This window comes from Streptomyces sp. NBC_01723 (genome assembly GCF_036246005.1).
GTDB lineage: Bacteria > Actinomycetota > Actinomycetes > Streptomycetales > Streptomycetaceae > Streptomyces.
This window is the reverse complement of the sequence record NZ_CP109171.1, coordinates 2,089,200-2,146,556: the sequence shown is the minus strand read 5'-3', so window position 1 is coordinate 2,146,556 and position 57,357 is coordinate 2,089,200. Positions and strand designations below refer to the sequence as shown.

Annotated in this window: 51 protein-coding genes and 1 riboswitch (1 of these 52 cut by a window edge); of the genes, 32 read left to right on the top strand and 19 right to left on the bottom strand. The window is 71.9% G+C overall.

Going from position 1 to position 57,357, the window contains the following annotated elements; translation table 11 throughout:
• The 3 genes from OIE75_RS10165 to OIE75_RS10155 all read left to right on the top strand — a co-directional run.
• A protein-coding gene (locus tag OIE75_RS10165) for a sensor histidine kinase (RefSeq protein ID WP_329470419.1) crosses the window boundary here: on the top strand, positions 1-1,086 show its 3' portion. It extends 144 nt beyond the left edge of the window; 1,086 of the gene's 1,230 nt are visible here — the last part of the coding sequence; its start codon lies beyond the left edge, outside the window; it ends in the stop codon at positions 1,084-1,086.
• Positions 1,083-1,766 carry a response regulator transcription factor gene (locus OIE75_RS10160; RefSeq protein WP_329470418.1) on the top strand — a complete coding sequence of 228 codons (684 nt, stop codon included), beginning with the start codon at positions 1,083-1,085 and terminating at the stop codon, positions 1,764-1,766. Before OIE75_RS10165 ends, OIE75_RS10160 begins: the two co-directional genes overlap by 4 nt.
• Positions 1,767-1,922: 156 nt before the next feature.
• Positions 1,923-5,045 carry an efflux RND transporter permease subunit gene (locus tag OIE75_RS10155; RefSeq protein ID WP_329470417.1) on the top strand — a complete coding sequence of 1,041 codons (3,123 nt, stop codon included), beginning with the start codon at positions 1,923-1,925 and terminating at the stop codon, positions 5,043-5,045.
• A gap of 98 nt (positions 5,046-5,143) precedes the next feature.
• Here the strand turns inward: OIE75_RS10155 and nadA are convergent, their stop codons facing one another.
• Positions 5,144-6,328 (bottom strand): quinolinate synthase NadA, encoded by a 1,185-nt coding sequence (gene nadA, locus OIE75_RS10150; protein ID WP_329470416.1) that lies wholly within the window; start codon positions 6,326-6,328, stop codon positions 5,144-5,146.
• Positions 6,329-6,571: 243 nt separating this feature from the next.
• Here nadA and OIE75_RS10145 point away from each other — a divergent pair, with 243 nt between their 5' ends.
• Positions 6,572-6,928, top strand: a complete 357-nt coding sequence (locus OIE75_RS10145; RefSeq protein ID WP_122620514.1) for an iron-sulfur cluster assembly accessory protein — start codon at positions 6,572-6,574, stop codon at positions 6,926-6,928.
• Between the two features lie 92 nt (positions 6,929-7,020).
• Here OIE75_RS10145 and OIE75_RS10140 read toward each other — a convergent pair whose 3' ends face one another.
• Both OIE75_RS10140 and OIE75_RS10135 read right to left on the bottom strand, forming a co-directional pair.
• Entirely contained in the window at positions 7,021-8,541 is a 1,521-nt protein-coding gene (locus OIE75_RS10140; RefSeq protein WP_329470415.1) for a hypothetical protein, read from the bottom strand.
• 92 nt (positions 8,542-8,633) lie between these two features.
• Positions 8,634-8,843, bottom strand: a complete 210-nt coding sequence (locus tag OIE75_RS10135) for a hypothetical protein (RefSeq protein WP_125494738.1) — start codon at positions 8,841-8,843, stop codon at positions 8,634-8,636.
• A gap of 132 nt (positions 8,844-8,975) precedes the next feature.
• Between OIE75_RS10135 and OIE75_RS10130 the strand changes: the two genes are divergently transcribed.
• Positions 8,976-9,950, top strand: a complete 975-nt coding sequence (locus OIE75_RS10130; RefSeq protein ID WP_122620517.1) for a carbohydrate kinase family protein — start codon at positions 8,976-8,978, stop codon at positions 9,948-9,950.
• Positions 9,951-10,033: 83 nt separating this feature from the next.
• On the opposite strand, the gene OIE75_RS10125 is transcribed toward OIE75_RS10130, so the two are convergent.
• The gene (locus OIE75_RS10125; protein WP_329470413.1) at positions 10,034-11,416 is read right to left on the bottom strand and encodes a cysteine desulfurase/sulfurtransferase TusA family protein; all 1,383 of its coding nucleotides are present in this window, start codon (positions 11,414-11,416) and stop codon (positions 10,034-10,036) included.
• Between the two features lie 300 nt (positions 11,417-11,716).
• On the opposite strand from OIE75_RS10125, the gene ctaC reads away from it, so the two are divergent.
• The 4 genes from ctaC to OIE75_RS10105 all read left to right on the top strand — a co-directional run bounded on the left by ctaC (position 11,717) and on the right by OIE75_RS10105 (position 16,207).
• Entirely contained in the window at positions 11,717-12,676 is a 960-nt protein-coding gene (ctaC, locus tag OIE75_RS10120; protein ID WP_125491475.1) for an aa3-type cytochrome oxidase subunit II, read from the top strand.
• Positions 12,673-14,409, top strand: coding sequence for an aa3-type cytochrome oxidase subunit I (ctaD, locus tag OIE75_RS10115; RefSeq protein ID WP_125491476.1), 1,737 nt, complete (start codon positions 12,673-12,675; stop codon positions 14,407-14,409). The genes ctaC and ctaD overlap by 4 nt, the downstream gene beginning before the upstream one ends.
• Positions 14,406-14,804 carry a cytochrome c oxidase subunit 4 gene (locus OIE75_RS10110; RefSeq protein WP_064727489.1) on the top strand — a complete coding sequence of 133 codons (399 nt, stop codon included), beginning with the start codon at positions 14,406-14,408 and terminating at the stop codon, positions 14,802-14,804. The genes ctaD and OIE75_RS10110 overlap by 4 nt, the downstream gene beginning before the upstream one ends.
• A gap of 128 nt (positions 14,805-14,932) precedes the next feature.
• On the top strand, positions 14,933-16,207 hold the full coding sequence (locus tag OIE75_RS10105; RefSeq protein WP_329470411.1) for a L,D-transpeptidase: 1,275 nt from the start codon (positions 14,933-14,935) through the stop codon (positions 16,205-16,207).
• 128 nt (positions 16,208-16,335) lie between these two features.
• On the opposite strand, the gene OIE75_RS10100 is transcribed toward OIE75_RS10105, so the two are convergent.
• Positions 16,336-16,737, bottom strand: a complete 402-nt coding sequence (locus OIE75_RS10100) for a response regulator transcription factor (RefSeq protein WP_122614988.1) — start codon at positions 16,735-16,737, stop codon at positions 16,336-16,338.
• Between the two features lie 207 nt (positions 16,738-16,944).
• On the opposite strand from OIE75_RS10100, the gene ctaE reads away from it, so the two are divergent.
• The 6 genes from ctaE (at position 16,945) to OIE75_RS10070 (ending at position 24,066) form a co-directional block, all read left to right on the top strand.
• Entirely contained in the window at positions 16,945-17,565 is a 621-nt protein-coding gene (gene ctaE, locus OIE75_RS10095) for an aa3-type cytochrome oxidase subunit III (protein WP_064727486.1), read from the top strand.
• Positions 17,566-17,630: 65 nt separating this feature from the next.
• The gene (qcrC, locus tag OIE75_RS10090; protein WP_064727485.1) at positions 17,631-18,440 is read left to right on the top strand and encodes a cytochrome bc1 complex diheme cytochrome c subunit; all 810 of its coding nucleotides are present in this window, start codon (positions 17,631-17,633) and stop codon (positions 18,438-18,440) included.
• The gene (gene qcrA, locus OIE75_RS10085; protein ID WP_307011479.1) at positions 18,437-19,495 is read left to right on the top strand and encodes a cytochrome bc1 complex Rieske iron-sulfur subunit; all 1,059 of its coding nucleotides are present in this window, start codon (positions 18,437-18,439) and stop codon (positions 19,493-19,495) included. Before qcrC ends, qcrA begins: the two co-directional genes overlap by 4 nt.
• Positions 19,492-21,129, top strand: a complete 1,638-nt coding sequence (gene qcrB / locus OIE75_RS10080) for a cytochrome bc1 complex cytochrome b subunit (protein WP_122614986.1) — start codon at positions 19,492-19,494, stop codon at positions 21,127-21,129. Before qcrA ends, qcrB begins: the two co-directional genes overlap by 4 nt.
• 130 nt (positions 21,130-21,259) lie before the next feature.
• A complete protein-coding gene (gene trpD, locus OIE75_RS10075) occupies positions 21,260-22,324 on the top strand; it encodes an anthranilate phosphoribosyltransferase (RefSeq protein ID WP_329470410.1) in 1,065 nt (354 codons plus the stop codon).
• Between the two features lie 78 nt (positions 22,325-22,402).
• A riboswitch (SAM riboswitch) is annotated at positions 22,403-22,519 on the top strand.
• 146 nt (positions 22,520-22,665) lie between these two features.
• Positions 22,666-24,066, top strand: coding sequence for an aminotransferase class V-fold PLP-dependent enzyme (locus tag OIE75_RS10070; RefSeq protein ID WP_329470409.1), 1,401 nt, complete (start codon positions 22,666-22,668; stop codon positions 24,064-24,066).
• Here the strand turns inward: OIE75_RS10070 and OIE75_RS10065 are convergent.
• From OIE75_RS10065 to OIE75_RS10035, 7 genes are all read right to left on the bottom strand, one after another.
• On the bottom strand, positions 24,003-25,277 hold the full coding sequence (locus OIE75_RS10065) for a glycerate kinase (protein ID WP_443078322.1): 1,275 nt from the start codon (positions 25,275-25,277) through the stop codon (positions 24,003-24,005). The genes OIE75_RS10070 and OIE75_RS10065 overlap by 64 nt on opposite strands.
• A gap of 11 nt (positions 25,278-25,288) precedes the next feature.
• Positions 25,289-26,704 carry an SLC13 family permease gene (locus tag OIE75_RS10060; protein ID WP_329470408.1) on the bottom strand — a complete coding sequence of 472 codons (1,416 nt, stop codon included), beginning with the start codon at positions 26,702-26,704 and terminating at the stop codon, positions 25,289-25,291.
• 57 nt (positions 26,705-26,761) lie between these two features.
• Positions 26,762-27,427 (bottom strand): response regulator transcription factor, encoded by a 666-nt coding sequence (locus OIE75_RS10055; RefSeq protein ID WP_122614982.1) that lies wholly within the window; start codon positions 27,425-27,427, stop codon positions 26,762-26,764.
• A 19-nt stretch (positions 27,428-27,446) separates the two neighbouring features.
• Entirely contained in the window at positions 27,447-28,949 is a 1,503-nt protein-coding gene (locus OIE75_RS10050; RefSeq protein WP_329470407.1) for a sensor histidine kinase, read from the bottom strand.
• Entirely contained in the window at positions 28,885-29,184 is a 300-nt protein-coding gene (locus OIE75_RS10045; RefSeq protein WP_125491482.1) for a small secreted hydrophilic protein, read from the bottom strand. The genes OIE75_RS10050 and OIE75_RS10045 overlap by 65 nt, the downstream gene beginning before the upstream one ends.
• Positions 29,185-29,271: 87 nt before the next feature.
• Entirely contained in the window at positions 29,272-29,553 is a 282-nt protein-coding gene (locus tag OIE75_RS10040; protein ID WP_122614980.1) for an Lrp/AsnC family transcriptional regulator, read from the bottom strand.
• The gene (locus OIE75_RS10035) at positions 29,550-30,311 is read right to left on the bottom strand and encodes a rhomboid family intramembrane serine protease (RefSeq protein WP_329470406.1); all 762 of its coding nucleotides are present in this window, start codon (positions 30,309-30,311) and stop codon (positions 29,550-29,552) included. Before OIE75_RS10035 ends, OIE75_RS10040 begins: the two co-directional genes overlap by 4 nt.
• 157 nt (positions 30,312-30,468) lie before the next feature.
• Between OIE75_RS10035 and OIE75_RS10030 the strand changes: the two genes are divergently transcribed.
• The 5 genes from OIE75_RS10030 to OIE75_RS10010 all read left to right on the top strand — a co-directional run bounded on the left by OIE75_RS10030 (position 30,469) and on the right by OIE75_RS10010 (position 35,898).
• A complete protein-coding gene (locus OIE75_RS10030) occupies positions 30,469-30,708 on the top strand; it encodes a hypothetical protein (RefSeq protein ID WP_064727475.1) in 240 nt (79 codons plus the stop codon).
• 63 nt (positions 30,709-30,771) lie between these two features.
• Positions 30,772-32,115 carry an NYN domain-containing protein gene (locus OIE75_RS10025; RefSeq protein ID WP_307011465.1) on the top strand — a complete coding sequence of 448 codons (1,344 nt, stop codon included), beginning with the start codon at positions 30,772-30,774 and terminating at the stop codon, positions 32,113-32,115.
• Between the two features lie 231 nt (positions 32,116-32,346).
• A complete protein-coding gene (locus OIE75_RS10020; RefSeq protein ID WP_122615004.1) occupies positions 32,347-33,387 on the top strand; it encodes a C40 family peptidase in 1,041 nt (346 codons plus the stop codon).
• 212 nt (positions 33,388-33,599) lie between these two features.
• On the top strand, positions 33,600-34,634 hold the full coding sequence (locus OIE75_RS10015) for a C40 family peptidase (protein WP_329470403.1): 1,035 nt from the start codon (positions 33,600-33,602) through the stop codon (positions 34,632-34,634).
• Positions 34,635-34,704: 70 nt separating this feature from the next.
• Positions 34,705-35,898, top strand: coding sequence for a hypothetical protein (locus tag OIE75_RS10010; RefSeq protein ID WP_307011462.1), 1,194 nt, complete (start codon positions 34,705-34,707; stop codon positions 35,896-35,898).
• Positions 35,899-36,049: 151 nt separating this feature from the next.
• Here the strand turns inward: OIE75_RS10010 and OIE75_RS10005 are convergent, their stop codons facing one another.
• Entirely contained in the window at positions 36,050-37,291 is a 1,242-nt protein-coding gene (locus OIE75_RS10005) for a glycosyltransferase 87 family protein (RefSeq protein ID WP_329473961.1), read from the bottom strand.
• A gap of 122 nt (positions 37,292-37,413) precedes the next feature.
• Here OIE75_RS10005 and OIE75_RS10000 point away from each other — a divergent pair, with 122 nt between their 5' ends.
• Positions 37,414-38,556: a glycosyltransferase family 4 protein gene (locus tag OIE75_RS10000; protein WP_329470401.1), complete on the top strand. Its 1,143-nt coding sequence runs from the start codon at positions 37,414-37,416 to the stop codon at positions 38,554-38,556.
• 104 nt (positions 38,557-38,660) lie between these two features.
• On the opposite strand, the gene OIE75_RS09995 is transcribed toward OIE75_RS10000, so the two are convergent.
• A complete protein-coding gene (locus tag OIE75_RS09995) occupies positions 38,661-40,457 on the bottom strand; it encodes an AMP-dependent synthetase/ligase (RefSeq protein ID WP_329470400.1) in 1,797 nt (598 codons plus the stop codon).
• 293 nt (positions 40,458-40,750) lie between these two features.
• Between OIE75_RS09995 and OIE75_RS09990 the strand changes: the two genes are divergently transcribed.
• The 6 genes from OIE75_RS09990 to OIE75_RS09965 all read left to right on the top strand — a co-directional run bounded on the left by OIE75_RS09990 (position 40,751) and on the right by OIE75_RS09965 (position 45,906).
• Positions 40,751-41,548 (top strand): metallophosphoesterase family protein, encoded by a 798-nt coding sequence (locus tag OIE75_RS09990; protein WP_307011456.1) that lies wholly within the window; start codon positions 40,751-40,753, stop codon positions 41,546-41,548.
• A gap of 157 nt (positions 41,549-41,705) precedes the next feature.
• Positions 41,706-42,146: an SRPBCC family protein gene (locus OIE75_RS09985; RefSeq protein ID WP_122614973.1), complete on the top strand. Its 441-nt coding sequence runs from the start codon at positions 41,706-41,708 to the stop codon at positions 42,144-42,146.
• An 83-nt stretch (positions 42,147-42,229) separates the two neighbouring features.
• Positions 42,230-43,402 carry an ArsA family ATPase gene (locus OIE75_RS09980; RefSeq protein ID WP_329470396.1) on the top strand — a complete coding sequence of 391 codons (1,173 nt, stop codon included), beginning with the start codon at positions 42,230-42,232 and terminating at the stop codon, positions 43,400-43,402.
• A gap of 65 nt (positions 43,403-43,467) precedes the next feature.
• The gene (locus OIE75_RS09975) at positions 43,468-44,004 is read left to right on the top strand and encodes a DUF5304 domain-containing protein (RefSeq protein WP_329470395.1); all 537 of its coding nucleotides are present in this window, start codon (positions 43,468-43,470) and stop codon (positions 44,002-44,004) included.
• 54 nt (positions 44,005-44,058) lie between these two features.
• A complete protein-coding gene (locus OIE75_RS09970) occupies positions 44,059-45,012 on the top strand; it encodes an ROK family glucokinase (protein ID WP_122614970.1) in 954 nt (317 codons plus the stop codon).
• A 132-nt stretch (positions 45,013-45,144) separates the two neighbouring features.
• Entirely contained in the window at positions 45,145-45,906 is a 762-nt protein-coding gene (locus OIE75_RS09965; RefSeq protein ID WP_307011447.1) for an endonuclease/exonuclease/phosphatase family protein, read from the top strand.
• Between the two features lie 39 nt (positions 45,907-45,945).
• On the opposite strand, the gene OIE75_RS09960 is transcribed toward OIE75_RS09965, so the two are convergent.
• Both OIE75_RS09960 and OIE75_RS09955 read right to left on the bottom strand, forming a co-directional pair.
• Positions 45,946-46,560, bottom strand: coding sequence for a hypothetical protein (locus OIE75_RS09960; protein WP_161330243.1), 615 nt, complete (start codon positions 46,558-46,560; stop codon positions 45,946-45,948).
• Entirely contained in the window at positions 46,553-47,356 is an 804-nt protein-coding gene (locus tag OIE75_RS09955) for an alpha/beta hydrolase (RefSeq protein ID WP_329470391.1), read from the bottom strand. The genes OIE75_RS09960 and OIE75_RS09955 overlap by 8 nt, the downstream gene beginning before the upstream one ends.
• 148 nt (positions 47,357-47,504) lie before the next feature.
• Between OIE75_RS09955 and OIE75_RS09950 the strand changes: the two genes are divergently transcribed.
• From OIE75_RS09950 to OIE75_RS09930, 5 genes are all read left to right on the top strand, one after another.
• Positions 47,505-48,287 (top strand): lysophospholipid acyltransferase family protein, encoded by a 783-nt coding sequence (locus OIE75_RS09950; RefSeq protein WP_329473960.1) that lies wholly within the window; start codon positions 47,505-47,507, stop codon positions 48,285-48,287.
• A 33-nt stretch (positions 48,288-48,320) separates the two neighbouring features.
• Positions 48,321-49,562 carry a MacS family sensor histidine kinase gene (macS, locus tag OIE75_RS09945; protein ID WP_307011443.1) on the top strand — a complete coding sequence of 414 codons (1,242 nt, stop codon included), beginning with the start codon at positions 48,321-48,323 and terminating at the stop codon, positions 49,560-49,562.
• Positions 49,555-50,232 (top strand): response regulator, encoded by a 678-nt coding sequence (locus OIE75_RS09940; RefSeq protein WP_161330240.1) that lies wholly within the window; start codon positions 49,555-49,557, stop codon positions 50,230-50,232. Before macS ends, OIE75_RS09940 begins: the two co-directional genes overlap by 8 nt.
• Before the next feature lie 52 nt (positions 50,233-50,284).
• Complete coding sequence (locus OIE75_RS09935) at positions 50,285-51,313, top strand: 6-phosphofructokinase (protein ID WP_307011439.1); 1,029 nt, start codon at positions 50,285-50,287, stop codon at positions 51,311-51,313.
• A gap of 90 nt (positions 51,314-51,403) precedes the next feature.
• A complete protein-coding gene (locus tag OIE75_RS09930; protein WP_329470388.1) occupies positions 51,404-52,399 on the top strand; it encodes a 2-hydroxyacid dehydrogenase in 996 nt (331 codons plus the stop codon).
• Here OIE75_RS09930 and OIE75_RS09925 read toward each other — a convergent pair.
• The 3 genes from OIE75_RS09925 to OIE75_RS09920 all read right to left on the bottom strand — a co-directional run bounded on the left by OIE75_RS09925 (position 52,351) and on the right by OIE75_RS09920 (position 57,348).
• Positions 52,351-54,276, bottom strand: a complete 1,926-nt coding sequence (locus OIE75_RS09925; RefSeq protein ID WP_329470387.1) for an anthranilate synthase family protein — start codon at positions 54,274-54,276, stop codon at positions 52,351-52,353. The two genes, OIE75_RS09930 and OIE75_RS09925, sit on opposite strands and share 49 nt — an antisense overlap.
• A 107-nt stretch (positions 54,277-54,383) precedes the next feature.
• Positions 54,384-54,440 (bottom strand): trp operon leader peptide, encoded by a 57-nt coding sequence (locus OIE75_RS41405; RefSeq protein WP_078516689.1) that lies wholly within the window; start codon positions 54,438-54,440, stop codon positions 54,384-54,386.
• A 79-nt stretch (positions 54,441-54,519) separates the two neighbouring features.
• A complete protein-coding gene (locus OIE75_RS09920) occupies positions 54,520-57,348 on the bottom strand; it encodes an N-acetylmuramoyl-L-alanine amidase (protein ID WP_329470386.1) in 2,829 nt (942 codons plus the stop codon).
• Between the last annotated feature and the right edge of the window lie 9 nt (positions 57,349-57,357).

The following is a 57,357-nucleotide window of genomic DNA, read 5'->3' as shown; positions in this document are numbered from 1 at the left end:
CGCACGCCCGCCGTGCTCAGCCTGGTCCTGATGGCCGTAGGCGCCGCCGCCCTCGCCTTCCGCCGCCGCGCCCCGCTCGTGGTCCTCGGCGTGACCGGCTCGGTCTCCGTCGTCGAGAGCATCACCGGCGACCCCCGCGCACCCGTGGTGATGTCCGCCGTCATCGCCCTGTACACCGTCGCCGCCTCCACCGACCGCCCCACCACCTGGCGGGTCGGCCTGCTCACCATGACGGTGCTGACCGGCGCCGCCATGCTGTTCGGGCCGCTGCCCTGGTACGCGCAGGAGAACCTCGCCGTCTTCGCCTGGACCGGCATCGGTGCCAGCGCCGGGGACGCCGTCCGCAGCCGCCGCGCCTTCGTGCAGGCCATCCGGGACCGGGCCGAGAAGGCCGAGCGCACCCGCGAGGAGGAGGCCCGCCGCCGGGTCGCCGAGGAACGGCTGCGGATCGCCCGCGACCTGCACGACGTGGTCGCCCACCACATCGCCCTGGTCAACGTCCAGGCCGGGGTGGCCTCGCACGTCATGGACAAGCGGCCCGACCAGGCCAAGGAGGCCCTCGCCCACGTACGGGACGCCAGCCGCAGCGCGCTGGATGAACTGCGGGCCACCGTGGGGCTGCTCCGCCAGTCGGGCGACCCGGAGGCGCCGACCGAGCCCGCTCCCGGCCTCGACCGGCTGGACGAACTCGTCGGGACCTTCCACCACTCCGGGCTGCCCGTCGAGGTGGCCCGCGCCGACCAGGGCACCGAACTGCCCGCCGCCGTCGACCTGGCCGCCTACCGGATCATCCAGGAGGCGCTGACCAACGTCCGCAAGCACGCGGGACAGCGGGCGAAGGCCGAGGTCAGCGTCGTACGGGTGGGGCCGAACATCGAGGTGACCGTCCTCGACGACGGAACCGGCGACGGCGCCGGGGACGGCTCGGCCCCGGACAGCGGCGGCCACGGGCTGCTCGGGATGCGCGAGCGCGTCGCCGCCGTGCGCGGCACCCTCACCACCGGTCCCCGCTACGGAGGCGGCTTCCGGGTCCATGCGATCCTTCCGGTCAGAAGCCGCACCGATGCCGCGGAGGACCCCGTATGACGATCCGTGTCCTGCTCGCCGACGACCAGGCGTTGCTGCGCAGCGCCTTCCGGGTGCTGGTCGACTCCGAGCCCGACATGGAGGTGGTGGGGGAGGCGTCCGACGGCGCGGAGGCGGCCCGGCTGGCCGCCGAGCGGCGGGCCGACGTGGTGCTGATGGACATCCGCATGCCCGGCACGGACGGCCTCGCGGCCACCCGCCTGATCAGCGCCGACCCCGCCCTCGCCTACGTCCGGGTCGTCATACTGACCACCTTCGAGGTCGACGACTACGTGGTGCAGTCGCTGCGCGCGGGCGCCTCGGGCTTCCTCGGCAAGGGCTCCGAACCGGACGAGCTGCTCAGCGCGATCCGCGTCGCGGCCGGCGGGGAGGCCCTGCTGTCGCCGACCGCCACCAAGGGTCTGATCGCCCGCTTCCTCGCCCAGGACGGCACGGCCGGGGAGGACGGCGACCCCGCCCGCGCCGAGCGGCTGGAGACGCTGACCGGACGGGAGCGCGAGGTCCTGGTCCAGGTCGCCGGCGGGCACTCCAACGACGAGATCGCCGAGCGCCTCGAGGTCAGCCCGCTCACCGTGAAGACGCACGTGAACCGGGCCATGGCCAAGCTGGGCGCCCGCGACCGCGCCCAGCTGGTCGTGATCGCGTACGAATCCGGGCTGGTACGTCCAAGGGTGGAGTGAGCTCTACCCGCGTGTACTGCGGCGGCAGTAGGCGCCGGATAAGGAAATGGACCTGCGGGCTAGGGAACCGGGGCCGCCCATGGCCCAGGGTGGTGGGGTGGGCGTACAGACCTGCCCCGTCCCCTCCGCTCGGCCACAGAAGAGAGACCCTGACCCATGTCCTGGCTGTCGAGATTCAGCCTCGCGCAACGGGCCCTGATCGGGCTGATGTCGATCGTCGCGCTCGTCTTCGGGGCGATCGCGATCCCCCAGCTCAAGCAGCAGCTGCTGCCCACCATCGAACTCCCCATGGTGTCCGTGCTCGCGCCGTACCAGGGCGCCTCCCCGGACGTGGTCGAGAAGCAGGTCGTCGAGCCCATCGAGGACAGCCTCGAAGCCGTCGACGGGATATCGGGCGTCACGGCCACCGCCAGCGAGGGCAACGCCGTCATCATGGCGTCCTTCGACTACGGCCCGAACACCCAGCAGCTCGTCGCCGACGTCCAGCAGGCCGTCAACCGGGCCCGCGCGCAGCTCCCCGACGACGTCGACCCGCAGGTCATCTCCGGCTCGACGGACGACATCCCGACCGTCGTCCTCGCCGTCACCTCGGACGAGGACCAGCAGGCGCTGGCCGACCGGCTCGACAGGACGGTCGTCTCCGAGCTGAAGGACATCGACGGCGTCGCCCAGGTCACCGTCGACGGCGTGCGCGACGTCGAGGTCACCGTCACGCCGGACCCGGCGAAGCTGGCCGCGGCCGGGGTGAGCCCGCAGGTGCTCGCCCAGTCCCTCCAGGCCGGCGGCGCCACCGTCCCCGCGGGCTCCTTCGACGAGGACGGCGCCAACCGCACCGTCCAGGTCGGCGGCGGCTTCACCTCGCTCAAGCAGATCCAGGACCTCATGGTCACCGGCGAGGGCGTCGACAAGCCCGTCCGCCTCGGCGACGTCGCCACCGTCAAGGAGGAGGAGGCCAAGGCCGACTCCCTCACCCGCACCGACGGCAAGCCGTCCCTCGCCGTCGCCGTGACGATGGACCACGACGGCAGCGCGGTCGCCATCTCGAACGCGGTCGAGGACAAGCTTCCCGACCTGCGCGAGCAGCTCGGCTCCGGCGCGGAACTGACTGTCGTCAGCGACCAGGGCCCGGCGGTCTCCAAGGCCATCTCCGGTCTGACCACGGAGGGCGGGCTCGGTCTGCTCTTCGCCGTCCTGATCATCCTGGTCTTCCTGGCGTCCGTCCGCTCCACCCTGGTCACCGCGGTCTCCATCCCGCTGTCGGTGGTGCTGGCGCTGATCGTCCTGTGGACGCGCGACCTGTCGCTGAACATGCTGACGCTGGGCGCGCTGACCATCGCCATCGGCCGGGTCGTCGACGACTCGATCGTGGTCCTGGAGAACATCAAGCGCCACCTCGGCTACGGCGAGGAGCGCCGGGAGGCCATCCTCCAGGCCGTGCGCGAGGTCGCCGGAGCGGTCACCTCCTCGACGCTCACCACGGTCGCCGTCTTCCTGCCGATCGGTCTGGTCGGCGGCATGGTCGGCGAGCTGTTCGGCTCCTTCAGCCTCACCGTCACCGCCGCGCTGCTGGCGTCCCTGCTGGTGTCGCTGACGGTCGTCCCGGTCCTGTCGTACTGGTTCCTGCGGCCCCCGAAGGGCACCCCCGAGGACGCCGCCGAAGCCCGCAGGCTGGCCGAGGAGAAGGAGGCCAGGAGCCGCCTCCAGCGCTTCTACGTCCCCGTCCTGCGCTTCGCCACCCGCCGCCGGCTGACCAGCGTGGCCATCGCGGTCGTCGTGCTGATCGGCACCTTCGGCATGGCGCCGCTGCTGAAGACGAACTTCTTCGACCAGGGCGAGCAGGAGGTCCTCAGCGTCAAGCAGGAGCTGAAGCCGGGCACCAGCCTCGGCGCGACCGACGCCCAGGCGAAGAAGGTCGAGAAGCTGCTCGGCGACACCGAGGGCGTCAAGGACTACCAGGTCACCATCGGCTCGTCCGGCTTCATGGCCGCCTTCGGCGGCGGTACGGACACCAACCAGGCGTCGTACCAGATCATGCTGGAGGACTCCGCGTCCTCCGAGGACGTCCAGGACCACATCGAGGACGGTCTCGCGAAGCTCGACGGCATCGGCACCACCACGGTCGCCGCCGGTGACGGCTTCGGCAGCCAGGACCTGAGCGTCGTCGTCAAGGCGGCCGACGCGAAGGTGCTCCGGGACGCCTCCGAGCAGGTCCGCAAGACGGTCGCCGGCCTCGACGACGTCACCGACGTCACCAGCGACCTGGCGCAGAGCGTGCCGCGCATCTCGGTCAAGGCCAACGCCCGCGCCGCCGAGGCCGGTTTCACCGACCAGACGCTCGGCGCCGCCGTCGGCCAGGCCGTGCGCGGCACGCCCGCGGCCAAGGCGACCCTGGAGGACACCGAGCGCGACGTCGTGATCCGGTCGGCGCAGCCCGCCGAGACGATCGCCGAACTGAAGGCCCTGGACCTGGGTCCGGCCAAGCTCGGTGACATCGCCACCGTGCGACTGGTGGACGGTCCGGTCTCGATGACCCGGATCGACGGTCAGCGCGCGGCGACCATCACCGCCAAGCCGACCGGCGACAACACCGGCGCGGTCGGCACCGACCTCCAGTCGAGGATCAACGCGCTGGACCTGCCGGCCGGCGCCACCGCCGAGATCGGCGGCGTCACGGCGGACCAGGACGAGGCCTTCGTCAACCTGGGCCTCGCCATGCTCGCGGCGATCGCGATCGTGTTCATGCTGCTGGTCGGCACCTTCCGGTCGCTGGCCCAGCCGCTGATCCTGCTGGTGTCCATCCCGTTCGCGGCGACCGGCGCGATCGGCCTGCTGATCGCCACGGGCACCCCGATGGGCGTCCCGGCGATGATCGGCATGCTGATGCTGATCGGCATCGTGGTCACCAACGCGATCGTGCTGATCGACCTGATCAACCAGTACCGCAAGCAGGGCTACGGCGTGGTCGAAGCGGTCGTCGAGGGCGGCCGGCACCGGCTGCGGCCCATCCTGATGACGGCCCTGGCGACGATCTTCGCCCTCCTCCCGATGGCGCTGGGCGTCACCGGCGAGGGCGGTTTCATCGCCCAGCCGCTCGCGGTGGTCGTGATCGGCGGCCTGGTCACCTCGACCCTGCTGACCCTCCTGCTGGTCCCGACGCTGTACGCGATGCTGGAACTCCGCAAGGAGCGGCGCGCGAAGAAGCGGGCGGCGAAGAAGGGCGGCGGCGACGTGCCGCCGCAGGCGGCGGCTTCGGACGAGCCGGAGCCGGCGAAGGTCTGAGACCGCGAAATGACGGAGGTCCCGTTCGACACCGACGGTGTCGGGCGGGACCTCCGCCATTTCCGGCACCCCGCACAGGGTGGGTGGGACGGAACCCGCTACGGCAGCGCCAGCATCCGCTCGAGCGCCAGCTTCGCGAACGCCTCCGTCTCCGTGTCCACCTGGATGCGATTGACCAGCGTGCCCTCGGCCAGTGACTCCAGCGTCCAGACCAGGTGCGGCAGGTCGATGCGGTTCATCGTCGAGCAGAAGCAGACCGTCTTGTCGAGGAAGACGATCTCCTTGTCCTCCGCAGCGAAACGGTTCGCCAGCCGCCGGACCAGGTTCAGCTCGGTCCCGATGGCCCACTTGGAACCGGCCGGGGCCGCCTCCAGGGCCTTGATGATGTACTCGGTCGAGCCGACGTAGTCCGCCGCCGCGACGACCTCGTGCTTGCACTCGGGGTGCACGAGGACGTTCACCCCGGGTATGCGCTCGCGCACGTCGTTCACCGAGTCGAGGCTGAAGCGGCCGTGCACCGAGCAGTGCCCCCGCCAGAGGATCATCTTCGCGCCGCGCAGCTCCTCGGCGGTCAGCCCGCCGTTCGGCTTGTGCGGGTTGTAGACGACGCAGTCCTCGAGCGTCATGCCCATGTCCCGCACCGCGGTGTTGCGGCCCAGGTGCTGGTCGGGCAGGAACAGCACCTTCTCGCCCTGCTCGAAGGCCCAGTCCAGGGCACGCTTGGCGTTGGACGAGGTGCAGATGGTGCCGCCGTGCTTGCCGGTGAACGCCTTGATGTCCGCCGACGAGTTCATGTACGAGACGGGCACGACCTGCTCGGCGATCCCGGCCTCGGTCAGCGCGTCCCAGCACTCGGCGACCTGCTCGGCGGTGGCCATGTCCGCCATGGAGCACCCGGCGGCCAGGTCGGGCAGGACCACCTTCTGGTCGTCGGAGGTCAGGATGTCGGCCGACTCCGCCATGAAGTGCACACCGCAGAAGACGATGTACTCGGCCTCCGGGCGCGCGGCCGCGTCCCGGGCCAGCTTGAAGGAGTCACCCGTGACGTCGGCGAACTGGATGACCTCGTCGCGCTGGTAGTGGTGGCCGAGGACGAAGACCTTGTCCCCGAGCTTCTCCTTGGCCGCGCGGGCGCGTGCGACCAGGTCCGGGTCGGAGGGCGAGGGCAGGTCGCCCGGGCACTCCACGCCGCGCTCGCTCCTCGGGTCGGCCTCACGGCCGAGCAGCAGCAGGGCGAGGGGCGTCGGCTGTACGTCGAGCTCCTGGGTTTGGGCGGTGGTCACGACACGCACCCTTTCTACTTTTCGTCTAACTGACGCTATATATCATAACCGCTTCACGTCAGTTTGACGATGCCCATCGTGTCGGTGTGACGTGAATCCCGGTGCCGCTTACCGTGGGCGGGGCGTGTGCGAGCATGAAGGGAACACCGAGGACAAAGACTCGGGCCCGCCCGGAATGAATCCGCGGCTCCGCCGGTTGAAACCGTCGGTAAGCAGTCTCCGTACAACCCGGGAGAGATGTAGATGTCCGTATCGGACGAGTCCACCACCGTCACCGACGGCATCATCGTGACCGACGCCGCCGCGGCCAAGGTCAAGGCCCTGCTCGACCAGGAAGGCCGTGACGACCTCGCGCTGCGCGTAGCCGTCCAGCCCGGTGGCTGCTCCGGCCTGCGCTACCAGCTCTTCTTCGACGAGCGCTCGCTCGACGGCGACGTGGTGAAGGACTTCGACGGCGTCAAGGTCACCACCGACCGCATGAGCGCGCCGTACCTGGGCGGCGCCACCATCGACTTCGTGGACACGATCGAGAAGCAGGGCTTCACGATCGACAACCCGAACGCGACGGGTTCCTGCGCCTGCGGCGACTCCTTCAGCTGAGCCGCGCGGCACACGCGCACGCGACACGAAGAGGGCGGCGGCCCGGGGCGAGAACCCCGGGCCGCCGCCCTCTTCCGCTCACGCGCCCGGTGTCACCGGCCCCCGGAGGGCGCCGGCAGCCGCGCGCCGGGCTTGTGCAGCGGGACCTTCTCGCCGTCCGTGCCCACGACCTTCCGGTCACCGAGCGGTTCGTCGAGCCGCACCGTGCGCTCGTACTCCTTGGCGATCAGGATGCACACCTTGTCCGGATGCGGGGTCTCGGTCACCGTCACGGTCACCTCCCCGTCCTCCTCCTCGGCCTTCGCCTCGTAGTCCGCGCAGACCCCGCCCGTGAAGTGCACGGTCAGCTCTCCGCCCGCGGCCGTGTACCCGTTCACCCGCACGTCCCGCGGCTCGCCCGGCTTGGAGGTCGGCTCGTCGGACGGGGACGGCGAGGCCGGGGCCGCGGTGGTCAGGTACTTCGGCTCGACCGCCGGATACGTGACCATGGAACTGTCCTCCGCGCCCGGCGCGCGCACCTCGAACAGCCAGGAGGGCACCAGCGTCTGCCGCCCCCGCACCGGATGCGCGGCCAGACCGAACACCGCGTCCTCGACGGTGACCGTCTGCTTCCCGGGCTTCTCCGGTGAGCCGGTCGGCGGCGCGCACGGCGTGTCCGCGCCGTCCTCGTGCGGCACCGGGCTCGCGCAGCCCCCGATGCCTCCCACGCCGGGCCCGGAACCACCGCCCGGCGAGTTCAGCAGCGCCAGGGCCTCCTTCGCGTCCAGGACGGGGTACGTGTCCCCCTTGACCGGCGCCTTGACCTGCCCGCTGCCGCCGACCACGTCGCCCTGGGCACCGACGACCACGCCGGTCGTCCAGCCGTGTGTGGGCAGCCCGCCGACCTCGGGTTCGGCGTTCACGGCCCGCCGCACGCCCATGACCTGGCCCGCGTCCAGCTTGGCGTCGTCCTGGCCCAGCGCCTTCAGCACCGGCGCCGCCGCCTTCTTCGCGGCCGCCTCGCTCACCGGGCTCCCGTCGGCCGACGGGGCCTGGCACACGGCGCCCTTCTTGCAGTCGTCGGTGCCGGGTGTGTAGCGGTGGAACGTCCAGGTGCCCGGCGCCTGCGTGGTCACCGTCAGCAGGGGCCCCGAGCCGTCCTTGGCGTTGCCGACCTTCCAGGCCCCGCCCTGGACGCGCGGTGCGCCCGCCACCCCGAGCGCCTCGGCCAGCCGGGCCACCTCCGCCTCGGTGACCTCGCCCTTCGTCCGGTACACGGGCGCCGAGCCGGGCCCTTCGGGGAGGGAGCCGTCGGCGCGGTAGATGACGCCGTACGGGTCGGGCTCACCGGGCGCGATGCCGTTCGTCGCGTCCGTACCGCCGCCGGGGGACGTCCCGTGGTCGTCCAGGGCCAGCGGCGGGGGAGTGTCGTCGCCCGACGCCCCGGACGCCGTACCGCCGTCCGCGTCGCCGCCGGAGGCGGACGTGGCCAGGTAGGCACCGCCCGTGCCGACCAGCAGCACGGCGGCGGCGACCGACGCGACGACGGCCGCGGAGGGACGCCGTCGCGCGGGACGCCCGGTGCCGGCCTCGTCGGCGGCGGTGGCGTCGTTGTCGGGTCGCTCGCTGTTCACCGCATCGCTCCTTCAGCTGTTACCGGGGACAGCGATGGGACGCGGTGGGCGGGCATCCGGTTCCCGGCGACGGCGCGCGTCGCCCGAACGGCTCAGTCGCCGTAGTCCGACATCGCCTCCAGCAACCGGGCCGACGTCTGCGGCACCCGTACGCCGTGGAGCAGCGAGACGGGCACCGGGCGGGTGGCGACGTGAGCCGGGGCCGACCAGCGCGGGGTCATCCGGGCGCAGTCACCGCGCAGCGACGCCAGGTCGCCGTCCAGGTCGGCCGGGGCGGGGTCGGCGGTCCTCAGGTTCGTCATAACAGCACCGTAGGCACGTCACGGACCGCGAAGAAAGTTGTACTACCGGGTAGTTTTGCCTGCTTCGATCGCGAGGCGGTCCCGGGTAGCGTGAACTGTCAACCCGCCTCCTCTCAGGAGAGAGTCCACGCCGTGCGCATCGCAGTCACCGGCTCCATCGCCACCGACCACCTCATGACCTTTCCCGGCCGATTCTCCGACCAGCTCGTCGCGGACCAGCTGCACACGGTCTCGCTCTCCTTCCTGGTCGACCAGCTGGACGTACGCCGGGGCGGCGTCGCCGCGAACATCGCCTTCGGCATGGGCCAGCTCGGCATCCGGCCGATCCTGGTCGGCGCGGCCGGCTCGGACTTCGCCGAGTACCGCGCCTGGCTGGACCGGCACGGCGTCGACACCGGCTCGGTGCGCATCTCCGAGACCCTGCACACCGCCCGCTTCGTCTGCACCACCGACGCCGACCACAACCAGATCGGCTCCTTCTACACGGGCGCGATGAGCGAGGCCCGCCTCATCGAGCTGAAGACCGTCGCCGACCGCGTGGGCGGCCTCGACCTGGTCTCCATCGGCGCCGACGACCCGGAGGCGATGCTCCGGCACACCGAGGAGTGCCGCGCGCGGTCCATCCCCTTCGCCGCGGACTTCTCCCAGCAGATCGCCCGGATGAACGGCGACGAGATCCGGATACTGCTGGACGGGGCGACCTACCTCTTCTCCAACGAGTACGAGAAGGGGCTCATCGAGACCAAGACCGGCTGGACGGACGAGGAGATCCTCGGCCGCGTGGGGCACCGCGTCACCACCCTCGGCGCGCGGGGCGTACGGATCGAGCGGGCCGGCGAGGAGACCATCGAGGTCGGCGTGCCCGACGAGGAGCGCAAGGCCGACCCGACGGGGGTCGGCGACGCCTTCCGGGCCGGGTTCATGTCGGGACTGGCATGGGGGGTCTCGCTGGAGCGGGCGGCGCAGGTGGGCTGCATGCTGGCGACCCTCGTCATCGAGACGGTCGGTACGCAGGAGTACCAGCTGCGCCGGGGGCACTTCATGGAGCGGTTCACCAAGGCGTACGGGGACGAGGCCGCGGAGGAGGTCCGGGGACGGCTGGGCTGAGTCGTCGGGTGCGGGTCGTGGGGGGCTGGTCGGGCTCACGCGGCGGTGCCGCAAATCGACACCGCCCCGCGCACCTTGGCCAGTCAGCCGATCCGGCGTACCAAGTAAGCCGTCCCCCGGTCCGCCCGCTCCTCGCCCACGTACTCCTGGCCCCGCATCTCGCACCATGCCGGAATGTCCAGGCGGGCGGCCTCGTCGTCGGACAGCACTCGGACCGTTCCGCCGACGGGGACGTCGCCGATGACCTTGGCCAGTTCGATGACCGGGATCGGGCAGCGGCGGCCGATGGCGTCCACGACGAGGTCCGCCCCGGTCTCCGGGGCGGACTCCGCGGCCGCCGGCGCGCCCAGCCTCTCCCGCACCGCGGCCACCGCGCCCGGCAGCACCTCGAGGAACCGTTCCACGTCCTCGGCCGGCGTCCCCGGGGGCAGCGACACCCGGACGTTGCCCTCGGTCAGCACGCCCATCGCCTTGAGGACGTGGCTCGGCGTCAGCGTGCTGCTGGTGCAGGACGACCCGGACGAGACGGAGAAGCCGGCCCGGTCCAGCTCGTGCAGCAGAGTCTCCCCGTCGACATAGAGACACGAGAAGGTGACGATCCCGGGCAGCCGCCGCACCGCGTCGCCGACCACCTCGACGTCCGGCACCAGGCCGGGCACCCGCGCCCGGATCCGCTCCGTCAGCTCCCGCAGCCGGGCCGCCTCCTGCGCGGCCTCGGCCCGCACCGCCCGCAGCGACGCCGCCGCGGCCACGATCGCCGGGAGGTTCTCGAACCCGGGCGCCCGTCCCGACTCCCTCTCGTCCGCCGCCCCTTGCGGCGCGAACCGCACCCCCTTGCGTACGGCCAGCAGCCCGACCCCCGAGGGCCCGCCCCACTTGTGCGCGCTGGCCGTGAGCAGCGACCAGTCGCCCTGCACCTTCCCCCAGCCCAGCGACTGGGCCGCGTCCACCAGCAGGGGCACGCCCGCCGCCCGGCAGGCCTCCGCCACCCGCGCCACCGGCTGCTCGGTGCCGACCTCGTGGTTGGCCGACTGGAGGCAGGCCAGCGCGGTGCCGTCACCGAGGGCCGCGGCGAAGGCCCCCGCGTCCACCGCGCCGGCGCGGTCCACGGGGACCTGGGTGACGGTCCCGCCGTCACGCTCCAGCTCCTCGGCCGCGTGGAGTACGGAGGAGTGTTCGACGGCCGACACGATCAGGTGGCGTCCGACGCGCCGCCGCCCGGCCAGCGCACCCGCCACCCCTGAATGCACCGCCCGCGTCCCCGAAGGGGTGAACACCAGCTCGTCGGCCCGGCACCCCACCGCCTCGGCGGCGGCCTCCCGGGCGGCGTCGAGCAGCAGCCGCGCCCGGCGCCCCTCCCTGTAGAGCCGCGCGGGATCGGCCCACCCCTCGTCAAGAGAGGCCAGCAGCGCCTGCTGGGCAACGGAATGAAGGGGTGCAGCGGAAGCAGCGTCGAAGTAGGCCACGGGACAACGCTAGAACGCCGGGTGGTGCGGCGCCCCCTTAGGGGCGCGGGGACGGCGCGACAAGCCACGACGCACCGTCAGCCGCGAGACAACGCCCGCCCACCACCCCCGTAGGCACCCCATCCCACCCTTAAAGAGTGACCCCCGGCGCGTATGCCACCCTCCCCGCGACCCCCCGGAGGGCGTCGGCTAGGGTTTGGTCCGCATAAACATCAAACCCCTGCCCGACGCAGGGCGGCGACCGACCAGCGAGAAGGCCGCAGCCGAACAGCGCGGGCGAGACTCTCGGGAAGGCGCTACGTGAGTCCCAACGGCTCCGACCGCTCGCCGCGGCGCCCGATGCGGCGGAAGCTGCTGCAGGCACTGACCGCGGGCCTGGTCCTGGCGACCGCCACAGGTTGCACATACGAGGACTTCCCCCGCCTCGGCTTGCCCACCCCAACCACGGAAGAGGCTCCGCGGATCCTCTCCCTCTGGCAGGGATCCTGGGCTGCCGCGCTGGCCACCGGCGTGCTGGTGTGGGGCCTGATCCTGTGGAGTGTGTTCTTCCACCGGCGCAGCCGCACCAAGGTCGAGGTCCCTCCACAGACCAGGTACAACCTGCCCATCGAGGCGCTGTACACCATGGTTCCGCTCGTCATCGTCTCGGTGCTGTTCTACTTCACCGCGCGTGACGAGTCCGAGCTCCTGAGCCTCAAGAAGAAGCCCGACGTCACGGTCAACGTGGTCGGCTTCCAGTGGAGCTGGTGCTTCAACTACGTCGAGAGCGTCAACGGTTCCTCCGGTGACGCCAAGACCTCCGAGGAACTGTCCGCCATCCCGGACCGGTTCAAGGAGGACTTCCCGGCGAACGCCGGCGGCACCTACGACTGCGGTACCCCGAGCACGCGGAACCCGCAGACCGACAACCCCGGTCCGACCCTCTGGCTCCCCAAGGGCAAGACGGTTCGCTTCGTCCTGACCTCGCGTGACGTCATCCACTCCTTCTGGGTGGTGCCGTTCCTCATGAAGCAGGACGTCATTCCGGGCCACACCAACGCCTTCGAGGTGACCCCCAACAAGGAGGGCACCTTCCTCGGCAAGTGCGCCGAGCTGTGCGGCGTGGACCACTCCCGGATGCTGTTCAACGTGAAGGTCGTCTCCCCGGAGCGCTACGAGCAGCACCTCCAGGACCTCGTGAAGAAGGGGCAGACCGGTTACGTTCCCGCAGGCATCGCGCAGACGAGCCACGAGAAGAACCGGGAGACGAACAACCTGTGAGCATCCTCAACGAACCCCAGGGTGCCTCGGCAGCGGAGGACTCGTACGAGAACGAGCTGCCGGTACGGCGCAAGCAGCCCGGCAACGTCGTGATCAAGTGGCTGACGACCACTGACCACAAGACGATCGGCACGCTGTATCTGGTGACGTCGTTCGCCTTCTTCTGCATCGGCGGCGTGATGGCGCTCTTCATGCGCGCCGAGCTGGCCCGGCCGGGTCTGCAGATCATGTCGAACGAGCAGTTCAACCAGGCGTTCACGATGCACGGCACGATCATGCTGCTGATGTTCGCGACGCCGCTGTTCGCCGGCTTCACGAACTGGATCATGCCGCTGCAGATCGGTGCGCCGGACGTGGCGTTCCCGCGGCTGAACATGTTCGCCTACTGGCTGTACCTGTTCGGCTCGACCATCGCGGTGGGCGGGTTCCTGACCCCGCAGGGCGCGGCCGACTTCGGCTGGTTCGCCTACTCCCCGCTGTCCGACGCGGTGCACTCGCCCGGCATCGGCGGCGACCTGTGGATCATGGGTCTGGCCTTCTCCGGCTTCGGCACCATCCTCGGCGCGGTCAACTTCATCACCACGATCATCTGCATGCGCGCGCCCGGCATGACGATGTTCCGGATGCCGATCTTCACCTGGAACGTGCTGCTCACCGCGGTGCTGGTCCTGCTGGCCTTCCCGGTGCTGGCCGCGGCCCTGTTCGCGCTGGAGGCGGACCGCAAGTTCGGTGCGCACATCTTCGACTCGGCCAACGGCGGGGCGCTGCTGTGGCAGCACCTGTTCTGGTTCTTCGGCCATCCCGAGGTGTACATCATCGCGCTGCCGTTCTTCGGCATCGTCAGTGAGATCATCCCGGTCTTCTCCCGCAAGCCGATCTTCGGTTACACGGGTCTGGTCGCGGCGACCATCGCGATCGCGGGTCTGTCGGTGACGGTGTGGGCGCACCACATGTACGTCACGGGCGGCGTGCTGTTGCCCTTCTTCTCCTTCATGACCTTCCTGATCGCGGTCCCGACCGGTGTGAAGTTCTTCAACTGGATCGGCACCATGTGGAAGGGCTCGCTGTCCTTCGAGACACCGATGCTGTGGTCCACCGGCTTCCTGATCACCTTCCTCTTCGGTGGTCTGACCGGTGTCATCCTGGCCTCGCCGCCGCTGGACTTCCACGTCTCGGACTCGTACTTCGTGGTGGCGCACTTCCACTACGTGGTGTTCGGCACGGTGGTGTTCGCGATGTTCGCGGGCTTCCACTTCTGGTGGCCGAAGTTCACCGGCAAGCTGCTCGACGAGCGCCTGGGCAAGATCACGTTCTGGACGCTCTTCGTCGGCTTCCACGGCACGTTCCTGGTCCAGCACTGGCTGGGCGCCGAGGGCATGCCGCGCCGGTACGCCGACTACCTGGCGGCCGACGGGTTCACCGCCCTGAACACGATCTCGACGATCAGCTCGTTCCTGCTCGGCGCGTCGATCCTGCCGTTCTTCTACAACATCTGGAAGACGGCCAAGTACGGCAAGCCGGTCGAGGTGGACGACCCGTGGGGCTACGGGCGTTCGCTGGAGTGGGCGACCTCCTGCCCGCCGCCGCGGCACAACTTCCTCACCCTGCCGCGCATCCGCAGCGAATCCCCGGCGTTCGACCTGCACCACCCCGAGATCTCGGCGATCGACCAGCTGGAGAACGTCGGTCACGGGGAGAAGACCCTCGCCGGCGGCAAGGAGGCCGGGAAGTGAAGATCCAGGGCAAGATGTTCATCTGGTTGAGCGTCTTCATCCTCGTCGTGGCGGTCGTCTACGGCTACTGGTCCAAGGAGCCGGCCGGCACCACGGCGCTCTTCCTGGCCTTCGGCCTGTCCATCATGATCGGCTTCTACCTGGCCTTCACGGCCAAGCGGGTCGACGTCGGTGCGCAGGACAACAAGGAGGCGGACGTCGCGGACGACGCCGGCGAGGTCGGGTTCTTCAGCCCGCACAGCTGGCAGCCGCTCGCGCTCGGTCTCGGCGGTGCGCTCGCCTTCCTGGGCGTGGCCGTCGGCTGGTGGATCATGTACTTCTCGGCACCGGTGATCCTGGTCGGCCTGTTCGGCTGGGTCTTCGAGTACTACCGCGGTGAGAACCGCACCCAGTAGCACGCGCTGAGCACAGAGGGGCCCGGACACTCCGTCAGGAGCGTCCGGGCCCTTCGCATGCCGTACGCCTTTCACTCGTCCGGATTACCCACCGTGCCGTCCTTGACGTGGCTCCCTAGCGTGAGGCCATGAGCGACACGGTTCACTTCCAGGCGCGGGGGCGTACGGTCGTCGGCTGCACCCTGCTGGTGATGGCCCTCGCCACGGGCGTCACCGCCTGCACGGACGACGACAACCCGCTGTCGGCCTCGCCCTACGACGCGGCCGGCCAGATCTCCTTCAACGGCCCCAAGGACGCCGGGAAGAAGGCCGACCCGGACAAACCCCTGGAGGTCGTCGCCGAGGGCGCCGACGGGCGCATCACGGACGTCACGGCCATGGACGCGTCCGGCCGCTACGTCGCCGGCGAGCTGTCCGCCGACGGCGCCCGCTGGCACAGCACCTCACCCCTGGCCGCCAACGCCAGCTACACGGTGCGGGTCAGCACCGAGGACGACGACGGGGCGCCCGGCCGCAAGGTGCTCACCTTCGAGACGGGCAAGCCCGGCGCCAAGAAGACCCTGGGCATCACCTTCGGGCCCAAGGCGGGCGCGTACGGGGTCGGCCAGCCCGTCACCGCGGAGCTGAGCCAGCCGGTCAAGGACAAGGCGCAGCGGGCCATAGTGGAGCGTGCGCTGAAGGTGGACTCGACGCCCGCGGTGGAGGGCGCCTGGCACTGGGTGGACGACAAGAAGCTCCACTACCGCCCGAAGGAGTTCTGGCCCGCGCACGCGACCGTTCAGGTGCGCAGCACCCTCGAAGGCATCAAGGTCGGCGACCGGATGTGGGGCGGCGCCGCCAAGCCCCTGAAGATCACCACGGACGACCGGGTGGTGGCCGTCACCGACGCCGCCGCACACACGCTGACGGTCTTCCAGGACGGCGAGGAGATCAAGCAGATCCCGGTCACCACCGGCAAGCCCGGCTTCGACACCCGCAACGGCGTCAAGGTCGTCCTCGGCAAGGAACCCTTCGTACGCATGCGCAGCACGACCGTGGGCATCGCCGAGGGCTCCTCGGAGTCGTACGACCTGCCGGTCCACTTCGCCACCCGCGTCACCTGGAGCGGCGAGTACGTGCACGCCGCCCCCTGGTCCGTCGGCTCCCAGGGCTCGGCCAACGTCAGTCACGGCTGCGTCGGCATGAGCACCGCCAACGCGGAGTGGTTCTTCAAGGCCGTCCAGGAGGGCGACCTCGTGGAGGTGGTCAACTCCGGCGGCGAGATGATGGAGCCGTTCGGCAACGGCTTCGGCGACTGGAACCTGGACTGGAACAAGTGGCGCACCGGCAGCGCCCTCACGGGCGGCGGGGGCAGCGCCTCCGGCACCGGAGAGCAGGCCCGGCTGCGACCTGAGAGCGTGTGACGACGCCCCCCGGGGCAGCGCCGCCGGGGGGCGGGGCTGTGCGATATGCGGCTCCGCCGCGTGGGCGCGACAAGCCACGACGCAGCCGCACCCGCCGCACGACTCCCGCCCCCGCCCCCTCAGGCGTCCTAAACGCCCTGGAGCCGCTTCTCCCGCAGCAGCGCGGCCAGCGCACCCGCGAACTCCACCGGCTCCACCGGCAGCGTCACAGCCGCCTCCGCCCGACTCCACGTGGCCAGCCACGCATCCTGCGGCCGCGCGATCAGCAGCAGCACCGGCGGGCACATGAAGACCTCGTCCTTGATCTGGCGGCAGACCCCCATGCCGCCCATGGGAACGGCCTCCCCGTCCAGCACGCAGACGTCGATCCCGCCCTTGTCCAGCTCCTTGATCACGGCGGCCGGGGTGGCGCACTCCACGAACTCGACGACGGGGACGTCCGGAGCCGGCCGGCGGCCGGTCGCGAGCCGCACCTGTTCGCGGGTGTTGGAGTCGTCGCTGTAGACCAGCACCGTGGCGGTCGCCTGCATGCTTCCTCCGATACGCGGTGAAGACCGGTAAGGCTGTCGTGGCTGTCGTAGCCCGTTGGGCCGGATGCTACTCCCTTGAACACCTCGTCAACACCGGTTGGGACACGGCTTCGACGGGCCGTTCGATGGGCCATACGGGCAGTACAGACGGGGCGGACACTCCGAACGGCACCCCCCGGGGTGAGGGCGGGATAAGCGACCGACATAATGTCGGTCGTGGCGACAGCAACGACAGTAGAAACCGGGCACGCGCACCCGTCGGTCAACCGGCCGAACCTCACCAGCGTCGGAACCATCATCTGGTTGAGTTCCGAGCTGATGTTCTTCGCGGCCCTCTTCGCGATGTACTTCACCCTGCGATCGGTGACCGGCCCGGACTTCTGGTCCGAGAAGGCCGACGCGCTGAACTTCCCGTTCTCCGCGACGAACACCACGATCCTGGTGCTCTCCTCCCTCACCTGTCAGCTCGGCGTGTTCGCGGCCGAGCGCGGTGACGTGAAGAAGCTCCGGATGTGGTTCATCGTCACCTTCGTGATGGGTGCGATCTTCATCGGCGGTCAGGTGTTCGAGTACACCGAGCTGGTCAAGCACGAGGGTCTCTCGCTCTCGTCCGACCCGTACGGCTCGGCGTTCTACCTGACCACCGGCTTCCACGGACTGCACGTGACGGGCGGCCTCATCGCCTTCCTGCTGGTCCTCGGCCGCACCTACGCGGCCCGGAGGTTCACCCACGAGCAGGCGACCGCGGCCATCGTCGTGTCCTATTACTGGCACTTCGTCGATGTCGTCTGGATCGGCCTCTTCGCCACGATCTACATGATCAAGTAGTCGCGGCACGCACCCGCGCAATACCAGAAGCATCGACGCAGAAGATCCTGACACCGGGGTAATCCGTGAAAAAGCTCTCCGCACGACGACGCCATCCGCTGGCGGCGCTCGTCGTCCTACTCCTCGCGCTGGCATGCACAGGGGGGCTGTACGCCGCGTTCGCACCCGCGAGCAAGGCGCAGGCCGATGAAACCGCCCAGTCCCTCGCCATCGACGAGGGCAAGAAGCTCTATGCCGTCGGCTGCGCCAGTTGCCACGGCACCGGAGGGCAGGGCACCACCGACGGCCCGAGCCTGGTGGGCGTGGGCGCCGCCGCCGTCGACTTCCAGGTCGGCACCGGCCGCATGCCGGCCCAGCAGCCCGGCGCGCAGGTCCCGAAGAAGAAGGTCATCTACTCCCAGGCGGAGATCGACCAGCTCGCGGCCTACATCGCCTCGCTGGGTGCCGGCCCCGCCGTCCCCTCGGAGGAGAAGTACGGCCCGGAGGGCGCGGACATCGCCAAGGGTGGCGAGCTGTTCCGCACCAACTGCGCGCAGTGCCACAACTTCACCGGCAAGGGCGGCGCCCTGACGCACGGCAAGTACGCGCCGACCCTCGAGGGTGTCGACCCCAAGCACATCTACGAGGCCATGCAGACCGGCCCGCAGAACATGCCCTCCTTCCCCGACACCACGCTGTCGGAGCAGAACAAGAAGGACATCATCGCCTACCTGGACGCGGTCAACGGTGACGACACCGTCGAGCCCGGTGGTCTCAGCCTCGGTGGACTGGGTCCGGTCAGTGAGGGTCTGTTCGCGTGGGTCTTCGGACTGGGCGCGCTGATCGCGGTCGCCGTCTGGGTCGCCGCTCGGACCGCAAAGGCCAAGAAGTCATGAGTAGCCAAGACATTCCAGAAGAGAACCTGCCCGCTGAGCAGGGCCACGCGCACGGCGCGGTGAAGGTCGCGGACGAGGAGAACCCGTTCGCCGACCCGGGGCTGCCGCCCCACGAACACCGGATCCAGGACATCGACGAGCGGGCCGCCAAGCGGTCCGAGCGCACGGTCGCCCTGCTGTTCACGGTGTCGATGCTGGCCACCGTCGGCTTCATCGCCTCGTTCGTGGCGATCCCGGTCGACAAGCCGGTCTACATCTGGCCGCTCGGTCACATCAGCGCGCTGAACTTCGCGCTCGGCATGACGCTCGGCGTCGCGCTGTTCGCGATCGGCGCGGGCGCGGTCCACTGGGCCCGCACCCTGATGTCCGACGAGGAGGTCGCCGACGAGCGGCACGCGATCGAGGCCGACACCGAGACCCGTGCCAAGGTCCACGCGGACTTCAAGCAGGGCGCCAAGGAGTCCGTGATCGGGCGCCGCAAGCTGATCCGCAACACGATGCTGGGCGCGCTCACCCTGGTGCCGCTCTCCGGCGTCGTCCTGCTGCGCGACCTCGGCCCGCTGCCCGGCACCAGCCTCCGCCACACCATGTGGTCCAAGGGCAAGCTGCTCGTCAACATGAACACCAACGAGCCGCTGCGTCCCGCCGACGTCGCGGTGGGCTCCCTCACCTTCGCCAAGCCCGAGGGCCTGGAGGAGCACGACGAGGGGTTCATGAACGAGATCGCCAAGGCGGCCCTGATGATCATCCGGCTGGAGCCGGACGCCATCAAGGACAAGCGCGAGCTCGAGTGGTCGCACGAGGGCATCGTGGCGTACTCGAAGATCTGCACCCACGTCGGTTGCCCGATCTCCCTGTACGAGCAGCAGACGCACCACGCGCTCTGCCCCTGCCACCAGTCCACCTTCGACCTTGCCGACGGTGCCCGGGTGATCTTCGGTCCCGCGGGTCACGCCCTGCCGCAGCTGCGCATCGGCGTGAACGACGAGGGGTACCTCGAAGCGCTCGGCGACTTCGACGAGCCCGTCGGTCCTTCCTTCTGGGAGCGCGGATGAGTACTACACCCAACGAAGCCCCGCGCTCTCGCGGGAAGGCACCGGCCGGCGAGCGCGTCGCCGACTGGGCCGACGGCCGGCTGGGGATCTACTCCCTGGCCAAGGCCAACATGCGCAAGATCTTCCCCGACCACTGGTCGTTCATGCTGGGTGAGATCTGCCTCTACAGCTTCATCATCATCATCCTCACGGGTGTGTACCTGACGCTGTTCTTCCACCCGTCGATGAACGAGGTCACGTACCACGGCTCGTACGTGCCGCTCCAGGGCCAGCTGATGAGTGAGGCGTACGCCTCCACGCTGGACATCAGCTTCGACGTCCGCGGCGGTCTGCTCATCCGGCAGATCCACCACTGGGCGGCGCTGATCTTCCTGGCCGGCATGTTCGTGCACATGATGCGCGTCTTCTTCACCGGCGCGTTCCGCAAGCCGCGTGAGATCAACTGGCTGTTCGGCTTCCTGCTGCTCGTCCTCGGCATGTTCACCGGCTTCACCGGTTACTCGCTCCCGGACGACCTGCTCTCCGGCACCGGTATCCGCTTCATGGAGGGCGCGATCCTGTCCGTGCCGATCGTCGGCACGTACATCTCGTTCTTCCTGTTCGGCGGGGAGTTCCCCGGACACGACTTCGTGGCCCGGTTCTACTCGATCCACATCCTGCTGCTGCCGGGCATCATGCTCGGCCTGGTGGTCGGCCACCTGATCCTGGTCTTCTACCACAAGCACACGCAGTTCGCGGGTCCCGGCAAGACCAACAAGAACGTCGTCGGCATGCCGCTGCTGCCGGTGTACATGGCGAAGGCCGGAGGCTTCTTCTTCCTGGTCTTCGGTGTGATCGCCGCCGTCTCGGCCATCGCCACGATCAACCCGATCTGGGCCATCGGCCCCTACCGGCCGGACCAGGTCTCCACCGGCGCACAGCCCGACTGGTACATGGGCTTCTCCGAGGGCCTGATCCGCGTGATGCCGGGCTGGGAGATCAACTTCTGGGGTCACACACTCGCCCTGGGCGTGTTCATCCCACTGCTGATCTTCCCGCTGGTGCTGGTCGCGATCGCGGTCTACCCGTTCATCGAGTCCTGGGTCACCGGGGACAAGCGCGAGCACCACATCCTGGACCGCCCGCGCAACGCCCCGACGCGCACCGCCTTCGGCGTCGCCTGGATGACGGTGTACTTCGTGCTGCTGATCGGTGGCGGCAACGACCTGTGGGCCACCCACTTCCACCTGTCGATCAACGCGATCACCTGGTTCGTCCGCATCGCGTTCTTCGTCGGGCCGGTCCTCGCGTTCATCGCCACCAAGCGGATCTGCCTCGGCCTCCAGCGCCGGGACAAGGAGAAGGTGCTGCACGGCCGCGAGTCGGGCATCATCAAGCGCCTGCCGCACGGTGAGTTCATCGAGGTGCACGAGCCGCTCAGCCAGGAGCAGCTGCACACCCTCACCGCGCACGAGCAGTACAAGCCGGCCGAGATCGGCCCGACGGTCGACGAGAACGGCGTCGAGCGCAAGGTGTCCCGCGGCGAGAAGCTCCGCGCCAAGCTGAGCGAGTCGTACTACGGCGAGGAGTCGCAGATTCCGAAGCCGACCGTCGAGGAGTACAAGGAGATCACGAGCGGCCACGGCCACCACTGACCCTCCCGCGTCGCCACACCACGGTCGAAGGGCCCCGTCCGTTCCGCGGACGGGGCCCTTCGCCGTGCCCGGGGCTGGATAGGGTGGGACCACACTCCTTCTCCACGACCTACGACCATCAGGAGCGACCATGAGCGCTGTGACCCCCGCTGGAGGCGACACCGCGGGCGGCCGCTCCTGGCCCGCCCTGCTGAACCGGCTGCTGGACGGCCACGACCTGTCCCAGGACGACACCGCGTGGGCGCTGGACGTGATCATGCGCGGCGAGGCGACCGACGCGCAGATCGCCGGCCTCGCGGTGGGCCTCCGGTTCAAGGGCGAGACCGTGGAGGAGATCTCCGGTCTGGTCCGCACCATGTACGCGCACGCCAACGTCATCGAGGTGCCGGGCGAGACCGTCGACATCGTCGGGACCGGGGGCGACGGCGCGAAGACGGTCAACATCTCCACCATGTCGGCGATCGTCGTGGCCGGCACCGGCGCGAAGGTCGTCAAGCACGGCAACCGCGCCGCCTCCTCCGCGTCCGGCGCCTCCGACGTACTGGAGAAGCTGGGCGTCAACCTGGAGCTGACTCCGCAGCGGGTCGCCGAGGTCGCCGACGAGGCCGGCATCACCTTCTGCTTCGCCGTGAAGTTCCACCCGGCGCTGCGCCACGTGGCCTCGGCGCGCGGCCAGCTCGGCATCCGCACGGTGTTCAACTTCCTCGGCCCGCTGACCAACCCCGCGAAGGTCAAGGCCCAGGCGATCGGCGTCGCCCACGCCCGGATGGCGCCGATCATCGCCGGTGTCTTCGCCGAGCGCGGCCACTCGTCCCTGGTCTTCCGGGGCGACGACGGCCTCGACGAGCTGACCACGACCGCCACCTCCCGGGTCTGGGTCGTGCGCGACGGCCGGGTGACCGAGGAGACCTTCGACCCGCGCGACGTCGGCCTCGAACTGGTGCCGGTCGAGGCCCTGCGCGGCGCCGACGCCTCCTACAACGCCGACGTCGCCAGGCGCCTGCTGAACGGCGAGACGGGCCCCGTGCGGGACGCCGTGCTGCTGAACTCGGCGGCCGCCCTGGTCGCTCTGGAGGGCGGCGAGGGACCCCTGCCGGAGCGCATCCGGGGCGGCATGGACCGGGCGGCCGAGGCGATCGACTCGGGCGCCGCCAAGCGTGCCCTGGACCGCTGGGTGGCCGCCAGCAACGCGTAGGCCCCACCGTGTGACGTGCGTCCCGCGATCCGGACTCGGGTTGCGGGACGCCGATCACTTCCCATAAGTTTTTCGACAGGTCATGAGTGACAGTCATGAGGCCCCGGCCGACTGTCCGGCAACCCTCCGTCCGTGGCGGGGTGCCCCGGGTGAAGACCAGGTCGTGGACAGCAAGGTTCACGGCAAGCGCGGACCCCTCGCGAAACCAGGGGTCCTGGGTCGTCCGAGGGAGTCTCCCGTGAACCAGCGAATGCGATAGGGCCGCAGAGCCCCGCCTCCGCACACCCTCTTCTTCTCTTTCCCAGCGCTCTGCCTCGCGCTGGTCCTCACGGGAGTCCGCCATGTCCGTACCCACTGCTGTCACCACCCCGCTGCCCGTTCTGGGCCGCGACGTCACCGTCCCGCTCGTCACCGGCGGCGAGGTCACCTACGCCGCGCTCGACTACGCCGCCAGCGCCCCCGCTCTCCAGCGGGTCTGGGACGACGTGGCGGCCTACGCCCCGTACTACGGCAGCGTGCACCGCGGGGCCGGGTACCTGTCGCAGCTGTCGACCGACCTGTTCGAGAACGCCCGCGACACCGTCGCCGAGTTCCTCGGCTGCCGGCAGGACGACCAGGTCGTGTTCACCCGGTCCACCACCGACTCCCTCAACCTGCTCGCCGGCGCGCTGCCCGCCGGCTGCCGGGTCTTCGTCTTCGAGACCGAGCACCACGCCTCGCTGCTGCCCTGGGGGTCCCCCCACGCCGCAGGGCGTAGGGGGAGGGACGCGGACGTGACCTACCTCGACGCCCCCCGCACCCACGCCGAGGCCGTCGAGACCCTGGAGCGCGCCCTCGCCGCCCGCGAGCCGTACGGGCCCGCCCTGGTCTGCGTCACCGGCGCCTCCAACGTCACCGGCGAGCTGTGGCCGGTGCGTGAACTGGCCGCCGCCGCGCACGCGCACGGCGCCCGGATCGTGCTGGACGCCGCCCAGCTCGCCCCGCACCACCCGGTGAGCGTGCGCGACCTCGACGTCGACTGGGTCGCCTTCTCCGGCCACAAGCTGTACGCCCCGTTCGGCTCCGGCGTGCTGGCCGGCCGGGCCGACTGGCTGCGCGAGGCCGAGCCGTACCTCGCCGGCGGCGGTGCCAGCCGCAGCGTCACCCGGCGCGCCGACGGCGGTGTGGACGTGCGCTGGCACGAGAGCGCCGCCCGGCACGAGGCCGGTTCGCCCAACGTCATCGGCGCCTACTCGATCGCCTCCGCCTGCAAGGCGCTCACCGAGGCCGGGTTCGACTCGCTCGTCGCCCGCGAGGAGTACCTGATCGCCAAGGTGCGGGAGGGTCTCGCCGAGGTGCCCGAGGTGCGGATCCTCTCCCTCTTCGGCGACGACGCGCCCCGCGTGGGCGTGCTCTCCTTCGTCGTCGACGGCTGGAACAGCTCCCACTTCGCGGCCGCGCTCTCCGCCGAGTACGGCATCGGGGTGCGCGACGGCCTGTTCTGCGCCCACCCGCTGGTGCGCACCCTGCTCGGCGGCGAGCCCGGGGCGCAGGGCGAGTGCGGCGCCCCCGAGGCGGCGCCGGGGGAGAAGTCCCTCAACGCCATCCGCGTGAGCTTCGGCGCCGGCACCCCGGACGAGCACGTCGAGCGGTTCGTGCACGCCGTCAAGGAGCTGGTCAGCGACGGCGCCCGGTGGAGCTACCGCACCGAGGACGGGCGCTGCGTGCCCGACACCTCCGCCGCCCTGGGCTCCGCCGCCTGAGCCGGCCGGCCCGGCAGCCGCGACCCGAGGAGAACCATCCGCAGGGCCCGCTCCGTGGCGTCCGTCAGCAGCTCGGCGGCCCGCGACAGCGCGTCCGCCAGCGCCATCGGGGCCGGCATGATCCCGTGGCAGGCGTCCACCCCCGGCACGTCGTGCGCGCCCTCGCCGAGCGTGCCGGCCAGGGCGAGGACCGGACGGCCGTGGAGCTTGGCGCGCCGGGCCACCTCCGCCGGTACCTTGCCGCGCGGCGTCTGGTGGTCCAGGGCGCCCTCGGCGGTCAGCACCAGGTCGGCACGGGCGAGGCGGGCGTCCAGGTCGAGGTGGTCGAGCAGCACGTCGAAACGGGGCAGCAGCCGGGCGCCGAGGGCGGCCAGCCCGGCGCCGAGTCCGCCGGAGGCACCGGTGCCGGGGCCGCCCCGCAGGTCCGTGCCGATGACCGAGAGGTCGCGGGTGAGGACGCGCGCCCAGTTCTCCAGACCGGCCGACAACTGCTCCACCTGCGCGGGCGTCGCCCCCTTCTGCGGGCCGAACACCCGGGCCACGCCCCGCTCGCCGCACAGCACGTTGTACGGATTGCAGGCGACGAGCAGCTCGGTGTCCTTCAGGCGGGTGTCCAGGCCGGACGGGTCGACCCGGGCCAGCCGGACCAGCTCGCCCCCGCCGGGCGGCAGTTCGAAGCCGTCCGCGTCCAGCAGCCGCGCCCCGAGCGCCTGGAGCGCCCCCGCGCCCCCGTCCGACGTACCGGAGTCGCCGCAGCCGACCAGGATCCGCCGCACCCCGGTGTCGAGCGCGGCACCGATCAGCTCGCCGACGCCGTACGTGGTCGTCGCGCCGGGGTCGCGCAGGGCGCGGGGGACCAGGGACAGACCCGCGACCGCGGCCATCTCCACCACCGCCGTGTCCCGGCCGCCGAGCAGCGCGAAGTGGGTGCCGACGGGCTCGCCGACCGGGCCGGTGGCGGCCAGCGCGACCAGCCGCCCACCGGTCGCGGCGGCCAGCGCCACGGCCGTGCCCTCACCGCCGTCGACCAGCGGGATCCGGTCGATCTCGGCAGCCGGCAGCACCCGGCGGACACCGGCCGCGATGGCGTCGGCGGCGGCCTGCGCGGACAGCGACTCCTTGAAGCCGCTGGGGGCGACGACGACACGGTGCAGTTTGGAGGACGCGGAGGACGCGGAGGGCACAGACGGCGGGGCGGACATGGCGGACATGGCGGACTCCTTCATCGGGTGACGGGCACGCCGAGCAGCGGCCAGACGGCGGCGGCGAAGAACAGCACGAGGAGGGCGGTCAGCGGGGCCAGGACGGCGGACAGCCGCAGCAGGTCGCGCGGGGTGTAGGTGGGGGTGCCGGGGATGTCGGAGAAGAGCGTGACCGGCTTGGCGGAGGCCGGCAGCGTGTGGCAGAAACCGGCCGCGGCGGTCGAGGCGAGCGCCGCCGCGACCGGGTTGACCCCCGCGCCGACGGCCGCGGCGATCACCAGCGGGACCAGCACGGACGAGCGGGCCGAACGGGACTGGAGGACCAGGTGGGCCGCCGTGCTCACCGCGACCACGACCCCGAGGAAGAGGGCCGGCGCCACGTGGGCGGGCAGCCCCGACACCAGCCACTTCGCCGCCCCGGAGTCCGCGAGCGCCACGCCCATCGCCATGGTCGCCGCCATGAACAGCAGCAGCGACCAGGGCACCGTCTTCAGCGCGTCCTTGAGCCGTACGGTGCCCAGCGCGGGGGAGGAGGCGACGACCGCCCCGATCAGCGCCACCACGGCGGGCGACACGTGGTGCAGGGGCTCGCTGCACCACAGCGCCACCACCGTGGCCAGCAGCAGGGCGCAGCGCTTCTCCGCCTGCGTCCAGGGGCCGGTGACCGGGCTCTCGCTGTGCCGCTGTATCTCCTCGGCGGTGATGTGGACCGGGCCCTGCCGGTCCGCCCGGCGCGTGGTGGTCAGCAGCACGGTCTCGGCGGCCAGGTGGGAGGACGCCACCGCCAGCGGCAGCCCCAGCAGCAGCCATTGCGTGAACCCGATCCGGTTCCCGGTCGCCTCCCACAGCACCGACACGGTGATCAGGTGCGCGCCCGCGCCGATCAGGGTGGCGACCGCCGACAGCAGGATCACCGTCGGGAACAGCAGCGCCAGCATCACCACCAGCCGCTTCCGGTCCGCGAGGGCCTTGGCGAGCGCCAGGAACACCGGCAGCGCGAGCGCCGCCCGGCCCGACGTGGCCGGCACCGCGAACGCGGTCACGACCAGCGCGGCCGTCGTCAGGTGCACCAACTGCCGTACGGTGCGCGCCCCGCCGACCAGGAACGCCGCCGCCCGCCCGGCCAGCCCGGTCCGCGCCACCGCCGCCGCCAGTACGAAGGCGCAGATCAGCAGCCACACCGTGGCGTCCCCGAGGGTGCCGAAGAGGGTGTCGCTGCTGATCACTCCGGTCGCGGTCAGCGCGAGCCCGGCGCCCAGCGCGATGTACGTGTCGTCGATCGGCGTGCCGATCCAGGCACAGGTCGCCAGCGCGAACACGGCCAGGGTGAGCCGCGCGTCGCCGCCCAGGGCGGGGAAGTTGGCGGGGACCGCCAGCAGCGCGCACAGGGACAGCGCCACGCACAGGGCCGCCGCGAGGCGGAGGTTCAACGTCACGTCATCGAGGGTTCACGGGTGCGGTGAGCCATCGATGAGCGTCACATGAAGGAAACTTCACCAGGCCGGCAGCCGGTACCCCATCCCGCGCACGGTCTCCACCTGCTGCGCTCCGAGCTTCTTGCGCAGCGCCCGCACGTAGACGTCCACGATGTTGGAGCCCGGGTCGAAGTCGTAGCCCCACACGTGTGACAGGATCTGCTCGCGGGAGAGTACCTGCCCCGGATGACGCAGGAACAGCTCCAGGAGCACGAACTCACGGGCCGTCAGGTCGACCGTGCGCCCCTGGGAGCGGGCCCTGCGGGTGCGCAGGTCGAGGCTGAGCGCCCCCGACTTCAGCACCGTCACCTCAGGCGCGCGGGCCGCCGTGCGCAGCCGCAGCCGCACCCGGGCGAGCAGTTCCTCGAAGCGGAACGGTTTGGTCATCCAGTCGTCGGCGCCGCCCTCCAGGCCGGCCACCGTGTCCCGGACCGAGTCCCGGGCGGTCAGCACGATCACCGGGGTCGTCACCCGGGCCTCGCGCAGCTCGCGCAGGACCGTGAAGCCGTCCCGGCCGGGCAGCCCGATGTCCAGCACGACCAGGTCGAAGCCGCCGGTGAGTGCGTACTCGTAGGCGGCCTCGCCGTCGCCGACGGCGGTGGTGGTGAAGCCGTTGGCGCGCAGGCCCTTCTCGACGAAGGAGGCGATGCGCTCCTCGTCCTCGACGATGAGGATGCGGTTCATGGACGTGCCTCTTCCGGAGTCAGTCGAGTGTCAGTACGAAGGTGGCTCCCCCGGACTCCGTCCGGGGGCACCCCCAGCCGCCCTCGGTGGCGCGCAGGTCGACCCGGCCGCCGTGGCCCTCGGCGATCGCCCGGACGATCGACAGTCCGAGCCCGGCGCCCGTGCCGCGCACCCCGCGCCGTGCCGTGCCGCGCCGGAACCGCTCGAAGATCACCTCGGCGTCCTGCGCCTGGACCCCGGGGCCGGAGTCGGCGACGTACAGCTCGACGCGGGCGCCGTCGGCGCGGGAGCCGATGCGGATGGTCTGGCCGGTGGTGGTGTGCTGCACCGCGTTCTGCGCGAGCTGCACCATGGCCTGCGTGATCCGCTGGGGGTCGAGCAGGGCCTCCCGGTCGGCGACCTCCGCCAGTACCCAGTCGCGGTCCCCGAGGGTGCGGGCCTTGACGTAGACGTCGGCGGTGAGTTCGGCCAGCTGTACCGGCTCGGGGGTGACGAAGTCGGGGCGTTCGGCCTTGGCGAGCAGCAGCAGGTCCTCGACGATGCGGCTCATCCGGTCCAGTTCGTCGGTGACGAGCCGGACGGTCTCCTCGCGCTCGGCGGGCTCGTCGCCCATCAGTTCCAGGTGGCCGCGCACGATGGTGATGGGGGTGCGCAGTTCGTGGCCCGCGTCGTCGACGAACCGGCGCTGGGTGGCGAAGGCGCGCTCCAGCCGGTCCAGCATGGCGTTGAAGGTCTCGGCCAGGGCGGCGACGTCGTCGTGGCCGTGCACCGGGATGCGCCGGGTCAGGTCCTGCTCGGTGAGCTGCGCGGCCGTGGTCCGCACGAGCCGCACCGGTTTGAGGATGCGGCCGGCGACCACCCAGGCGATGCCGGTGGTCATCAGCAGGGCGACCCCGGAGATGGCGAGCAGCACGCGGAACACCTCGTCCGCGCGGGCCTGTTCACGCCCCGGGTGGAAGGCGACCACGAAGGCGGCCGCCGGTTCGCCGCCGTAGCGGGCCACGGTGACCTTGGCCCAGCGGATCTCGCCCTCGGGCCGCTCCAGGGTGCCGGTGGAGTCGGGCGAGGCGTGGATGCGGCGCCGGGCGTCGGCGTCCTCGTGCAAGGGGCGGTCGACCGGGATCTCGCGCTGCTGGATGATCTGGGTGGGCCTGCTGCCCACCTCGCCCACCAGGCCGACCAGTTCCTCGTCCAGGTCGGCGTACTGCCGCTCCAGGAAGACCCGCAGCAGCCGGCCGGGGTCGGTGAAGGGGCGGCCGGTCTCCGGGTCGAACCCCTGCTCCTCGAAGTTGGCGAACTCGCCGGCCTCCTGCGCGAGCAGGCCGTTGATCCGCTGGTCGGTGTCGCGCAGCAGGATCGAGCGGGTGGTCGCCGCCACCGAGGCGAGCGCGACCGCCATCACGAGCAGCAGCCAGAGCAGGATGCGGACCCGGGCCGAGATCCGTCGGCGTTCACGGTCAGCCGTCGGCCCCGTCGTCGCCGGCTCCGTCGTCCCCGCCGTCCCGGCCTCGGTCGTCGTCATCGTCGTCATCCGAAGGGCCGTCCGTCACCGGCGGCCGGGTCACCACCTGGTCGCTGGGCGTGGGGTCGGGCGAGGAGGAGGCCGGTGCCGGGCTGGGGGAGCCGCTCTCCAGCTCCACCTTGGCCGGGACCCTGGGCTCCTGCGGACTGTCGGTGAGGGCGAAACTGGTCGCGGCGATGCCGAGTGGGATCAGGACGACGGCGGCGAGGGCCGCCATCCGGCGGGAGAAGACCATACGTCCGATGTTGCGCCCGGTACCCGGTGGTTCCGATGAGTCCCGCATGAAGAACCCTTCATCCGCGACGGCCCGTGGAGTGTCGGCTCAGCTGTCGAGCCCGATGGCGAACGCCGCCTCCAGGTCGTGCTGCGAGTACGTCCGGAACGCGACGTGGGTGTCGGTGCCCTCCACGCCCGGGATCTTGCTGATCCGGCCCGGGATGACGTCGGCCAGGTCCTCGTGCCGGCTCACCCGCACCATGGCGATCAGGTCGTAGGTGCCGGTGACGGAGAAGACCTCGCTGACGCTCTCCAGCGCGGCGATCTGCTCCGCGATCTCGGGAATCCGGTCCACGCTGGTCTTGATGAGCACGATCGCGCTGATCACGGCTGGTTCTCTCCCTCGGGGGCCGCCACTGGAACGCTCTTCACTCTAGTCGTACGCCCGAACCGCACCCACGCGAAAGTGAAGCCCAGGCCGAAGCCCACCAGGTGGGCGAGGTACGCCACCCCCGGGCCGTCGCCGGCCCGGCCCGCCGCCATCCACTGGAGGGCGGCCCAGAAGGGGAGGACCAGCCAGGCCGGGAAGCGCAGGGGCAGGAAGAAGAGGAAGGGCAGGAGGCTGGTCACCCGGGCGCGGGGGAAGAGGAACAGGAACGCGCCGAGGATCGCGGAGATCGCCCCGGAGGCGCCGACCAGGGACTGCAGGGAGTGGGCGTTCGCGCCCGCGTAGCCGAGCAGCGCCAGGTAGCCGCAGCCGAGGTAGAACAGGGCGAACTGGAACCGGCTCATGCGCTCCTCGGTCATCGCGCCGAAGACGTACAGGAAGAGCATGTTGCCCAGCAGATGCACCCAGCTGCCGTGGACGAACAGCGCCGTGGCGGGGGTGAGCGCGGAACCGGGGGAGCCCTCGAACAGTTCTGCGGGGATCACGCCCCAGCGCCGGAAGTACGCGCGCTGTGCGGCCAGCAGCTCCTCCCCGGTGCCGTACACCGGATTGAGGCCCGCCGCCGGGCTGACCAGGAACAGTACGCAGCAGAGCGTGATCAGCGTGTACGTCACCGGCGCCGTGCGGCCCCGTGGCGTAAGGGCCGTGCCGAGCGTTCGAGCCGTCCCGAGGGCCGTCCTGCTCCAGTTACCGATCATGGACACAGAGCATGACGTAACGGAACGCAACCTCCCATACCGCCTCGCCGCCGTGGACACGCGGGCGACGGGTACCCGCCAGGCCGTAGGGTTACGAGCCACACGCACCGGGGGAGCCCGGCGCGTCACCGACACTGGAAGAGAGCGAACAGCCACGATGACGGTTCCCCTGCCGACGGACACGACACGGTGGCGCTGCACCCTGTGCGGCAACCTGACCCGATTCGACGTGACCCGGGCCTCGAAGGTCGTCGAGTACGTCCACCTCGACCTGGCCGGCGAGCCGAAGGTCGAGGAGCGCGAGGTGCTCAGCGAGACCGTCGAGTCGGTGCGGTGTCGCTGGTGCAACGCCGTGGACCAGGTGGAACTCGTGGACAGGCCGGGTGCCGCCTCCTGAGCGGAGCGGTTCCCGTACGAGGCGGTCCCCGGCCGGGACCGCCCTGAGACATGGGGATGACGGATGGTGGAGACACACGACGGGGGGCCGGGCGACGGCGCCGCTGAGGTGCTCGACCGCCCGCTGCCCGACGGCGTGCGCCGCAGAGTCGTGCAGATCGTGTCCGACGGCTTCGGCGGACTCACTCTCGCCGAGCTGCCCGCGCAGCTGAGGCAGTACGCCAGGTTCGCCCCCAACCGCAGGGCCAAGTTCGCCGGCAACGCCATGGCCGCCGCCGTGGAGAGCGACCCGCTGTTCCGCCAGCGCATCGGCGAGAAGTTCCGCGACGCCCAGCCGGAGCTGGCCGGCGCCCTCGAAGCCGGCTCCCCGCCGCCGGCCGCCGACCCGCTCGACGTGGCCGCCGCGGCCTACGTGCTGCGCCCGCACGGCTGGGTGAAGCTGGTGACCGCCGCCGGCGAGGAGGCGCAGCGCGCGGACGCCGAGCGTGCCGACGAGGAGAGCCGCGCCGAGCTGGAGCGGCTGCACGAGGAGCTGGCCCGGGCCCGGGAGCACACCCGGACGGAGACCGAGCGGCTGCGCGCCGAGCTGGAGTCGGCCAAGAAGGAGACCGAGGCGCTCCAGCGCAAGCTGCGTTCGGCCCTCAGCGACGTCAAGCGCGGCGAGGCCGCGCTGCGCAAGGTCCAGGCCGAGATGGACACCGTCCGCACCGAGGGCCATACCCAGGTGTCCGCCGCCGAGAGCGAGTCCCGGCGGCTCAAGACCCGCCTCGCGGAGGCGGAGGCGGCCCTGGAGGCCACCCGCAAGGCCGCCCGCGAGGGGCGCAGCGTCGAGGACATGCGCGTCCGGCTGCTCCTGGACACCCTGCTGGACGCCACCCAGGGGCTGCGCAGGGAGCTGGCGCTGCCTCCGGTGTCCGTGCGGCCCGCCGAGACCGTGGACGCGGTCGAACCCGGCCGGATGACGCCGAAGGACATCGCCGCGCGCGCCCTGTCCGAGAACGACCCCGCCATCCTCGACCAGTTGCTCGCCCTGCCCCAGGCCCACCTGGTCGTCGACGGCTACAACGTCACCAAGACCGGCTATCCGCAGATGCCGCTGGAGAAGCAGCGGCTCCGGCTGCTCGGCCAGCTCTCCCAGCTCGCCGCCCAGACCGGCGCCGAGATGACCTGCGTCTTCGACGGGGCCGAACTGGCGGCGCCGGTGCTGCTCGCGCCGCCGCGCGGCGTGCGGGTGCTCTTCTCCAAGCCCGGCGTCACCGCCGACGAGCTGATCCGCCAACTGGTGCGCGCCGAGCCGCCGGGACGGCCCGTCATCGTCGTCTCGACCGACCGCGAGGTGGCCGACGGCGTGGCGCGCGCCGGCGCGCGCCCGGTGGCGTCCGTGGTGCTCCTCAAGCGGCTTTCCTAGCCGCTCATTCACATCCGCACCAACCGCAACGTAGGCACCCTATGCCTGAATTGACGGAACTGTCACGCAACGTAGTGTCAGGCGAGCGTCACTGCAGGTGAGTTGTGACGAAGAACGCGGTGCGTAACCAGGATTTTTCGGCGGAGGATTTGAACTGATCACGAGTGGGTCACTAGGGTCAGCCCTCGAACCCTCGAACGGGTGATCCCTCTCAAGAAGGAGCTCGTCTCCGTGGCGTCCCACCGTCGTCCCAAGCAGCCGAGCCGCACGCGCGTGACCGTGCTCACCACCGCTGCCGCCGCCGCTGTCGCTCTCAGCTCGCAGGCCGCCAACGCCGCGCCGAGCGAGAAGCCGAGCAAGGACGAGGTCAAGGCCAAGGTCGACAAGCTCTACGAGGAGGCCGAGAAGGCCACCGAGAAGTACAACGGCGCCAAGGAGAAGCAGGAGAAGCTCCAGAAGGAGATCTCCACCATCCAGGACAACGTCGCCCGCGGCCAGGAGGAGCTCAACGAGCTGCGCGACGGCCTCGGTTCGATGGCCAGCGCCCAGTACCGCTCCGGCGGTATCGACCCCTCCCTCCAGCTCTTCCTCTCCGCCGACCCGGACAACTACCTGGACAAGGCCTCCACCCTCGACCAGCTCAGCGGTCAGCAGGTCGAGGCGCTGAAGAAGATCCAGGGCAAGCAGCGCGACCTCGCCCAGCAGCGCTCCGAGGCGTCCGAGAAGCTCAAGGACCTCTCCGCCACCCGCACCGAACTGGGCAACAAGAAGAAGGAAGTCCAGGGCAAGCTCTCCTCCGCGCAGAAGCTGCTCAACACGCTCACCGCGAAGGAGAAGGCCGCGCTCGCCGCCGAGGAGCAGCGCGCCACCCGCAGCAGCGAGCGCGAGGTCCTCTCCGGCAGCGGGACCCCCGCCTCCGGCCGGGCCGCCGCCGCCTTCGCCGCCGCCCAGAGCAAGATAGGCACGCCGTACGTCTACGGCGCCACCGGCCCGTCCTCCTTCGACTGCTCGGGCCTGACCTCCTGGGCCTACGCCCAGGCCGGCGTCGGCATCCCGCGCACCTCCGAGGCGCAGACCGGCGCGGGCACCCGGATCTCCTCGATGAGCCAGCTCCAGGTCGGCGACCTCGTCTTCTTCTTCAACGACCTGCACCACGTCGGCCTTTACGCCGGCAACGGCCAGGTCCTGCACGCGCCGCGTACCGGCACGGTCGTGCGCTACGAGTCGATGAGCACCATCGGCGGCCCGTTCATGTTCGGCGTGCGGGTCTGACCCGGAGCACGCGCCACCCCTGAACCGCCCTCGCCATGCCGCCCGTTCGGGCGAATCACGGCACGGCCTGTGGACCCCCGCCCCGCCGGTGACCTGCGTCAGCGGCGGGGCGCCGCCGTGCGCGGCGCCCGGAGGTCGTTGGCCGGTACCCCGTCACGGGGTTACTGTCTGCCGCGTTTCCCCGTCCGCCAGCGGAAGGAGTGCGGCTTCCCGTGGGGTCCCATCGCCGCCTTGCACCGTCCGGGTTCGACCGCGGCTCCGCCGCCGCCGTCGGCCTGCTCTCCGTCGCCGCCGCAGTCCTGGGCGCCGTACCGGCCACCGCCGCGCCCGCGGCCCCGGCCGCCCCGCAGGACGACCGGCGAGCGGAGGTGGACCGCCTGCACACCGAGGCGGAGCAGGCGACCGAGGCCTACAACAAGGCCGACGCGCGCACCGACGCCCTGCAGAAGGAGGTCGGCACCGCGCAGGACTCGATCGCCCGGCAGCAGGAGCGGATCAACTCCATGCGCGACGCGCTCGGTTCACTGGCCGGCGCCCAGTACCGCTCAGGCGGCATCGACCCCTCGCTGGCCCTGCTGCTCTCCGCGAACCCGGACGAATACCTGGAGCGGGCCTCCGTCCTCGACCGGATCTCCATCCGCCACGCGGGCGAGCTGCGGGAACTCCAGCAGGCCATGCGCGACCTCGCCCAGGACCGCGCCGAGGCCGCCGACAAGCTCTCCGAGCTGGAGAAGGGCCGCAAGGCCGTCGCCGCGCACAAGAAGACCGTGGAACGCAAGCTCGCCAAGGCGCGCGCGCTGGTCAACTCCCTCCCGGACGGCGAACGCGCGGGCTACGAGCGCGGGTCCCGCTCCGGTCGCGCGGACCTGACCGCCCTCACCGGCGCCGGGGGCCCCGCCTCCGGCCGCGCGGGCGCCGCGTTCGCCGCCGCCCGCGCCGCCCTCGGCAAGCCGTACGTGTGGGGCGCCAACGGCCCCTCCGGCTTCGACTGCTCCGGCCTGACCCAGTGGGCGTACGCCCAGGCCGGGGTCGGCCTGCCGCGCACCTCGCAGGCGCAGTCCGGCAGCGGGCAGCGGGTCTCCCTCTCCGAGGCCCGGCCCGGCGACCTCGTCGCCTACCGCGACGACGCCAGCCACATCGGCATGTACGCCGGAAACGGCCAGGTGATCCACGCGCCCTACCCCGGTGCGCCGGTGCGCTACGACCCGGTCGGCATGATGCCGGTCTCCTCGATCACCCGGGTCTGACCCGCCGCGGCACCGGATCCGGAACGCCGCCCTGTCACCCGTACCGCCACGCGCCCGTACGATCGGGAAGGTGGCTGGTCGATCGCGGGTGTCGGGTTCCTCGGTGGTGGCGCTGTGCCTGCTGCTGGTCGCCCTCGTGGCCTGCGGCGGCAGGGGCACCGCCGACCCGGTGCGGGCCGAGGTGCAGAAGGTGCTGGACCGGCGCGCGGCGGCCGTCCTCGGCCACGACCGGGCCGCCTACGCCCGTACGGGCACCGGGACGGGCTTCGGCAACCTGAGCGCGATTCCGCTGGCCGACTGGTCGTACCGGGTGACCGACGTGGACCGCGGCGGCGACACCGCCACCGCCGAGGTCGAGCTGCGCTACCGCGTCGACGGCTACGACCGGGGAGCCGTCACCGCGAACCGCACCGTCGCGCTGAGCCGGGACGGTGCGGACGGGGAGTGGGCCGTCGACTCCGAGCGGCCCGCCGAGGAGTCCGGCCAGCAGCCCTGGGACCAGGGCACGGTCCGGGTGGTGCGCGGCACGCACAGCCTGGTGCTCGGCGTCGGGCAGTCCACCGGCGCCCTGCGCGCCTTCGCCGGGCTCGCCGACCGGGCGGTGCCCGCCGTCTCCGACGCCTGGGACGGCGACTGGGCCCGCCGGGTCGTCGTGCTCGTCCCCCGGTCCGTGGAGGGCATGGCGGGCCTGCTGGGCTCGCCCGCCTCGTCCTACCGGGGCATCGCCGCGGTCACCACGGGGGAGACGGGCGGCCGGGAGCACGCCCCGGCGGACCGGATCATCGTCAATCCCGACGCGTACGGGCTGCTCGGCAGCCTCGGCAAGCAGGTCGTGCTCACCCACGAGACCACCCACGTCGCCACCCGCGCCGACACCACCGCCGCCACCCCGCTGTGGCTCTCCGAGGGCTACGCCGACTGGGTCGGCTACCGCGGCAGCGACCGCGACCCCGAGGAGGCCGCTCCCGAGCTGCGCGGCGAGGTGTCCGAGGGCCGGGTGCCCGGCGCACTGCCGACGGACGAGGACTTCGGCTTCACCGCCGACGCCGACGAGCTGGCCCGCGCCTACGAGGGCGGCTGGCTGGCCTGCCGCATGATCGCCGATCAGTGGGGCGAGGACCGCTTGGACGCGTTCTACCGCGCCGTGGGCACCCACGACGAGCGCGCGGGCGCGGTGGAGGCGGCGATGAAGGAGACCCTCGGGACGACACCCGAGGACTTCACGGCACGCTGGCGGGAGTACGTGCGGAGCGAGCTGGGCTGAGGCCCCCCGGGAGGGGCGGGTGTGGTCCGGGGCGCGGGAGGGGGACGCCGCGCGGGGTCACGGTGCGACGGCGGAAGGTCTGCGGGTCGAGCTGGGCTGAGGCGCCCTGGCTCCGGGGGGCTGGGCAACGGAGCGGGGGTGCCGCGCGGCGTCACGGTGCGATGGCGGGCGTCTCCGTGGGGCGAGTCGTGGTGAGCCGTTCGCTCCGGGCGGCGGGAGTGCGTCGCCGGGCGTCGTGCCACAGGGCACGGGCCCCGATCAGGGCGGCGGCCACCAGCAGGCCGTTGCGGACGACCAGGAGCGCGATGCCGAGAGGCGTGCTCGCCACGACGTCGGCGAACAGGACCGGGAACTCCAGCGCCGTCACCGGGGTCGCCGCCAGCACCAGCGTGGCCGGCACCCGCATCCGGGTCGCCCGGTAGCACCGGCAGACCGCCGCGAGGCCGACCAGCCACACCATGTACTGCGGGCTGATCACCCGGCTCGTGACCGTGAACACCAGCACCGCCACGAAGGCCGCGTCCGCCGCCGTGTGCGCCGCGAACCGGGCCGCCCGCAGCCGCCACAGGAGCAGCCAGCCGAAGCCGAGCGCGCTCAGCACCAGGGCCACCGTGCTCACCGCGCCCACGTACGGGCCGAGGAACTCCACCGAGCCGTAGTTCAGCAGCACCTCGCCCTGCCAGCCGAAGTGCCGGGCGACGTGGAACACCAGCGCCCCCAGCGACTCCACCTCGGTGCCCCGCTCACTCTGGAACGTCAGGAACGCGAACGCCCCCGGCATCGCCACCACGAACAGCGCGGCCAGCCCCGCCCCGCTCACCGCGGCCGCGACCCACGGCCCACGCCCCCGCATCCCGAGCAGCACCAGCGCCGGCCAGACCTTCAGCAGCGCCCCGAGCGCCGCCAGGGCCCCCGCCACCCGCGGATGCCGCCCCGCGGCCAGCAGCGCGGCCACCGCGACGGCGGTGACCATCACGTCGTAGCGGGCGTACACCGTCGGGCCCAGCAGCGGCACGCCCACCACCCACACCCACGCCCCGCGCGGCGAGCGCCCCGCGCCCCGGCCCGCGTGCCGCAGCAGCGCCAGCACGGCCAGGTCCACGGCACAGGCCAGGACGAAGAAGGCCGTGGCGTACTTCAGGAAGGGCAGCAGCCCGGGGGAGAGGACCGCGAAGGCCGCCGCCGGCGGGTACTGCCAGGTGACGTCGTCCAGCGGAAACGTTCCGGTGCGCAGGATCTCGCACCAGCCCCGGTAGATGACGGACACGTCGCTGGTGACGTCCGGACCCGGGAAGACCAGCACCTTCAGCACGAACAGCAGCAGCAACAGCCGTGTGGCGCCCCAGGCCGTCAGCAGCCACCGCGGTGACCGCCCCTCGTCCCTCGTCTCCACGTGCTCCCTGCCCGTCCGCGTCCGCCCTGCCGGTGCGGCCATGATGACCCGGACACCTGTGCGTCTGCCACAGGACGCGGCCGGGCCCCGGCCCGCACGGAGGGTTCGGTAGGGTCGGCGGCGTGCGCAAGACCTTGATCGTGACGAACGACTTCCCGCCCCGTCCGGGCGGCATCCAGGCCTTCCTGCACAACATGGCGCTGCGCCTGGACCCCGAGCGGCTGGTCGTCTACGCCTCCACCTGGAAGCGGAGCCGCGAGGGCGTCGAGGCCACCGCCGCCTTCGACGCCGAGCAGCCCTTCACCGTCGTACGGGACCGTACGACGATGCTGCTGCCGACGCCGGGCGCGACCAGGCGCGCGGCCGGACTGCTCCGCGAGCACGGCTGCACGTCGGTGTGGTTCGGCGCGGCGGCACCCCTCGGCCTGATGGCACCGACGCTGCGCCGGGCGGGCGCCGAGCGCCTCGTCGCGACCACCCACGGCCACGAGGCGGGCTGGGCCCAGCTGCCTGCCGCCCGGCAGCTGCTGCGCCGTATCGGGGAGTCGACCGACACCATCACCTACCTCGGCGAGTACACGCGCTCACGCGTAGCGGACGCGCTCACCCCGGCGGCCGCCGCACGGATGACGCAGCTGCCGCCCGGCGTCGACGAGAAGACCTTCCACCCGGGCAGCGGCGGCGACGAGGTCCGCGCCCGCCTCGGGCTGACCGAGCGCCCCGTCGTGGTGTGTGTCTCACGCCTGGTACCGCGCAAGGGCCAGGACACCCTGATCCGGGCCATGCCCCGCATCCTCGCGGCCGAACCGGACGCCGTCCTGCTGATCGTCGGCGGCGGCCCCTACGAGAAGGACCTGCGCCGCCTCGCCGAGGACACCGGCGTCGCCGCCTCCGTGCACTTCACGGGCGCCGTGCCCTGGTCCGAGCTGCCCGCGCACTACGGCGCCGGCGACGTCTTCGCCATGCCCTGCCGCACTCGCCGCGGCGGCCTCGACGTCGAGGGCCTCGGCATCGTCTACCTGGAGGCCTCCGCGACCGGCCTCCCCGTCGTCGCCGGCGACTCCGGCGGCGCGCCGGACGCGGTACTCGACGGCGAGACGGGCTGGGTGGTCCGCGGCGACTCGCACGACGACACGGCCGACCGCGTCATCACCCTCCTGGCCGACCCCGAACTCCGCCACCGCATGGGGGAGCGGGGCCGTGCCTGGGTCGAGGAGAAGTGGCGCTGGGACCTACTGGCGGAACACCTGAAGGCGCTGCTGTAGCGCGGGGTGACCGCGCCCCCTCAGGGGCGCGGGGAACCGCGCGACCGGCCCCGACGGACCCGAAGGCCGCCGACGAACCGCACCCGGCACCCCCACAGGCGCCCCTACTTGGCGTAAATCGCCTCGATCTCCCCCGCGTAATCCTTGGCAACGACATTCCGCTTCAGCTTCAACGACGGCGTCAAGTGCCCGGAGTCCTCGGTGAACTGAGCCCCCAGCACCCGGAACCTCCGCACCGACTCCGCCTTGGAGACCGCCGAGTTCCCGTCGTCGATCGCCGACTGGATCTCGGCGAGCAGCTCCGCGTCGTCCCGCAGCGACGCCGCCGTGGAGCCGGCCGGCTTGCCGTGCTCCGCGCACCACCGTCCGAGGAACTCCTCGTCGAGGGTGACCAGCGCACCCACGAAGGGCCGCCCGTCGCCGACCACCATGCACTCCGCGACCAGCGCGTGCGCGCGGATGCGGTCCTCGATCACGGCCGGGGCGACGTTCTTGCCGCCGGCGGTGACGATGATCTCCTTCTTGCGGCCGGTGATCCGCAGATACCCGTCCTCGTCGAGGGTGCCGATGTCACCGGTGTGGAACCAGCCGTCGGCCAGCGCCTCGGCGGTCGCGCCCGGGTTGTTCCAGTACTCCTTGAACAGGTGCTCGCCGTGCAGCAGCACCTCGCCGTCGTCCGCGATGCGCACCACGGAGCCCGGCAGCGGCTGACCGACCGTGCCGATCTTCTGCCGGTCCCAGGGGTTGAAGGCGGTGGCGGCGCAGGACTCGGTCAGGCCGTAGCCCTCCAGGACCGTGAAGCCGATGCCGCGGAAGAAGTGGCCGAGCCGCTCGCCGAGCGGGGCGCCGCCGGAGATGGCGTACTCGCCGCGTCCGCCGAGGACCGTGCGCAGCTTGCCGTAGACGAGCCGGTCGAAGACCTTGTGCTTGATCTTCAGGCCGACGGACGGACCCGACGGCGTGTCCAGCGCCCTGCTGTACGCGATGGCGGTGTCCGCCGCCTTGTCGAAGATCTTGCCCTTGCCGTCGGCCTGCGCCTTGGCGCGCGCCGAGTTGTAGACCTTCTCGAAGACGCGCGGCACACCGAGGATCAGCGTCGGCCGGAAGGCGGCCAGCTCGTCGGTGAGGTTCTTGATGTCGGGGACGCAGCCCAGCTTGATCGGCGCGATCATCGGCGCGACCTGCACCAGCCGCCCGAAGACGTGCGCGAGGGGCAGGAAGAGGAGGACGGAGCACTCACCGGTGCGGAACAGGGGTCGCAGGCGCTCGACCACGTTCCCGCACTCGGCGAAGAAGCTGCGGTGGGTGAGGACGCAGCCCTTGGGGCGGCCGGTGGTGCCGGAGGTGTAGACGATGGTCGCGGGGTCGTCCGCCTTCGCGATCGAGCCGCGCTCCTCGACGGCGCGGTCGGTGACGTCCTGGCCGAGGCGGCCCAGTTCCTCAACGGCGCCGGCGTCGATCTGCCAGAGGTTCTTGAGGGCGGGCAGCGCCTCGCGCACCGAATCGACGACGGCGGAGTGCCCGGCCGACTCCACGACGCAGGCGGTGGCCCCCGAGTCGCTGAGGATCCACCGCACCTGCTCCGGCGAGCTGGTTTCGTACACCGGCACGGTGATCGCGCCCGCGCTCCAGATGGCGAAGTCCAGCAGCGTCCACTCGTAGCGGGTGCGGGACATGAGGCCGACCCGGTCGCCCGGCTGGACACCGGACGCGATCAGGCCCTTGGCGGCGGAGTGCACCTCGGCGAGGAACTCGCGGGCCGTCACGTCCTGCCAGGCGCCTGCCGCCTTGCGGGAGATGACGGCGACGTCCGGATGCTGCGCGGCGTTTCTGCGGACGATGTCGGTCAGGTTTCCGTCCGCGGGGACCTCGTACAAGGCCGGAAGGCTGAACTCGCGCAAGACTGCTGCTCCTCATAGGGCGCCGGCGCCACGACACTGTGTGATGCGACGGTGCGGTCCAAGGCTCGGGCTGGTGCTCGGGAGGTGGTTGAAATCCTGAGCACGACTGGACTGCCCGGACGTTACCCGCCGGTATGCGTTCTCCGACAGGGGGTCCCCGCGAGATGTTCGACGCGTCACACGGATGGGGTTTCCTTTGCGCACAGTAGTCGACGGATCAACCGACCAGCCAGTAACCGCAGGTCCGACCGCCACTGTTCACAAGAGGCGCGCGCTGCTTACGCTTGATCGCCATGGCACCCACACCGGCCCGTAACACGAGCACGCGCGTCCACGTGGTCAGCGACGTGCACGGCAACGCCCGCGACCTGGCCAGGGCCGGCGAGGGCGCCGACGCCCTGATCTGCCTCGGCGACCTGGTCCTCTTCCTCGACTACGCCGACCACTCGCGCGGCATCTTCCCCGAACTGTTCGGCGTCGCGAACGCCGACCGCATCGTCGAGCTGCGCACCGCCCGCCGCTTCGCCGAGGCGCGGGAGTTCGGGGCGGGGTTGTGGGCGGGCGTCGGCGAGGACCGGTCGAAGCTGATCGAGGGGGCGGTGCGCAAGCAGTACGCCGAGCTGTTCGCCGCCTTCCCCACCCCGACGTACGCCACCTACGGCAACGTCGACGTGCCGCCGCTGTGGCCCGAGTACGCCCGCCCCGGCACGACCGTGCTCGACGGGGAGCGGGTGGAGATCGGCGGCCGGGTCTTCGGCTTCGTCGGCGGCGGCCTGCGCAGCCCGATGCGCACGCCGTACGAGATCAGCGACGAGGAGTACGCCGCGAAGATCGAGGCCGTCGGAGAGGTGGACGTGCTGTGCACCCACATCCCGCCGCAGGTGCCGGACCTGGTCTACGACACGGTGGCGCGGCGGTTCGAACGAGGCAGCCGGGCGCTGCTGGACGCGATCCGGCGGACCCGGCCCCGGTACGCGCTGTTCGGGCACGTGCACCAGCCGCTGGCCCGTCGCATGCGCATCGGCGCCACCGAGTGCGTGAACGTGGGCCACTTCGCGTCGACCGGGCGGCCGTGGGTGCTGGAGTGGTGATTTTTCCGACCGGGGCCGCACAGGCAGGTGGTGACCGTCGCGGCGTCCGTGCGCGATAGCCTTCACGCGGCACACACGTGCGCGCCACGGGCGCACGGGACCGCAAGACGACTCACGACGACACCTGTACCGGCCCGCATCCGGAGGAGCCACGGCGATGGCGGAACACACCAGCTCGAGCATCACCATCGAGGCGGCACCCGCCGACGTCATGTCGGTGATCGCGGACTTCGCCCGCTACCCGGACTGGACCGGCGAGGTGAAGGAGGCCGAGGTCCTCGCCAGCGACGCCCAGGGGCGCGCCGAACAGGTCCGGCTGGTCATGGACGCCGGTGCGATCAAGGACGACCAGACGCTGGCGTACACCTGGACCGGCGAGCACGAGGTGTCCTGGACGCTGGTGAAGTCGCAGATGCTGCGCTCACTCGACGGCTCCTACCTGCTCCGCCCGGCGGGCACGGGCACGGAGGTCACCTACCGGCTCACCGTCGACGTCAAGATCCCGATGCTGGGCATGATCAAGCGCAAGGCCGAGAAGGTCATCATCGACCGCGCGCTGGCGGGCTTGAAGAAGCGAGTCGAAACACCGGCGAAGTAACCGTCGGCCGAGCCGCGGGCAATCGTGAACCACCCCGGCGTCACGCGGCCCGGCGCCGGGCCGCGAAGGTACCGTTCAGCCTCATGCGCACCATCCTGATCACAGGCCCCGGCGGCAGCGGCCGTACCACCGTCGCGGCCGCCACCGCGCTCGCCGCCGCCCGGCAGGGCACCCGCACCCTGCTGCTCGGCACCGACCGCGACGACACCCTCGGCGCCGCGCTCGGGGTGCGCACCGGCCCGGCGCCGACGTCCGTCGAACCCCACCTCACCGCCTGGCGGCCGGACGCCGCACAGGGGTTCCGGGACGGCCTCGCCGCTCTCCAGGACCGCGCCTCCTCCGCCCTCGACCTCCTCGGCGCCTCCCGCCTCGACCCCGAGGAACTCACCCCTCTCCCCGGCGCCGACGAACTCGCCCTGCTGCGCGCCCTGCGCGACGCCGCCCTCGCCGAGCGGCACGACCTCCTCGTCGTCGACCTCCCGCCCGCCCCGCGCGCCCTCGCCCTGCTCGCCGCCCCCGAGGAGCTGCGCCGCTGCCTGCGCCGGCTGCTGCCCCCCGAGCGGCAGGCGGCCCGCGCCCTGCGCCCCGTCCTCGGCAGGCTCGCGGGCGTCCCCATGCCCGCCGAGGCGCTGTACGAGGCCGCGGCCCGCTGGGAGCTGGAACTCGCCGCCGCCGAGGCCGTCGTCGCCGACCGGAACACCGTCGTACGGCTGGTCGCCGAGCCCGGCCCGGCGGGCGCCGACGCGGTCCACGCCGCCGTCCTCGGCCTCGCCCTGCGCGGCCTGCGCACCGACCTGCTGATCGCCAACCGCGTGCTGCCCGAGGAGGTCCCGGCCGACAGCTGGCTCACCGGCCCCCTCGCCCAGCAGCGCAAGACGCTGGAGGAGTGGCGCGGCACGTACGACGTCCGCGCGCTCGCTCACCTCGGCCGCGATCCGCGCGGCACCGACGACCTCGCCGCGCTCGGTGCGCCGGGCGCCGGCCCGGCCGTCGCCCCGGTCGAGTGGCCCGTCACCGACCGGCTGGCCGAGGACGGCGTCCTGGTCTGGCGCATCCCGCTGCCCGGCGCCGTACGCGAGGAACTCGACCTGGTCCGCCGTGAGGACGAACTGGTCGTCGCCGCCGGGCCGTTCCGCCGGATCGTTCCGCTGCCGTCCGCGCTGCGCCGCTGCACCGTCGACGGGGCCGCGCTGCGGGAGGGCACACTCGCCGTCCGGTTCGCGCCGGACCCGCAGCTGTGGCCGCGGGGGCGCTGATCCGCCACGGGGCCCGAGTCCGTTCGGGTAACGTCGTAAGGACGAAACGTAGTCAGGAGTCCGTCATGAGCGAAAAGCTCCCCCCGTCCGAGGCACCCCGCCCCGACGAGGCCGACGGGGCCGACGCCGCGCGACCGAGCGACGCCGACGCCTGGGCGACGGCGTGCGCCGAGGACCTGGAGTCGGAGAAGGCCCGCCGCCGTGCCGAGTACGGGGTACCGCCCGGCTCGGCCGCCGAGGAGCTGCGCCGGCTCGTCGACACCGTGGCGGACAAACTGTCCGGCCTCCAGTCCCCGCTGCTCGGCCAGGTCGCCGGACCCGCCGCCCAGCAGGTGTTCCGGCAGGTCGTCCAGCAGGCCAAGGCCGCCGTCGAACCGGTCATCGAGCGCAACCCGGACGTCTTCGACCACCTCGCGGCCGCCGGCGGTGAACTCCTCGCCGCCTACCGCTCCGCCGTCCAGGACCAGGAACGCCGCTGGACCACCGGCAGTGCCGCGGCCAAGGACCCGCGCGACCCCCGCGACCAGGCCGAACGCCGGGACGGCGACGGGGACGACGGCGACGAGGGCACCGGCCCGGGCCAGCGCATCGACCTGGACTGAGCCCCGCCTCGGGTACGGTTGCCCATAGCGGGGCTCGACCGAACTGAGGGATTCATGGGACTCACCATCGGCGTCGACATCGGCGGCACGAAGATCGCGGCCGGCGTGGTCGACGAGGAAGGCAACATCCTCTCGACCCACAAGGTGCCGACCCCCAGCACACCCGAGGCCATCGTGGACGCCATCGCCTCCGCGGTGGAGGGCGCACGCGTGGGGCACGAGATCGTCGGAGTGGGCATCGGCGCCGCCGGATACGTCAACCGCCAGCGCTCCACGGTCTACTTCGCGCCCAACATCGACTGGCGCCAGGAACCGCTCAAGGAGAAGGTCGAGGCTCGCGTCGGCCTCCCGGTCGTCGTGGAGAACGACGCCAACGCGGCCGCCTGGGGCGAGTACAAGTTCGGTGGTGGCAAGGGCCACCGCAACGTCATCTGCATCACCCTCGGCACCGGCCTCGGCGGCGGCATCATCATCGGCAACAAGCTGCGCCGCGGTCACTTCGGCGTGGCCGCCGAGTTCGGCCACATCCGCATGGTCCCGGACGGCCTGCTGTGCGGCTGCGGCTCGCAGGGCTGCTGGGAGCAGTACGCCTCCGGGCGGGCCCTGGTGAGGTACGCCAAGCAGCGCGCCAACGCCACCCCCGAGCGCGCCGAGGTGCTGCTCGCGCTCGGCGACGGCACCCCCGAGGGCATCGAGGGCAAGCACATCTCCGTGGCCGCCCGCCAGGGCTGCCCGGTCGCCGTCGACTCCTACCGGGAACTGGCCCGCTGGGCCGGCGCCGGCCTCGCCGACCTGGCCTCCCTCTTCGACCCGTCCGCCTTCATCGTCGGCGGCGGCCTCTCCGACGAGGGCGACCTGGTCCTCGACCCGATCCGCAAGTCCTACAAGCGCTGGCTGGTCGGCGGCAACTGGCGCCCGGTCGCCGACGTGGTCGCCGCGCAACTCGGCAACAAGGCGGGCCTGGTGGGCGCGGCCGACCTGGCCCGGGAGCCCGACCCGATCATGTAGGCGAACGGCGCCCGGACGCTCCCGAAGGGGCGCGGGGAACTGCGCGACAAGCCACGACGAACCGGCAGTCGCCCACGGACCTCGTGCCCCGAGCCGTCCGGCGCAAGATCCGCGGTCCCGTAAATTGACCGCATGGCAACATCCCTCCCCCCGCTCCCCAACTCCCGTACCGAACCGGACGGTTCCGCCGTCGTCCGCGTCCTCAGCTACAACATCCGCTCGATGCGCGACGACACCGACGCCCTCGCCCGTGTCATCACCGCCTGCGCCCCCGACCTCGTCCTCCTCCAGGAGGCCCCCCGCTTCTTCCGGTGGCGCAAGAAGCTCACCCGGCTCGCCGACGCCTCCGGCCTGGTTCTGCTCTCCGGCGGCGCCCCCGCGGCCGGCCCCGCGCTGCTGTGCTCCCTGCGGGCCACCGTCGAGCGCACCGAGGACGTACTGCTCCCGCTCACCCCCGGCCGGCACCGGCGCGGCCTCGCCACCGCCGTGGTCCGGTTCGGCGGCGCCCGCCTCGGTGTCCTGAGCTGCCACCTCTCCCTGGAGGCGGAGGAGCGCCACGAGCAGGCGGGCCACCTCCTCGACCGGCTGGCCGCCCTGGACGTCCCGCACGCGGTCGCGGGCGGCGACCTCAACGAACGCCCCGGCGGCCGCACCTTCCGGCGCCTCGGCGACGGGCTGCGGGACTGCTGGACCGCCGCGCCCTGGGGCGGCGAGTACACGTTCACACCCACGGCGCCCGACCGCCGCATCGACGCCGTCTTCGTCACCGAGGGCGTCGAGGTGCTGGGCTGCGGGGTGCCGCTGGGGCTCGCCGGGGTGGCCGAGGCGGACCTGAGGGCGGCCACGGACCACCTCCCGGTCCTGACCGCCCTCCGCGTACCCGCGACGCCCTGAGCCCGGGGGCCGCCCGGCCGGGGTCTGTCCCAGACAGGCCTAGACCACCGCGCCCCGCCCCGGATCGTCGTCGTCCTCGTCGTCCGTCCGCATCCGCATGACCAGCGTGGCGAAGCCGCCGAGGAAACCGCCGATGCTGAGGGTCGTCAGCCACCAGGTCATGTCCCAGCCGAACAGCACCGCCAGCAGGAGCAGCACGGGCCCGCCGAGCACGCCAAGCCAGGCGAACTTCGCGGTGGGGTCCGCCTCGGGCAGCGGCGGCGGCTCGGGCGGCACGAAGTGCCCCTCGTCGTCCTCGTCGAGGTCGTCGTCGGACGGCTCGGCCGGCGTGTGGTCGCGGGGACCGACGCCGGGCGCGAACGCGACGGAGCTGCCCAGCGGCCGGGCCGAGGACGGCTGGTCCGGCGCGGGCTTCTCGTCGTTCGTCTCGGGCTCCAGGAGCGCCAGGTCCTCGACCGACTTGAACGGCTTCGCGCCCGGCGGGTCCGGCGGCTCGTCCCCGTACCCGGCGACGATCGCGGCCCAGGCGGCGTCCTCGTCGAGGGGCACGCCGCCCTGCTCCTCGGGCCCGCGGTCCGCCGCGCGCTCCCGCCCCTCGGGGTGCTCCCGCTCCCGCTCCTCGCGGTCCTCGCGGTCGGAGTCGTGCTCAGCCACCTGCGGCCGTCCCTTCCTTGCCGAGACCGGGCTCCGGCTCCCTGACGGAACCGGGCGCGAGCCGGCCGATGAACGCGACGCTCTCCGCGAAGATCCGGTCCGCATCGTGGTCCAACGTCGCCACGTGGTAGCTCTGTTCCAGCAGGACCTCCGTCACGTCCGTGGACGACACCCGGCCGAGGATCCGCGCCGAGTCGGCCGGCGGCACCACGTGGTCCTGCGGGCTGCGCAGCAACAGCAGCGGCTGCGTCACCTGCGGCAGGTCGCCGTCGGCGAGACGGAAGTACGAGCGCAGCGAGTGCGCCGCGTGCAGCGGCACCCTGTCGTATCCCAGCTCCGAGGTGAGCGGCTTGGCGATGTCGCTGGCGATGCCCTTCGTCGCCGGCAGCAGATGGCGCACGACCGGCAGGGCGTGCTGGGCCACGCCGTGCACCCGGTTCGCCGGGTTGACGACCATGACGCCGGAGACCGCGTCCCCGTGCTTGGCGGCGAGCCGCAGCGCCAGCGCGCCGCCCATCGAAAGACCGGCCACGAAGACCCGCGCGCAGCGCTCGCGCAGGGCGCGCAGCTCGCGGTCCACCTCCGCGTACCAGTCCTGCCAGCCGGTGACCTGCATGTCCTGCCAGCGGGTGCCGTGCCCGGGCAGCAGGGGAAGCGCGACGGTCAGGTCGCGGGCGGCGAGATACCGCGCCCAGGGGCGCAGCGACTGCGGGGAACCGGTGAAGCCGTGACAGAGGAGGACGCCGGTCTCCCCGCCCTCGTGGCGGAACGGCTCGGCTCCGGGCAGGACCGACACGTCTCGGTCTCCTGTCGTCAGATACTTGCGGGTACTTCACCGTACGCGACCGCACTGACACCGACCAGGGCCGTCGGGGCCATTGACGGTGCCCCGGGATAGGGTCTGACCCACAGACACAGGAGGCAATCGGTTGTTGTACGGCGCGATGAAGGTCACCGTCGGGGGTTCGCTGAAGCTCGCCTTCCGGCCCTGGGTGGAGGGCCTGGAGCACATCCCGGCCGACGGCCCCGCCATTCTGGCGAGCAACCACCTGTCGTTCTCCGACTCGTTCTTCCTGCCCGCCGTCCTCGACCGCAAGGTGACCTTCATCGCCAAGGCCGAGTACTTCAACACCCCCGGCGTCAAGGGACGGCTCACCGCCGCGTTCTTCAAGGGCGTCGGCCAGCTACCGGTGGACCGCTCCGGCGCGCGCGGCGCCGGCGAGGCCGCCATCCGGAGCGGCATAGAGGTCCTGGAGCGCGGTGAGCTGTTCGGCATCTACCCCGAGGGCACGCGCTCGCCCGACGGCCGCCTCTACCGGGGCAAGCCGGGCGGCCTCGCGCGCGTCGCGCTGGCCACCGGCGCGCCCGTGATCCCGGTCGCCATGATCGACACCGAGAAGATCCAGCCGCCCGGCCAGGTGATGCCGAAGCTGATGCGGCCCGGCATCCGCATCGGCCGGCCCCTGGACTTCTCCCGCTACCAGGGCATGGAGCACGACCGCTTCGTGCTCCGCGCGGTGACCGACGAGGTCATGTACGAGATCATGAAGCTCTCCGGCCAGGAGTACGTCGACATGTACGCGACCGCGATGAAGCGGCAGATCGCGGACGCGGCCAAGGCCGAGAAGGAGGCGGGCAAGGCGGCGAAGGCCGCACTCGCCCAGGCGGAGAAGGCCGACAAAGCCGAGAAGGCCGAGAAGGCCGAGAAGGATCCGACCGGGTCGTAGCCCGGGAGACCGGTATCCCGGGGGAGGGGGGACATGGCCAGGCGTGAGAGAGTCATGCGGATGTCGGTCGAGCAGCCGCTGTGGCGCGCGCTCGCCGGCTACCGCGTGCTGACCATGCTGTACGCGATCGGCTTCTTCGCCACCGCCTACTCCGGCTTCGCCCGCCCCTGGCTCGCCGTCGCCTACTACGCCCTCCTGTTCGTCTGGACCCTCGCCACCCTGCCGAAGGTCGCGGGCGCCGCGAACTGCACCAAGCGCTTCCTCGCCGCCGACCTCACCATCGCGGTCACCGGCATCCTGCTCACGCCCTTCGCCGACGCCCACGAGCGGGTCATGGACGGCGGCCCCACCCTGCCGTCGATATGGACCGCCGGCTCCGTCCTGGCCTTCGCCATCAAGGGCGGCTGGCGCTGGGCGGCCGTCGCCTCCACCCTGGTCGCCGTCGCCAACCTGGTCGAACGCGGCACCCCGGCCCGCGACACCGTGCACAACGTGATCCTCGTCTGGGTCGCCTCCATCGCCATCGGCTACGTCGTCGAGGTCGCCCGGGCCTCCGAGCGCACCCTCGCCCGCGCCCTGGAGATCGAGGCGGCCACCAGGGAACGCGAACGGCTCGCCCGGGACATCCACGACAGCGTCCTCCAGGTGCTGGCCATGGTGCAGCGGCGCGGCGCCGTCATCGGCGGCGAGGCGGCCGAGCTGGGCCGGATGGCCGGTGAGCAGGAGGTGGCGCTGCGCACCCTGGTCTCCGGCGGCCTGGTGCCGGTCTCCCGCGTCTCCGAGGACACCGCCGAGGGCGCGGTCGTCCGGGCGGTGGAGGAACCGGAACCGGCGGACCCGGACGGCCCCGTCGACCTGCGGGCCCTGCTCGCCCCGTACGCCGGCTCCCTCGTGCACCTCGCCGAGCCGGGCGCGCCGGTCCCGCTGGCCCCGGCCGCGGCGCGGGAGCTGGCGGCGGCCGTGGGGGCCGCCCTGGACAACGTACGCGTGCACGTCGGTGAGCGGGCGCGGGCCTGGATCCTGGTCGAGGACGAGCCCGCCGAGGTGATCGTCACCGTCCGCGACGAGGGACCGGGCATCCCGGACGGGCGGCTCGCCGAGGCCGAGGGCGAGGGGCGGCTCGGGGTGGCCCTGTCGATCCGGGGCCGGCTGCGCGACCTCGGCGGCACGGCCGAACTGATCTCGGTGCCCGGCCAGGGCACGGAGGTCGAACTGAGGGCACCGAAGGAAACCGGCGGCGGCGCCGCCCGGGGGAAGGCAGCGGACCATGAGTGAACGACGGGAACCGATCAAGGTCATGGTGGTCGACGACCACCCGATGTGGCGCGACGCGGTCGCCCGGGACCTGGCCGAGTCCGGCTTCGACGTGGTCGCCACCGCGGGCGACGGGGACCAGGCGGTGCGCCGCGCCCGGGCCACCGCGCCCGAGGTCCTCGTCCTCGACCTCAATCTGCCCGGCAAGCCCGGCGTCCAGGTCTGCAAGGAGGTCGTCGGCGCCGACCCGAGGCTGCGCGTCCTCGTCCTCTCGGCGAGCGGGGAGCACGCCGACGTGCTGGAGGCGGTGAAGTCCGGCGCGACCGGCTACCTGCTGAAGTCGGCGTCCACCGAGGAGTTGCAGGACGCGGTGCGCCGTACAGCCGTCGGCGACCCGGTGTTCACGCCGGGCCTGGCCGGCCTGGTCCTCGGCGAGTACCGCCGCCTCGCCTCCGAACCCGCCCCCGCCGCTGGCGCCGACGAACCCGGGGCGCCCCGGCTCACCGACCGGGAGACCGAGGTGCTGCGCCTGGTCGCCAAGGGCCTGAGCTACAAGCAGATCGCCGAGCGCCTCGTGATCTCCCACCGCACCGTGCAGAACCACGTCCAGAACACCCTGGGCAAGCTCCAGCTGCACAACCGGGTCGAGCTGGTGCGGTACGCGATAGAACGCGGTCTGGACGACGCCTGACCCCACGCGGGACAGTGGCCCCAACCACTCACCCTCCCAAAGGGGTTGTGCGATGAAGGTCGGAGTACTGACCGGAGGCGGCGACTGCCCCGGGCTCAACGCCGTCATCAGGGCCATCGTCCGCAAGGGAGTCCAGGAGTACGGCTACGAGTTCACCGGCTTCCGGGACGGCTGGCGCGGCCCCCTGGAGGGCGACACCGTCCGCCTCGACATTCCGGCCGTCCGCGGCATCCTGCCCCGCGGCGGCACCATCCTCGGCTCCTCGCGCACCAATCCGCTCCAGCAGGAGCAGGGCATCCGGCGCATCAAGGAGAACCTGGCCAAGCTCGACGTCGGCGCGCTCATCACCATCGGCGGCGAGGACACCCTCGGCGTCGCCACCCGGCTCGCCGACGAGTACGGCGTGCCCTGCGTCGGCGTCCCCAAGACCATCGACAACGACCTCTCCGCCACCGACTACACCTTCGGCTTCGACACCGCGGTCGGCATCGCCACGGAGGCCATCGACCGGCTGCACACCACCGCCGAGTCCCACATGCGGGTCCTCGTCGTCGAGGTCATGGGCCGGCACGCCGGTTGGATCGCCCTGCACTCGGGCCTGGCCGGCGGCGCCAACGTCATCCTCATCCCCGAGCAGCGCTTCGACGTCGAGCAGGTGTGCACCTGGGTGACCTCCCGGTTCCGGGCGTCCTACGCCCCGATCGTGGTCGTCGCCGAGGGCGCGATGCCGCGCGACGGCGACATGGTGCTCAAGGACGAGTCGCTCGACTCCTACGGACACGTCCGGCTGTCCGGGGTCGGCGAATGGCTGGCCAAGCAGATCGAGAAACGCACCGGCAAGGAGGCCCGCACCACCGTCCTCGGCCACGTCCAGCGCGGTGGCACGCCCAGCGCCTTCGACCGCTGGCTCGCCACCCGTTTCGGCCTGCACGCCATCGACTGCGTGCGCGACGGCGACTTCGGCAAGATGGTCGCCCTGCGCGGCACGGACATCGTCCGCGTCCCGATCGCCGACGCCACGGTCCGCCTGAAGACCGTCGACCCGAAGCTGTACGAGGAGGTGGGCGTCTTCTTCGGCTGACCGGCTACCGGCTACCGGCTACCGGCCGACCGGCGGCTCCGGGCGGCGAGTCGTATATTCGGCCCGGAGCCCACCGGAAGGGGAGCGGTCATGGAGATCCTGGCCTTCGGCGTCCAGGCCGATGAGCAGCCCCTGATCGAGCGGGCCTTCCGCGACGCCGAGGAGGTCCGCTGCCTGGACGTCTTCCTCAACGAGGACACCGCCCCCATCGCGGCCGGCCACGAGATCATCTCGACCTCCGTCAACGCCGACCTCGGCGAGGGCGTCCTGGAGATCCTCGCGGCCGGCGGCACCCGGATGGTGGCCCAGCGCTCCACCGGCTTCAACAACATCGACCTGGACACCGCCGAGCGGCTCGGGCTGACCGTGGCGAGGGTGTCGTACTACTCGCCGTACTCGGTCGCCGAGTTCGCCTGGGCGCTGGCCATGGCCGTCAACCGCCGGATCGTCCGCGCCTCCACCCGCACCCGCGACTTCGACTTCCGCCTGCACGGCCTGATGGGCCGGGACATGCACGGCCGCACCGCCGGTGTCATCGGCACCGGCAAGATCGGCGAGGCCTTCGCCCGGATCGCCCACGGATTCGGTATGCGCCTGCTCGGCTGGGACGTCGCCGAGAACCCCGCCTGCGCGGAACTCGGCATGCGCTACGTCCCGAAGGACGAGCTGCTCACCCGGTCCGACCTGATCACCCTGCACGTCCCGCTGATGGCCGAGACCCGGCACCTGATCGACGCGGCCGCACTCAAGGCGATGCGCGACGACGCCATCCTGGTCAACTCCAGCCGCGGCGGCCTGATCGACACCGCCGCACTCGTCGGCGAGCTGCGCGCGGGCCGCCTCGCGGGCGTGGGCCTGGACGTCTACGAGGCGGAGGCGGGCCTGTTCTTCCTCGACAAGTCGCTGGAACCCGTCGAGGACGACACCCTGGCCCGCCTCGTCACCTTCCCGAACGTCGTGGTCACCTCGCACCAGGCGTACTACACCGAGGACGCCGTCGGCCAGATCGTCGACGCGACGGCGCGCAACGTCCTCGACTACCGGGAGGGCCGCCGCTCGGAGAACGTGCTGGTGCCGCGCTGCTGACCGGCCAGCTCCCGCACGATCGCGGCGCCGTTCAGCGTCAGCACCGACTCGGGGTGGAACTGGACACCCGCGACTGCGTTCATGGGCGCGCCTCCGGCACGACGTACCCCCCGCAGCGCGTGCACCTCGCCGTTCGCGGCGCGGCTCACCTCGACGCCGTGCGCGGCCAGCTCGCCGGCCGTCGCGTCGTCGCAGTGCGCGGTGAAGCTGTTGTAGAAGCCGACCGTCTCGCGCCGCCCGAAGAGGTCGATCTCCGTCTGCGCCCCCTGGTACGGCACCTCCTTGCGGACGATGTCAAGACCCAGCTCCGCGGCGATCAGCTCGTGCCCGAGGCAGACGCCGAGGACACCGTGCCGGTGGTCCCGGATCACCTCGGCGGCCAGGGCGCGCAGGAAGCGCATCTTCGGGTCGTCGGGGTCCGACGGGTCACCGGGCCCCGGCCCCAGGACCACCGGCCCCTCGTGCCCGAGCACCGCCTCGCGCAGCCCCGGCTCGTCGTACCGCCGTACGCTCACCGTGAGCCCCGAGGAGCGCAGCAGGTGGGCGAGCATCGCCGTGAAGGTGTCCTCGCCGTCGACGACCAGGGCGTGCCCGGTGAGCGCGTCGGTCGGTTCCTGCATCCGCAGCCAGAACGGGGCCAGCGAGGCCCGGCGCCCGTCCAGCGCCGCCCGCACCCGGGGGTCGTCGGCCAGCCTCGGCCGGCCCGCCTCCGCACGCGGCCGGGACGGGCGTACGCCGAGCGCCGCCAGTACCCCGGCCGCCTTGGCGTGGGTCTCCGCGACCTCGCCCGCCGGGTCCGAGCCGCGCACCAGCGTGGCGCCGACCGGCACCCGCAGCCGCCCCTCGGCGTCGATGTCGGCGGTACGGATCAGGATGGGGGAGTCGAGGGTCTGGGCGCCGCCGGAGTCCCGCCCCAGCAGCGCCAGCGCCCCCGCGTAGTAGCCGCGCCCCACACCGTCCCGCCCGAAGGGCTCGTGTCGCTCGATGACCCGGCAGGCGTTCTGCACCGGCGAGCCGGTGACCGTCGCCGCGAACATCGTCTCCTTCAGCACCTCCCGCGCGTCCAGCGAGGAACGGCCGCGCAGCTCGTACTCGGTGTGCGCGAGGTGCGCCATCTCCTTCAGCCGCGGCCCGACGACCACACCGCCCATGTCGCCGACGGTGCACATCATCTTCAGCTCCTCGTCGACGACCATCGACAGCTCCTCGATCTCCTTGCCGTCGGCGAGGAAGCGGAGCAGGTGCTCGGGTGTCGGTCCCTCGGCGGGGTAGCGGTACGTCCCGCTGATCGGGTTCATGACGACCGTGCCGCCGGACATCCGCACGTGCACCTCGGGGCTGGCCCCGACCAGCGTCCGGTCCCCGGTGTGCACGACGAACGTCCAGTACGCGCCCCGCTCGCCCTCCAGCAGCCGCCGGAACAGCGCCAGCGCGTCGGCCCGCCCGAACCCCGCGATCCGGCCCCCGTACGTCCGCCGGATCACGAAGTTGGCGCCCTCGCCGGCCCCGATCTCCTCCTCCAGCACCCGCCCGACGATCTCCGCGTACTCCTCGTCGCCGACGTCGAAACCGCCGCCCTCGACGTGGACCTCGTGCGCGGGGAGCCGGTCCAGGGCCTCGGCGAGCGGGATGTCGTACCGCTCCTCGGGGGTCAGCGCGAGCAGCGGTGTGCCGTCGTCGCGGACGTCGAAGCCGCGCTCGCGGATCTGGCGGAACGGGACGAGCGCCAGTCCCTCGTCGGGCAGGTCGGCGAGTCTGTCGTGCTCGGTCACCGGGCCGAGCAGCAGTTCCACGGTGTCGTGATCGTGGCCCGGGGCGCGGCGGCGGAGCAGGGCGAACGGGCGGGAGTCGGCCAGGAGGCCGTCGAGCGGTGTCATGAGTCCGTGTCCTTCTCGGTTCGTCGGAGAGAGGAACGGACCCCGGTCGCGGAAACACCGAAGGCCGCCCCTCGGGCGGCCTTCGCGAAGTCTTACGTCACGCGCAGTCAGCGGGCCGCCGGATGAGCGGTCCACCACCAGTTCTGGGTCGAGTGCGCGAACATGCCCCAGACCCTACTGCATCCGCGCGCGGCGCCGCGGCACATCCCGGGACACGGGACGACCGCGGCGCCGCCCGCCACGTCAGACGATCATGTTGTACGTGTTCCAGCCCCCGCCGACCCGGGCGCGGGTCTTGAACGGCGCGGAGGCGCTGCCGGTGCCCTGGTAGAACCAGAGCACGCCGTCCTTGCCCCGGGCGATCAGGTCGGGCACCCCGTCGCGGTTCAGGTCGCTGGGGCCGCTCAGCACGTCGTAGGCGGACCAGCCGCCGCCGACCCTGCTCATGCTCTCGAAGGGCTTCGCGGCGTTGCCCGTGCCCTTGTAGAGCCAGAGGACTCCGCTCTTGTCACGGGCGATCAGGTCGGCCCGGCCGTCGCCACTGAGGTCGCCGGTGTCGGCCAGCGCGTTGAAGGCGGACCAGCCGCCGCCGATCCTGACCCGGCTCCCGAAGGGCGCGGAGGTGCTGCCGGTGCCCTGGTAGAGCCAGAGGACTCCGCTCTTGTCGCGGGCGATCAGGTCGGCCCTGCCGTCCCCGTCGAGGTCACGGGCGCCGGTGAGGGTGTCGTAGACCGACCAGCCGCCGCCGACCCGGGCGCGGGACCCGAAGGGCTTCGCCGGGTTGCCGGTGCCCTTGTAGTACCAGAGCACCCCGCTCTTGTCGCGGGCCACCATGTCGCCGGTGCCGTTGGCGCGCAGCGCCGTCAGGGTCGTCACCGCGTTGTAGTCGTTCCAGCCGCCGCCGACGCGGAAGCGGCCGAAGAACGGGGCGGTGGCGTCACCGGTGCCCTGGTACTGCCACAGCACGCCCGAGGCGTCCCGGCCGAGGATGTTGTAGCGGTCGGTGCCCGCGTCGGGCGCGGTGCCCTTGACCAGCTGGACGTCGGCCGTGCGCACGTAGCCGATGCGGTGGTTGAAACGGATCGGGTAGTACGTCGTGTCGCCCACGACCACGACACGCGAGCCGGTGCCCGAGCCGTCGATGTTGCCGCTGTTGTAGTACGAACCCTTCACGGCGCCGCCGGCCAGGGCGTACTTCTGCCCGCTCAGGACGCCGTACTTGCTCAGGGACTCGCCGTTCTTGTTCTGCACCGGCACGCCCGTGCCCGCGTACGCGCCGTCCTCGGGGTAGGCGCGGCCGTACACCGGGACGGAGCTCGCCCCGGCCTTGGCCGTGACCACGTCCGGGGTGCCGGCGGCGGTGGCGAACTGGCCGCCCCGGTTGTAGAACCAGGCCTTCTTGCCGCCGTACCAGATGGCCGTCCAGTCCTGCCGCGCCTCGGCGACCACGAACTCACCGCCGGCCAGGACCTTGTTGCCCCAGTTCCACCCCTCGCTCCAGGTCTGGCTGCCCAGGTACGGGTCGGTGAGCGTGGCCGAGGAGGTGGACGGCGAGGAGTACAGGTAGGTGAAGTTCGCCGGCTGCCCGGGGACGGAGGCACCGTTGTTGGTGATCTTCGGCTGGTTCGCCGTGGTGAACGGCGGCACGACGCGGACCACCTGACCGGCCTTGTACGGGCCGCCCGGCCCCTCGGCGCCGGTCGGGGCGCCCAGCAGGCCCATGTAGTGGTTCCAGTCCCAGAACGGGCCCGGGTCCCAGTGCTGGGTCTTCACGTTCGCGTCCAGGACGCCCGGCACCTCGTCGTGGCCGATGATGTGCTCGCGGTCCAGCGGGATGTCGTACTTTCCGGCCAGGTACTTCACCAGCGCCGCCGAGGACTCGTACTGCGGCTCGGTGTACCAGCTGCCGTCCTTGATGGCGTAACCCTCGTGCTCGATGCCGATCGAGTGCATGTTGAGGGTCTTGTTGGCCGCGTGCCAGGCCTCGTTCTTGTTCTCGACGAGCTGGGTGACCAGACCGTCGGAGGCGCGGATCAGGTAGTGGGCGCTGGCGTACGACAGGGAGTTCTGGAAGACGCCCAGGGCGCTGCTGTAGCTGCCCTCGGTGTCGTGGATCACGATCGAGGTGATCTCGTTGCCCGCCACCGGGCGGTTCGCGACGTTGTAGTTGCCCCAGTCGTCGATGCCGCCGTTCTGCTTGTAGGCGGCGGGACGGAAGTCGCAGCTGAGGCCCGAGGGGCAGTCGGGGGCCGGGGCGGCGGTGGCGGCGGCCAGGTCCAGGTCCGCGGTGCGGTCCGGCCGCACGGCCGGATCGGCCGGCAGCGTGAGGGACTCGCCGTCGGCGGTGACGCGCCGCTCACCGGTCTTGATCGACTCGAACACCCGCTGCGCGAAGAGCCGCGCGCCCTTGGTGTCCGTCGCCTGGCTGGCCCGGGCGACCGCCGGATACCAGGCGCCGGGGTCCTCGGGCAGCGAACCGGTCGCGTCCTGCTGGTACTTGGCGAGCAGGGCCGCGCCCGCCCGGATGCTCTCCCCGGGATCGCTCCGCACCTCACCGGGAGACGCGTCGATGAGACCGGCGGCCTCGTCCAGGGTGTGCAGCCGCGGGTCGGTGGTGTCGACGGGCTTCTGCCGCAGACTCCGGAGCGCCTTCTCGGCGTCGAAGTTCTTCTCGACCACCGGGTCGCCGCTGCGGTTCATGTGCTCGAGCTGGTGCTCGCGCTCCTCGGCGGAGCCGCCGTCCTCCAGGTTCTCCGGATCGACGTCGGTGAGTCCCATCACGTTGTACGCGCCGGTGGTGCTCGGCAGTCCGTCGTGGTCCTCCCAGCGGGTCTGCCGGTACGAGACCGCCATCAGCACGCTCTGCGGGACCTCGAACTCCTCCGCGGCCTGCCGGAACTCACTCTGCAGCCGGGCGCCCGGTGCCGCCGCGGCCCGGGCGGTGTCCGCGCCCAGGAGGCCGGGTGAGGCCAGGGCCAGCGTCCCGGCCGTGGCGGCGACGGCCACCGCCGAGGCGACACCGTAGACGAGCAGTCTCTTCTTCTTGCGGTCTCTGCGATGCTCCGCGCTCAAATCCCCACC

Coding starts and splice junctions, on each gene's coding strand:
- OIE75_RS10065 (WP_443078322.1), bottom strand. CDS start 25,277: ATGTCCGCCATGTCCGCCCCGCCGTCTGTGCCCTCCGCGTCCTCCGCG.
- OIE75_RS09980 (WP_329470396.1), top strand. CDS start 42,230: ATGCGCACCATCCTGATCACAGGCCCCGGCGGCAGCGGCCGTACCACC.
- OIE75_RS09930 (WP_329470388.1), top strand. CDS start 51,404: ATGGAGATCCTGGCCTTCGGCGTCCAGGCCGATGAGCAGCCCCTGATC.
- OIE75_RS09935 (WP_307011439.1), top strand. CDS start 50,285: ATGAAGGTCGGAGTACTGACCGGAGGCGGCGACTGCCCCGGGCTCAAC.
- OIE75_RS10100 (WP_122614988.1), bottom strand. CDS start 16,737: ATGCAGGCGACCGCCACGGTGCTGGTCTACAGCGACGACTCCAACACC.
- OIE75_RS10160 (WP_329470418.1), top strand. CDS start 1,083: ATGACGATCCGTGTCCTGCTCGCCGACGACCAGGCGTTGCTGCGCAGC.
- OIE75_RS09975 (WP_329470395.1), top strand. CDS start 43,468: ATGAGCGAAAAGCTCCCCCCGTCCGAGGCACCCCGCCCCGACGAGGCC.
- OIE75_RS10070 (WP_329470409.1), top strand. CDS start 22,666: ATGTCCGTACCCACTGCTGTCACCACCCCGCTGCCCGTTCTGGGCCGC.
- ctaE (WP_064727486.1), top strand. CDS start 16,945: ATGTCGGTCGTGGCGACAGCAACGACAGTAGAAACCGGGCACGCGCAC.
- OIE75_RS10105 (WP_329470411.1), top strand. CDS start 14,933: ATGAGCGACACGGTTCACTTCCAGGCGCGGGGGCGTACGGTCGTCGGC.
- OIE75_RS10050 (WP_329470407.1), bottom strand. CDS start 28,949: ATGACGACGACCGAGGCCGGGACGGCGGGGACGACGGAGCCGGCGACG.
- OIE75_RS09925 (WP_329470387.1), bottom strand. CDS start 54,276: ATGACACCGCTCGACGGCCTCCTGGCCGACTCCCGCCCGTTCGCCCTG.
- OIE75_RS10030 (WP_064727475.1), top strand. CDS start 30,469: ATGACGGTTCCCCTGCCGACGGACACGACACGGTGGCGCTGCACCCTG.
- OIE75_RS09990 (WP_307011456.1), top strand. CDS start 40,751: ATGGCACCCACACCGGCCCGTAACACGAGCACGCGCGTCCACGTGGTC.
- OIE75_RS10135 (WP_125494738.1), bottom strand. CDS start 8,843: ATGACGAACCTGAGGACCGCCGACCCCGCCCCGGCCGACCTGGACGGC.
- OIE75_RS10145 (WP_122620514.1), top strand. CDS start 6,572: ATGTCCGTATCGGACGAGTCCACCACCGTCACCGACGGCATCATCGTG.
- OIE75_RS09940 (WP_161330240.1), top strand. CDS start 49,555: ATGAGTGAACGACGGGAACCGATCAAGGTCATGGTGGTCGACGACCAC.
- OIE75_RS10035 (WP_329470406.1), bottom strand. CDS start 30,311: ATGATCGGTAACTGGAGCAGGACGGCCCTCGGGACGGCTCGAACGCTC.
- OIE75_RS10025 (WP_307011465.1), top strand. CDS start 30,772: ATGGTGGAGACACACGACGGGGGGCCGGGCGACGGCGCCGCTGAGGTG.
- OIE75_RS09970 (WP_122614970.1), top strand. CDS start 44,059: ATGGGACTCACCATCGGCGTCGACATCGGCGGCACGAAGATCGCGGCC.
- OIE75_RS10055 (WP_122614982.1), bottom strand. CDS start 27,427: ATGAACCGCATCCTCATCGTCGAGGACGAGGAGCGCATCGCCTCCTTC.
- OIE75_RS09950 (WP_329473960.1), top strand. CDS start 47,505: ATGAAGGTCACCGTCGGGGGTTCGCTGAAGCTCGCCTTCCGGCCCTGG.
- qcrA (WP_307011479.1), top strand. CDS start 18,437: ATGAGTAGCCAAGACATTCCAGAAGAGAACCTGCCCGCTGAGCAGGGC.
- OIE75_RS10155 (WP_329470417.1), top strand. CDS start 1,923: ATGTCCTGGCTGTCGAGATTCAGCCTCGCGCAACGGGCCCTGATCGGG.
- OIE75_RS09985 (WP_122614973.1), top strand. CDS start 41,706: ATGGCGGAACACACCAGCTCGAGCATCACCATCGAGGCGGCACCCGCC.
- qcrB (WP_122614986.1), top strand. CDS start 19,492: ATGAGTACTACACCCAACGAAGCCCCGCGCTCTCGCGGGAAGGCACCG.
- OIE75_RS09965 (WP_307011447.1), top strand. CDS start 45,145: ATGGCAACATCCCTCCCCCCGCTCCCCAACTCCCGTACCGAACCGGAC.
- OIE75_RS10045 (WP_125491482.1), bottom strand. CDS start 29,184: ATGGTCTTCTCCCGCCGGATGGCGGCCCTCGCCGCCGTCGTCCTGATC.
- macS (WP_307011443.1), top strand. CDS start 48,321: ATGGCCAGGCGTGAGAGAGTCATGCGGATGTCGGTCGAGCAGCCGCTG.
- trpD (WP_329470410.1), top strand. CDS start 21,260: ATGAGCGCTGTGACCCCCGCTGGAGGCGACACCGCGGGCGGCCGCTCC.